Annotated in this window: 38 protein-coding genes; 21 read left to right on the top strand and 17 right to left on the bottom strand. The window is 64.5% G+C overall.

From position 1 onward, the window contains the following. The first annotated feature begins 691 nt into the window (after positions 1 to 691). On the top strand, positions 692 to 1369 hold the full coding sequence (locus tag NCS02_RS04980; protein ID WP_008350614.1) for an SDR family oxidoreductase: 678 nt from the start codon (positions 692 to 694) through the stop codon (positions 1367 to 1369). On the opposite strand, the gene kdpE is transcribed toward NCS02_RS04980, so the two are convergent. The 4 genes from kdpE to NCS02_RS04960 are packed head-to-tail and all read right to left on the bottom strand — an operon-like array spanning position 1345 to position 4255. Then, positions 1345 to 2043 carry a two-component system response regulator KdpE gene (gene kdpE, locus NCS02_RS04975; RefSeq protein ID WP_008350616.1) on the bottom strand — a complete coding sequence of 233 codons (699 nt, stop codon included), beginning with the start codon at positions 2041 to 2043 and terminating at the stop codon, positions 1345 to 1347. The two genes, NCS02_RS04980 and kdpE, sit on opposite strands and share 25 nt — an antisense overlap. A 31-nt stretch (positions 2044 to 2074) precedes the next feature. After that, positions 2075 to 3049: a quinone oxidoreductase family protein gene (locus NCS02_RS04970; RefSeq protein ID WP_008350618.1), complete on the bottom strand. Its 975-nt coding sequence runs from the start codon at positions 3047 to 3049 to the stop codon at positions 2075 to 2077. A gap of 23 nt (positions 3050 to 3072) precedes the next feature. Then, positions 3073 to 3462 (bottom strand): methylglyoxal synthase, encoded by a 390-nt coding sequence (locus NCS02_RS04965; RefSeq protein WP_008350620.1) that lies wholly within the window; start codon positions 3460 to 3462, stop codon positions 3073 to 3075. A gap of 13 nt (positions 3463 to 3475) precedes the next feature. Continuing rightward, complete coding sequence (locus NCS02_RS04960) at positions 3476 to 4255, bottom strand: SDR family oxidoreductase (RefSeq protein ID WP_008350622.1); 780 nt, start codon at positions 4253 to 4255, stop codon at positions 3476 to 3478. Positions 4256 to 4467: 212 nt separating this feature from the next. On the opposite strand from NCS02_RS04960, the gene upp reads away from it, so the two are divergent. The 9 genes from upp (at position 4468) to rng (ending at position 12583) form a co-directional block, all read left to right on the top strand. Continuing rightward, positions 4468 to 5121, top strand: coding sequence for a uracil phosphoribosyltransferase (upp, locus tag NCS02_RS04955; protein ID WP_008350624.1), 654 nt, complete (start codon positions 4468 to 4470; stop codon positions 5119 to 5121). 318 nt (positions 5122 to 5439) lie between these two features. Beyond that, positions 5440 to 6168 (top strand): YebC/PmpR family DNA-binding transcriptional regulator, encoded by a 729-nt coding sequence (locus NCS02_RS04950; protein ID WP_008350627.1) that lies wholly within the window; start codon positions 5440 to 5442, stop codon positions 6166 to 6168. Between the two features lie 266 nt (positions 6169 to 6434). After that, positions 6435 to 7736, top strand: a complete 1302-nt coding sequence (gene purD, locus NCS02_RS04945) for a phosphoribosylamine--glycine ligase (RefSeq protein ID WP_008350628.1) — start codon at positions 6435 to 6437, stop codon at positions 7734 to 7736. Between the two features lie 133 nt (positions 7737 to 7869). Beyond that, positions 7870 to 8829, top strand: a complete 960-nt coding sequence (hemF, locus tag NCS02_RS04940) for an oxygen-dependent coproporphyrinogen oxidase (protein ID WP_008350629.1) — start codon at positions 7870 to 7872, stop codon at positions 8827 to 8829. Continuing rightward, positions 8820 to 9497 carry a nicotinate-nucleotide adenylyltransferase gene (locus tag NCS02_RS04935; RefSeq protein WP_008350630.1) on the top strand — a complete coding sequence of 226 codons (678 nt, stop codon included), beginning with the start codon at positions 8820 to 8822 and terminating at the stop codon, positions 9495 to 9497. Before hemF ends, NCS02_RS04935 begins: the two co-directional genes overlap by 10 nt. A 2-nt stretch (positions 9498 to 9499) precedes the next feature. Continuing rightward, positions 9500 to 9952 (top strand): ribosome silencing factor, encoded by a 453-nt coding sequence (rsfS, locus tag NCS02_RS04930; protein WP_008350631.1) that lies wholly within the window; start codon positions 9500 to 9502, stop codon positions 9950 to 9952. Between the two features lie 14 nt (positions 9953 to 9966). Then, positions 9967 to 10437, top strand: coding sequence for a 23S rRNA (pseudouridine(1915)-N(3))-methyltransferase RlmH (gene rlmH / locus NCS02_RS04925; RefSeq protein ID WP_008350632.1), 471 nt, complete (start codon positions 9967 to 9969; stop codon positions 10435 to 10437). Between the two features lie 54 nt (positions 10438 to 10491). Further along, on the top strand, positions 10492 to 11106 hold the full coding sequence (locus NCS02_RS04920) for a Maf family protein (protein ID WP_008350633.1): 615 nt from the start codon (positions 10492 to 10494) through the stop codon (positions 11104 to 11106). Positions 11107 to 11113: 7 nt separating this feature from the next. After that, the gene (gene rng, locus NCS02_RS04915) at positions 11114 to 12583 is read left to right on the top strand and encodes a ribonuclease G (RefSeq protein ID WP_008350634.1); all 1470 of its coding nucleotides are present in this window, start codon (positions 11114 to 11116) and stop codon (positions 12581 to 12583) included. A gap of 35 nt (positions 12584 to 12618) precedes the next feature. Here the strand turns inward: rng and msbA are convergent, their stop codons facing one another. After that, positions 12619 to 14346, bottom strand: coding sequence for a lipid A export permease/ATP-binding protein MsbA (msbA, locus tag NCS02_RS04910; RefSeq protein ID WP_372492573.1), 1728 nt, complete (start codon positions 14344 to 14346; stop codon positions 12619 to 12621). A 142-nt stretch (positions 14347 to 14488) separates the two neighbouring features. Then, positions 14489 to 15766: an O-antigen ligase family protein gene (locus NCS02_RS04905; RefSeq protein WP_034471231.1), complete on the bottom strand. Its 1278-nt coding sequence runs from the start codon at positions 15764 to 15766 to the stop codon at positions 14489 to 14491. 158 nt (positions 15767 to 15924) lie between these two features. On the opposite strand from NCS02_RS04905, the gene NCS02_RS04900 reads away from it, so the two are divergent. Further along, positions 15925 to 16920 carry a glycosyltransferase family 2 protein gene (locus NCS02_RS04900; RefSeq protein WP_250519343.1) on the top strand — a complete coding sequence of 332 codons (996 nt, stop codon included), beginning with the start codon at positions 15925 to 15927 and terminating at the stop codon, positions 16918 to 16920. A gap of 58 nt (positions 16921 to 16978) precedes the next feature. Next, entirely contained in the window at positions 16979 to 17740 is a 762-nt protein-coding gene (locus tag NCS02_RS04895) for a glycosyltransferase family 2 protein (RefSeq protein WP_008350638.1), read from the top strand. A 5-nt stretch (positions 17741 to 17745) separates the two neighbouring features. Here the strand turns inward: NCS02_RS04895 and NCS02_RS04890 are convergent, their stop codons facing one another. Both NCS02_RS04890 and dnaE read right to left on the bottom strand, forming a co-directional pair. Further along, complete coding sequence (locus NCS02_RS04890) at positions 17746 to 18810, bottom strand: glycosyltransferase family 4 protein (RefSeq protein WP_250434306.1); 1065 nt, start codon at positions 18808 to 18810, stop codon at positions 17746 to 17748. Then, positions 18810 to 22337 carry a DNA polymerase III subunit alpha gene (gene dnaE / locus NCS02_RS04885; RefSeq protein ID WP_033536668.1) on the bottom strand — a complete coding sequence of 1176 codons (3528 nt, stop codon included), beginning with the start codon at positions 22335 to 22337 and terminating at the stop codon, positions 18810 to 18812. Before dnaE ends, NCS02_RS04890 begins: the two co-directional genes overlap by 1 nt. A 210-nt stretch (positions 22338 to 22547) precedes the next feature. Between dnaE and NCS02_RS04880 the strand changes: the two genes are divergently transcribed. Next, the gene (locus NCS02_RS04880; RefSeq protein WP_244807851.1) at positions 22548 to 23411 is read left to right on the top strand and encodes a sulfurtransferase; all 864 of its coding nucleotides are present in this window, start codon (positions 22548 to 22550) and stop codon (positions 23409 to 23411) included. Then, positions 23411 to 24280 (top strand): tRNA glutamyl-Q(34) synthetase GluQRS, encoded by an 870-nt coding sequence (gluQRS, locus tag NCS02_RS04875; RefSeq protein WP_244807850.1) that lies wholly within the window; start codon positions 23411 to 23413, stop codon positions 24278 to 24280. Before NCS02_RS04880 ends, gluQRS begins: the two co-directional genes overlap by 1 nt. A 55-nt stretch (positions 24281 to 24335) precedes the next feature. On the opposite strand, the gene NCS02_RS04870 is transcribed toward gluQRS, so the two are convergent. Next, positions 24336 to 25817, bottom strand: coding sequence for a DEAD/DEAH box helicase (locus NCS02_RS04870; protein WP_034471240.1), 1482 nt, complete (start codon positions 25815 to 25817; stop codon positions 24336 to 24338). Here NCS02_RS04870 and NCS02_RS04865 point away from each other — a divergent pair. Further along, complete coding sequence (locus tag NCS02_RS04865) at positions 25816 to 26217, top strand: hypothetical protein (RefSeq protein WP_244807849.1); 402 nt, start codon at positions 25816 to 25818, stop codon at positions 26215 to 26217. The two genes, NCS02_RS04870 and NCS02_RS04865, sit on opposite strands and share 2 nt — an antisense overlap. Positions 26218 to 26281: 64 nt before the next feature. On the opposite strand, the gene NCS02_RS04860 is transcribed toward NCS02_RS04865, so the two are convergent. From NCS02_RS04860 to purT, 3 genes are read right to left on the bottom strand one after another with little or no spacing between them, the layout of a single operon-like run. Next, complete coding sequence (locus NCS02_RS04860; RefSeq protein ID WP_244807848.1) at positions 26282 to 26638, bottom strand: MliC family protein; 357 nt, start codon at positions 26636 to 26638, stop codon at positions 26282 to 26284. Positions 26639 to 26675: 37 nt separating this feature from the next. Then, complete coding sequence (locus NCS02_RS04855) at positions 26676 to 26831, bottom strand: DUF6726 family protein (RefSeq protein ID WP_308196654.1); 156 nt, start codon at positions 26829 to 26831, stop codon at positions 26676 to 26678. Positions 26832 to 26875: 44 nt separating this feature from the next. Then, the gene (gene purT, locus NCS02_RS04850) at positions 26876 to 28108 is read right to left on the bottom strand and encodes a formate-dependent phosphoribosylglycinamide formyltransferase (protein WP_008350653.1); all 1233 of its coding nucleotides are present in this window, start codon (positions 28106 to 28108) and stop codon (positions 26876 to 26878) included. Positions 28109 to 28365: 257 nt separating this feature from the next. Between purT and NCS02_RS04845 the strand changes: the two genes are divergently transcribed. Beyond that, positions 28366 to 28956 carry an META domain-containing protein gene (locus NCS02_RS04845; RefSeq protein WP_244807847.1) on the top strand — a complete coding sequence of 197 codons (591 nt, stop codon included), beginning with the start codon at positions 28366 to 28368 and terminating at the stop codon, positions 28954 to 28956. A 143-nt stretch (positions 28957 to 29099) separates the two neighbouring features. Continuing rightward, the gene (locus NCS02_RS04840) at positions 29100 to 32672 is read left to right on the top strand and encodes a DNA translocase FtsK (RefSeq protein WP_244807846.1); all 3573 of its coding nucleotides are present in this window, start codon (positions 29100 to 29102) and stop codon (positions 32670 to 32672) included. Between the two features lie 17 nt (positions 32673 to 32689). On the opposite strand, the gene NCS02_RS04835 is transcribed toward NCS02_RS04840, so the two are convergent. From NCS02_RS04835 to NCS02_RS04825, 3 genes are all read right to left on the bottom strand, one after another. Then, positions 32690 to 33742, bottom strand: coding sequence for a transporter (locus NCS02_RS04835; protein ID WP_008350659.1), 1053 nt, complete (start codon positions 33740 to 33742; stop codon positions 32690 to 32692). Between the two features lie 85 nt (positions 33743 to 33827). Then, positions 33828 to 34391: a phospholipid:lipid A palmitoyltransferase gene (locus NCS02_RS04830; protein WP_008350661.1), complete on the bottom strand. Its 564-nt coding sequence runs from the start codon at positions 34389 to 34391 to the stop codon at positions 33828 to 33830. A gap of 39 nt (positions 34392 to 34430) precedes the next feature. Beyond that, positions 34431 to 35747 (bottom strand): lactonase family protein, encoded by a 1317-nt coding sequence (locus NCS02_RS04825; RefSeq protein ID WP_008350663.1) that lies wholly within the window; start codon positions 35745 to 35747, stop codon positions 34431 to 34433. Between the two features lie 177 nt (positions 35748 to 35924). Between NCS02_RS04825 and NCS02_RS04820 the strand changes: the two genes are divergently transcribed. After that, entirely contained in the window at positions 35925 to 36077 is a 153-nt protein-coding gene (locus NCS02_RS04820) for a DUF3096 domain-containing protein (RefSeq protein ID WP_008350665.1), read from the top strand. Positions 36078 to 36228: 151 nt separating this feature from the next. On the opposite strand, the gene NCS02_RS04815 is transcribed toward NCS02_RS04820, so the two are convergent. Continuing rightward, positions 36229 to 36477 (bottom strand): hypothetical protein, encoded by a 249-nt coding sequence (locus tag NCS02_RS04815; protein ID WP_033536686.1) that lies wholly within the window; start codon positions 36475 to 36477, stop codon positions 36229 to 36231. 105 nt (positions 36478 to 36582) lie between these two features. Here NCS02_RS04815 and NCS02_RS36270 point away from each other — a divergent pair, with 105 nt between their 5' ends. The 3 genes from NCS02_RS36270 (at position 36583) to NCS02_RS04805 (ending at position 40429) form a co-directional block, all read left to right on the top strand. After that, complete coding sequence (locus NCS02_RS36270) at positions 36583 to 36705, top strand: hypothetical protein (RefSeq protein WP_284504242.1); 123 nt, start codon at positions 36583 to 36585, stop codon at positions 36703 to 36705. A 223-nt stretch (positions 36706 to 36928) separates the two neighbouring features. Further along, the gene (locus NCS02_RS04810; protein WP_250480412.1) at positions 36929 to 38803 is read left to right on the top strand and encodes a glycoside hydrolase family 15 protein; all 1875 of its coding nucleotides are present in this window, start codon (positions 36929 to 36931) and stop codon (positions 38801 to 38803) included. A gap of 354 nt (positions 38804 to 39157) precedes the next feature. Then, positions 39158 to 40429 carry a polyhydroxyalkanoate depolymerase gene (locus NCS02_RS04805; RefSeq protein ID WP_008350671.1) on the top strand — a complete coding sequence of 424 codons (1272 nt, stop codon included), beginning with the start codon at positions 39158 to 39160 and terminating at the stop codon, positions 40427 to 40429. Between the two features lie 109 nt (positions 40430 to 40538). Here NCS02_RS04805 and NCS02_RS04800 read toward each other — a convergent pair whose 3' ends face one another. Continuing rightward, positions 40539 to 41171 carry a TetR/AcrR family transcriptional regulator gene (locus NCS02_RS04800; protein WP_008350673.1) on the bottom strand — a complete coding sequence of 211 codons (633 nt, stop codon included), beginning with the start codon at positions 41169 to 41171 and terminating at the stop codon, positions 40539 to 40541. Positions 41172 to 41436 lie beyond the last annotated feature (265 nt).

The following is a 41436-nucleotide window of genomic DNA, read 5'->3' as shown; positions in this document are numbered from 1 at the left end:
GCTGTGAGCCCATGTAACACAAACGGGCTACCGCTTCGAGCGAACGGGAGAGATCAGCTTCCGGACGCCAGATTCAATATACAAGTAACCAAAGAAAGCAGCTCGACACGCCCGCGGTCACACGCAATTTGGGTAGTCCTCTCGTCCACGGCGGCACTCGCCTAAAGACTGCCCTCAAAGGACTAACCGGGCTTGGATCGCGCACGGTCTGACGAGCTAGTTTTCCAAGGACACTGGTTCAGCACGAAAGAGCTTCGGCACAGCGCTACGCGCTGCCGCCGGCTATGCAAGGGAAACCAACGTGCGGCGATTGCAGTGAGATGGAGACGTTAGTAGAGAAGCACGCGCGGACCCGATTGACCCATCGGCCGCGAAGCGGGCCGGAGCTATTTGGTGCTGAACCAGTTTGGTGTGTGGCGAGTGAAGGCAGACCGTGCGCGAGCCAAGCCCGGTGATTGTGATGAGGGCACTCTTTAGGCGAGTGCCATCGAGAACGAGAGAACTACCCAAATTGCGTGTGACCGCGGGCCTGAAAAGCTGCTTTCTTTGCCTACTTTCTTTGCAGCAGCAAAGAAAGTAGGTGCCGCCCCGCACAGGGGCAACGTTAATAGACCGACACGAAACCGGGATCCGGCGAAAGCCGAAGCCACCGACCAAAAAAAAGAACCGCAAGCAAAGGAGACTTCCGCACATGAACTCGCTGAAGGTTCTGCTGATCGGCGCCCACGGCCGCACGGGCCGCCTCATCGCCGAGCGATTGCATCGGCAAGCCATGCCATTCCGCGCAATGCTGCGCAAATCCGCGCACAAGAGCGAGTTCGCGGCGATGGGCGCCGAAATCCTGCTAGGCGATCTCACCAACGACTTTTCTCACGCCTTCGATGACATCACGCATGTGATCTACGCAGCCGGATCGGCGGACAACGAAGGCGTCAACGAGGAACGCGCGATCGATCGCGATGCCGTCATGCGCACCGCCGATTACGCCAGGCGCCGCCGCGTGCAGCAGCTCGTCGTCGTGAGCGCGCTATCCGCACTTCATCCGGCGCGAAGCAGTTTTGCATTGCGCCATTACTCGCGGATGAAGCGCGAAGCCGACGAATACGTCGCGCATCGCGGTGTGCCGTTCGCGGTTCTTCGGCCAGGGCCTTTATCGGACGCGCCGCCGCGCGGGACCATCGCGCTCGCCGACGAACTCACTGAACACACGCCCGAAGTCGCACGCGCCGACGTCGCGCGCATCGCCGTGCGATGTGTGACGCTCGGCATCCGCGACCGATTGATCGCGTTCGTCGGCGGCGACGTGCCGATCGATACCGCGCTCGCTTCGCTCAGCGCGGTCCGTCACGCCACGCCGACGAGCCTGTAACCCACGCCCGTCTCGGTCACGATATGTTCCGGCTGCGCGGGATCGCGCTCCAGCTTCTGCCGCAGATGCGCCATGTAAATGCGCAGATAATGCGGGCTTTCGACATGCGACGGCCCCCACACTTCCACCAGCAATTGCCGATGCGTCAGCACTCGCCCCGCGTGACGCACGAGCGTCGATAGCAGCCGGTATTCGATCGGCGTCAGATGCACGTTTTCGGCGTGCTTCGTGACGCGGCGCAGCGCGAGATCGACGGTCACATCGCCGAAAGTCACGACCGGCGTCTCGCTCGCGGACGCCTGATTGCGCCGCCGCAAATGCGCGCGAATCCGCGCCATCAGCTCGGAAACGCCGAAGGGCTTCGTGAGGTAATCGTCGGCGCCGGCATCGAGCGCGGCGACTTTCTCCTCCTCCTGCGTGCGCGCCGACAGCACGATGATCGGCAGCTCGGTCCAGCCGCGCAGTTCGCGGATCACGTCGATGCCGTCGGTGTCCGGCAGGCCGAGATCGACGATCACGAGATCGGGCTTGCGCGTCGCGGCTTCGACGAGACCTTTCTGACCGGTGTCCGCTTCGTGGACCGTCATGCCCTGCGCTTCGAGCGACACGCGCACGAAGCGCCGAATCTGCTTCTCATCCTCGATCAGGACGACGGTAAAGGACGGCTCGCTCATCGGATAGCCGTCCGCGCGGTTTCGCGTCGCTTCACGGCAGAAGAATCGTCGAGCCGGTCGTCCTGCGCGCTTCGAGGTCTTCGTGCGCGCGCGCCGCTTCCGACAGCGGATAACGCTGGCGCACGTTCGTCTTCACTTTCCCCGACGACACGACATCGAACAGTTCCGCCGCCATCGTGTCGAGATCGCTGCGTTTGGCGATGTAGCTGAAAAGCGTCGGCCGCGTGAAATACAGCGAGCCGCGACCGGCCAGCTCCGACGAATCGAGCGGCGGCAACGGGCCCGACGAATTGCCGAAGCTCACGAAAAGCCCAAGCGGCGACAGGCAATCTAGCGACGCGATATACGTGTCCTTGCCGATCGAATCGTAGACGACAGGCACGCCCGCACCGTTCGTGATCTCGCGCACGCGCTGCGTGAAATTCTCGCGCGTGTAGACGATCGGATGATCGCAGCCGTGCGCCTTCGCGAGCTCGGCTTTCTCGTCGGAGCCGACCGTGCCGATCACCGTCGCGCCGAGCGCCTTCGCCCACTGACACGCGAGCATGCCGACGCCGCCCGCCGCCGCGTGGATCAGCACCGTGTCGCCCGCCTTCACGCGATACGTCCGGCGCAGCAGATATTGCGCGGTCAAACCCTGCAGCATGATCGACGCGGCATCTTCGTAGCCGATCGAATCGGGCAGCTTGACGACGTAATCCGCCGACATCACGCGCTCTTCCGCATAGGCGCCCGGCGGGCGCGACGCATAGGCGACGCGATCGCCCGGCTTGAACTGCGTGATGCCCTCGCCCACCGCCGTCACCTCGCCGGCCGCTTCCATGCCGAGGCCGCCCGGCAGCGGCATCGGATACAGGCCGGTGCGAAAGTACACGTCGATGAAATTGAGGCCCACCGCATGATGCTTCACGCGGATTTCGCCCTTGCCCGGCGCGCCCACGTCCACGTCGACCCACTTCATGACTTCGGGGCCGCCTGCCTTGTCGAATCGGATTGCCTTGGTCATCGCTCGTTCGTCTCCTTTGATCTTCAGGACGCCCGCGCGAAGCGCAGACGCAAGTCGTCGAGAATCATGCGCGCCGTCGCGATGTTGGTCGCGCACGGCACGTTGTGCACGTCGCAGGCGCGCACGAGCGCGTTGATGTCGGGCTCGTGCGGCTGCGGCGTCATCGGGTCGCGCAGGAAGATCACGATGTTCACGCGCCCTTCCGCCAGTTCCGCGCCGATCTGCAGGTCGCCGCCGTGCGGGCCGGACAGCTTGCGCTCGATCTCCAGCCCGTGCGCCGCCGCGATGCGTCCGCCGGTCGTGCCGGTCGCGACGAGATTGCATTGCGCGAGCGTGTCGACGAACTCGCCCGCCAGCGTGACGATGTCGTCCTTCTTCATGTCGTGCGCGATGAGCGCGACGCGTGTGGTCATCGGAGGCTCCGTCTCAGTAGGTGCCGGGATAAGCGCCGCCGTCGATCAGCAGATTCTGACCGGTGATGTAGCCCGCATGCACGCTGCAGAGGAACGCGCATGCCTTGCCGAATTCCTCCGATGTGCCGAAGCGGCCCGCGGGCAGGCTTTGCGCACGGCGCGCCCGCATTTCGTCGATCGAAATGTTCTGCGCCTTCGCCTGCGCTTCCATCGTCACGGCGATACGGTCGGTGTCGAACGTGCCCGGCAGGAGATTGTTGATCGTGACGCCCGTCGATGCGACCTTGCGCGCGACGCCGGCGACGAAACCGGTCAGGCCCGAGCGCGCGCCGTTCGAGAGACCCAACACGTCGATCGGCGCCTTCACCGACGAACTCGTGATGTTCACGACGCGCCCGAAGCCGCGCTCGATCATCCCGTCGATGGTCGCCTTGATGAGCTCGATCGGCGTCAGCATGTTGCCTTCGAGCGCCTTGATCCACATCTCGTGCGTGAAGGTGCGGAAGTCGCCCGGCGGCGGCCCGCCCGCGTTGTTGACGAGAATGTCCGGCGCGGGACAGGCGGCGAGCGCGGCGGCGTGGCCTTCGGGCGTCGTGATGTCGCCCGCGACGGTCGTCACGGTGACGCCGTAAGTCGAGCGGATGTGCGCTGCCGTCGCTTCGAGCGTTTCCGCCGTGCGCGCGGTGATGACGAGATTCACGCCTTCGGCGGCGAGCGCTTCGGCGCAGCCGCGTCCCAGGCCCTTGCTCGCCGCGCATACCAACGCGGTGCGGCCCGCGATTCCCATATCCATCGTCTTTCCTCCAGTTGTCTTTCGTCACAGATCGTGACGTCTTCGCGCAATTCTAGAAGAATCGGGGCAGCAACGTCGGCGGCGGAAACGCCAAGGCCCGCGCGAATCTTCTTAGGCGTGCGCGGGCTTTTGGGTAAACTGTCGCCACTGTCCGCTCCCCGAGCGTCAGAGGCAGAACATCACACGAGCAGGACGCGCCGCGCGCGAGACCCATGAAACAAGACAGCCGCTTTCCCAATCTCTTCATCACCGATCATCCGCTGATCCAGCACAAGCTCACTCACATGCGCGACAAGGACACGTCGACGCGCACGTTCCGCGAACTGCTGCGCGAAATCACGCTGCTGATGGGCTACGAAATCACGCGCAATCTGCCGCTTACGACCAAGCGCGTGGAAACGCCGCTCGTCGGGATCGACGCGCCGGTGATCGCCGGCAAGAAGCTCGCGATCGTGCCGGTGCTGCGCGCGGGCATCGGCATGTCGGACGGCCTGCTGGATCTCGTGCCCTCGGCGCGTGTCGGGCATATCGGCGTGTATCGCGCGGACGATCATCGTCCGGTCGAGTATCTCGTGCGTCTGCCACCCGATCTCGAAGAGCGCGTCTTCATTCTGTGCGATCCGATGGTCGCGACGGGCTACTCGGCGGTGCACGCCGTCGACGTGATGAAGCGCCGCAACGTGCAAGCCGAAAACATCATTTTCGTCGCACTGGTCGCCGCGCCCGAGGGCGTGAAGGTGTTCCAGGACGCGCATCCGGATGTGAAGCTGTATGTCGCGTCGCTCGATTCGCATCTGAACGAGCATGCGTATATCGTTCCGGGTCTCGGCGACGCGGGCGACCGTCTCTTCGGCACGAGGAATTAAGCGTTCGCCGGAACCATTCCAGCCGCCGCGCGATTCTGCGCGGCGGTTTGCGTTTACGGCTTCGTTCGCGCGAATTCCACGCGATTCGACGGAATTTCGCACGGTTTGCGCCGATTTTCGCGTTCCGGCCCGTGCCACACGGCATTGAGAGCGCACGACGCCATGCTAAAATTTCGGTCTGTTCCTATTCGGGTCAGGCCGGATCAAAACGATCCCCGAGCGAACCCGACCGCGGCCGAGCAGCGCGCGGCAGACAGACACATTCAGCACGACAGCACACTAGGCGCCCGGCAGGTCCGCGCGCGATGGAGAAAGGTAATGGCGGGTCATTCGAAATGGGCCAACATCAAGCATAAGAAAGCCGCGGCCGACGCGAAGAAAGGCAAGGTCTGGACGCGCCTCATCAAGGAAATCCAGGTCGCGGCGCGCATGGGCGGCGGCGAGATCGATTCAAACCCGCGGCTGCGCCTCGCCGTCGACAAGGCCTACGACGCCAACATGCCGAAGGACAACATCAACCGCGCGATCCAGCGCGGCACCGGCGGCGTCGATGGCGCGAACTACGAGGAAATCCGCTACGAAGGCTACGGTATCGGCGGCGCGGCGATCATCGTCGACACGATGACGGACAACCGCACCCGCACCGTCGCGGAAGTGCGCCACGCGTTCTCGAAGTTCGGCGGCAACATGGGCACGGACGGGTCGGTGTCGTTCATGTTCGATCACGTCGGCCAGTTCCTGTTCGCGCCCGGCACGCCGGAAGACAAGCTGATGGACGCCGCGCTCGAAGCCGGCGCGGACGACGTCGTGACGAACGAGGACGGCAGCATCGAAGTGGTCTGCCCGCCGAACGATTTCCAGAAGGTGAAGGACGCGCTCGAAGCCGCGGGCTTCAAGGCGGAACTCGCCGAAGTGACGATGAAACCGCAGACGGAAGTCGAATTCAGCGGCGACGACGCAGTGAAAATGCAAAAACTGCTCGACGCGCTCGAAAATCTCGACGACGTGCAGGAAGTCTATACAAACGCCGCGATCAACGAAGACTGAGCTTTCCGAGCTTCGTAGCGCAGGGGCGCGGCGGCATCGAAATCCGCCGCGGCCTCGCATGGAACATCTTTCGCTTCGGCTGCCATGCCGGAGCAGCGCCGCACGGCCTTCGCGGCGCGGCATCGCCCGAGGAAGGCGCGTGACGCAGCCGATGTCAGCGCGAGCCGCCTTCGCGACGCCATGACGAGTGTCATACGCGCGCTTTACGGTCGATGCGCCCGCCGCTTTTTCTCAAGCCGCTTTTTGTCAGGATTTCGGGGATTCACATGAAGTTACTCGTCGTCGGTTCCGGCGGCCGCGAACATGCGCTGGCCTGGAAGCTCGCGCAATCGCCGCGCGTGCAGATCGTCTATGTCGCGCCGGGCAACGGCGGCACCGCGCAGGACGAGCGCCTGCGCAACGTCGACATCACGGATCCGGCGGAACTCGCCGATTTCGTCGAGAAGGAACATGTCGCGTTCACGCTCGTAGGGCCGGAACAGCCGCTCGCCGCGGGCATCGTCAATCTGTTCCGCTCGCGCGGGCTGAAAATCTTCGGCCCGAGCAAGGAAGCCGCGCAGCTCGAAAGCTCGAAGGACTTCGCGAAGGCGTTCATGAAGCGCCACAACATTCCGACCGCCGAATACGAGACGTTTTCCGAGCTCGCCGCCGCGCACGCCTACATCGACGCCAAAGGCGCGCCGATCGTCATCAAGGCGGACGGCCTCGCCGCCGGCAAGGGCGTCGTCGTCGCGATGACGCTGGAAGAAGCGCACGCCGCCGTCGATTCGATGCTCGCCGACAACAAGCTCGGCGACGCCGGCGCGCGCGTGGTGATCGAGGAGTTTCTGGCGGGCGAGGAAGCGAGCTTCATCGTGATGGTCGACGGCAAGCACGTCCTGCCGCTCGCGTCGAGCCAGGACCACAAGCGCCTGCTCGACGGCGACAAGGGCCCGAACACCGGCGGCATGGGCGCGTACTCGCCCGCGCCGATCGTCACGCCGCAACTGCACGCGCGCGTGATGCGCGAAATCATCCAGCCGACGGTGCGCGGCATGGAAAGCGAAGGCATCCGCTTTACCGGTTTCCTGTACGCCGGCCTGATGATCGACGCGAACGGCAATCCGAAAACGCTGGAATTCAACTGCCGCATGGGCGACCCCGAGACGCAGCCGATCATGGCGCGCCTGAAGGGCGATTTCTCGAAGGTCGTGGAAATGGCGATCGACGGCAAGCTCGACACCGTCGATCTGGACTGGGACCGCCGCACCGCGCTCGGCGTGGTGCTCGCGGCCCATAACTATCCGGATACGCCGCGCAAGGACGACCGCATCAGCGGCATTCCCGCGGAAACCGAGAATTCGGTCACTTTCCATGCCGGCACGACGCTCACCGACGGCAAGCTCACGACCTCGGGCGGGCGCGTGCTGTGCGTCGTCGGCCTGGCGGATTCCGTGCGCGGCGCGCAATCCGTGGTCTACGATACAGTCAACCAGATCTCGTTCGACGGCATGCAGTATCGGCGCGACATCGGCTATCGCGCGCTGAATCGCAAGCAGACGGCGGAAAAACCCGGCGACAAGCACTGACACGGCGCGGCGCACGCCGCCCAAGCACCCGCGCTGCCGGACCTCGTGTCCGGCAGCGTGCTTTTGAGAGTTTCGATACGAAGGGTTAACCCCTGCCATTCAAGGCCGCCCACAGGGGCGCACGCAGCAATCGATGAGTGAACCGAACCGCAGCGCGGAACAACGCACACAATCCGACGCAGCCCACGATATCGCCGCCGTTCGCGATTATCTGAGGGGCCTGCAGACGCGCATCGCCGATGCGCTCGGCGCCTTCGACGGCACCGCCTTCGCTACCGACGCCTGGACCCGCGAGCCCGGCGCGCATCTGCGCGGCGGCGGCGTGACGCGCATCCTCGAAGGCGGCGGATTCTTCGAGCGCGGCGGCATCGGCTTTTCGGATGTGCAAGGCGACGCGCTGCCGCCCTCGGCGAGCGCGGCGCGTCCGCAACTCGCCGGACGCGGTTTCGAGGCGCTCGGCGTCTCGCTCGTCATGCATCCGCGCAATCCGCACTGCCCGACCGTGCACATGAACGTGCGTATGCTCACGGCGACCAAAGACGGCGAAGCGCCGATCTTCTGGTTCGGCGGCGGCATGGATCTCACGCCGATCTACGGCTACGAGGAAGACGCGCGCCATTTCCATCAGGTTTGCCGCGATTCGCTCGATCCGTTCGGCGCGGAGTTGTATCCGCGTTTCAAGACCTGGTGCGACGAGTACTTCTATTTGAAGCATCGCAACGAGCAGCGCGGCATCGGCGGAATTTTCTTCGACGATTTCTCGGAGCCGGGTTTCGAGCGCTCGTTCGCGATGATGCGAAGCGTCGGCGATGCGTTCCTGAAGGCGTATCTGCCGGTCATCGAACGACGCCGCGACACGCCATACACGGAGCGCGAGCGCGAGTTTCAGGCGTATCGGCGCGGGCGTTATGTCGAGTTCAATCTCGTGTTCGACCGCGGCACGCACTTCGGCCTGCAAAGCGGCGGACGCACCGAATCGATTCTGATGTCGATGCCGCCCGTCGCGAACTGGCGCTATGACTGGAAGCCCGCGCCCGGCACGCCGGAAGCGCGGCTGTACGAAGACTTTCTGGTGCGCCGGGAATGGCTGTGACGCCCTGCGCCAAGCGCGTCGGCCTGCTCGGCGGCACATTCGATCCGATCCACAACGGGCATCTCGCGCTCGCGCGGCGCTTCGTCGAGTTGCTGCAACTGACCGAGCTCGTACTGCTGCCCGCCGGACAGCCGTGGCAGAAGGCGGGCGTATCGGCGCCGGAACATCGGCTGGCGATGACGCGTGCGGCGGCGGCATCGCTTTCGCTCGATGGCGTGCAGATCGTCGTCGCCACCGATGAGATCGACCGCCACGGCGACACGTACACCGTCGACACGCTCGCGCACTGGCGCGAGCGCGAAGGCGCGGACGCGTCGATCACGCTGTTGATGGGCGCGGACCAGTTGGTCAAGCTCGATTCGTGGCATCAGTGGAAGCGGCTCTTCGACTACGCGCACATTTGCGTGGAAACGCGCGCCGGCTTCGACGTCGCGACGCTGCCCGCCCCGGTCGCGGCCGAATTCGAAGCGCGCCGCGCATCGCCCGACGTTTTGCGCGGGAGTCCGCACGGTCACATGCACATCGACGAAATGCTGCTACTCGACGTATCCGCCACGGCGATCCGCGAAGAAGCGCGTTCGATGAACGGTGCGACCGACGCCCGCGCGCAGGTCCCATCCGCCGTATGGGACTATATTGTTCAACATCACCTGTACCAGACATCGTAACTATGGAACTTCAGAAGCTGCAACGCGCGATCATCGACGGTCTCGAAGACGTCAAGGCGCAAGACATCAAAGTGTTCAACACGACCCATCTGACGTCGCTGTTCGACCGCGTGGTCGTGGCGAGCGGCACGTCCAACCGCCAGACCAAGGCGCTCGCCAACAGCGTGCGCGAGAAGGTCAAGGAAGCGGGCGGCGACATCGTCAGCACGGAAGGCGAAGAGATCGGCGAATGGGTGCTGGTCGACTGCGGCGACGCGGTCGTGCACATCCTGCAACCCGCTCTGCGTCAGTACTACAACCTCGAGGAAGTCTGGGGCGACAAGCCCGTGCGCGTGAAGCTCCAAAGGCCGAACATGTTCGGCGGCGCGAGCGTCACCGCCGATGAAGACGAGGACGACGAAGACGACGCGCCCGCCGTCAAACGTCCCGCGCGGAAGACCGTGCGCAAGCACTGACACCGCTTCGTTTCATGAAGCTGGTCATCCTCGCCGTCGGACACAAGATGCCCGACTGGATCACGAATGGCTTCGACGAATACGCGAAGCGCATGCCGCCCGAACTGCGCATCGAGCTCAAAGAGATCAAGCCGGAACAGCGCTCGTCGGGACGCAATGCCGAGAGCGTGATGGCGGCCGAAAAGCAGCGCATCGAAGCCGCCTTGCCGAAGAACGCGCGCGTGGTCGCACTCGACGAACGCGGCCGCGACTGGACCACGATGCAACTCGCGAACGCCCTGCCCGGCTGGCAGCAGGACGGGCGCGACGTCGCGTTCGTGATCGGCGGCGCGGACGGGCTGCATCCGGAGGTGAAATCGCGCGCGGAACTGATGCTGCGCATTTCGAGCCTGACGTTGCCGCATGGCATGGTGCGCGTGCTGCTCGCCGAACAGCTTTACCGCGCGTGGAGCATCACGCAGAATCATCCCTATCATCGCGCTTGAGGGTGCTTCGACGCTGGATCGAATGCCCCGCGCGTCATTCGAATCCACATCACGATGCCGACTCATCCCTACGTTTATCTCGCCTCGCAAAGCCCACGCCGTCAGGAGTTGCTTCTTCAACTGGGCGTGCAGTTCGAACTCCTTCTTCCCCGTGCCGATGAAAACGCCGAAGCGCTCGAAGCCGAGTTGCCCGGCGAAGCCGCCGATGCGTACGTCGTGCGCGTGTGCGCGTTAAAGGCAAAGGCCGCGCGCGCGCGATTGCTCGCCGGCGGCTTCGCGTCCGCGCCGATTCTCGTCGCCGATACGACCGTCACCATCGACGGGCTGATTCTCGGCAAGCCGCTTCACGAAGAAGACGCCGTCGCGATGCTCGAACGCCTCGCAGGCCGCGAGCATGAAGTGCTGACGGCGCTCGCCGTCGTCGATGCCGATGGCGCGTTGCTGGAACCCGCGCTCTCGCGCTCGCAAGTGCGTTTTTCGAACGTCGACCGTGCTGCGCTGCAACGCTACGCGGCATCGGGCGAGCCGCTCGGCAAGGCGGGCGCGTACGGCATTCAGGGCCGCGCGGCCGAGTTCATCGAGCGAATCGACGGGTCCTATTCGGGTATCATGGGTCTGCCCCTTTTCGAAACCGCTGCTCTCTTGCGCCTGGCGCGCGTCGCATTCTAAACAGGCCATGAACGAAGAAATCCTGATCAACGTCACACCCCAGGAAAGCCGCGTCGCACTGGTTCAGCAAGGCGCCGTTCAGGAGCTTCACGTCGAGCGCACGCTTTCGCGCGGGCGCGTCGGCAACGTCTATCTCGGCAAGGTCGTGCGCGTGCTGCCGGGCATGCAGTCCGCGTTCATCGACATCGGTCTCGAGCGCGCCGCGTTTCTTCATGTGGCGGATATCTGGCATCCGCGCATCGCGGGCGAGCCGCATAACTCACAGCCGCACACGCCGATCGAAAAGATCGTCTTCGAAGGTCAGTCGCTGATGGTGCAGGTCGTGAAAGACCCGATCGGCACCAAGGGCGCGCGCCTGTCGACGCAGGTGAGCATCGCGGGACGCACGCTGGTGTATCTGCCGCAGGAGCCGCATATCGGCATCTCCCAGAAGATCGAGAGCGAAGCGGAGCGCGAGGCCGTGCGCGCGCGACTGACCGCCGTCCTGCCCGCCGACGAGAAAGGCGGCTACATCGTGCGGACCATCGCCGAAGACGCGACGAGCGAAGAACTCGCGGCCGACGTGGCCTACTTGCGCAAGACCTGGGCGACGATCGTCGCGCAAGCGCAGCGCGTGCCACCCACCACGCTGCTCTATCAGGATCTGAACCTCGCGCAACGCGTGCTGCGCGATTTCGTCAACGACGAAACCACGCGTATTCAGGTCGATTCGCGCGAGACGTTTCAAATGCTCGCGGATTTCGCCGCGGAGTTCACGCCGGCGGTGGCGTCGCGTCTGCATCATTACACCGGCGAGCGGCCGCTCTTCGATCTGTACAACATCGAGGCGGAGATTCAGCGGGCGCTGTCGCGGCGCGTCGATCTGAAGTCGGGCGGCTATCTGATGATCGACCAGACCGAAGCGATGACGACCATCGACGTGAATACGGGCGGGTATGTCGGCGCGCGCAACTTCGACGACACGATCTTCAAGACCAATCTCGAAGCTGCGCATACGATCGCGCGGCAACTTCGTTTGAGGAATCTCGGCGGGATCATCATCATCGATTTCATCGACATGGAGAATGTCGAGCATCGCGATCAGGTGCTGGGCGAGCTGAAGAAGGCGCTCTCGCGCGACAGAACGCGCGTGACCGTGAATGGCTTTTCGCAGCTCGGGCTCGTCGAGATGACGCGAAAGCGCACGCGCGAGTCACTGGCTCACGTGCTGTGCGAGCCGTGTCCGGTGTGTCAGGGCAAAGGTCAGGTGAAGACGCCGCGCACCGTCTGCTACGACGTGCTGCGCGAAATCATGCGCGAGTCGCGGCAATTCAATCCGCGCGAGTTTCGCGTGGTGGCTTCGCAGCAGGTGATCGATCTGTTTCTGGAAGAGGAATCGCAGCATCTGGCGATGCTGATGGACTTCATCGGGAAGCCGGTTTCGCTGCAGGTGGAGAGTAATTTATCGCAAGAGCAATACGACATCGTGTTGATGTAGCCTCGCCCAAAGTCATTCGAGCGAGGCCGACTGCCTCACGCCGCCTGCTGCTGATACTGAATCCGATGCAGATGCGCGTACAAGCCGTCCTTGCGCAGCAACTCCGCATGACTGCCCTGCTCCGCGATCTTCCCCGCTTCCATCACGAGGATGCGGTCGGCGCGCTCGATCGTCGAGAGCCGGTGCGCGATGACGAGCGTCGTGCGTCCTTTCATCAGCGTCTCGAGCGCCGACTGCACGTGCCGCTCCGATTCCGAGTCCAGCGCCGAGGTCGCCTCGTCGAGAATCAGGATCGGCGCGTCCTTGTAGATCGCGCGCGCGATCGCGAGACGCTGGCGCTGCCCGCCCGACAGACGCATGCCGTTGCCGCCGACGAGCGTGTTGATCCCGTCCGGCAAGGACGCGACGACATCCGCGAGATTCGCCGCCGTCAGCGCCGACATCACGCGTTCGGGGTCCGGCGTCTGCCCGTACGCGACATTCGCGGCGATCGTATCGTTGAAGAGCACGACGTCCTGGCTGACCATCGCGAGCTGGCCGCGCAGGTCGTGCAGGTTGTACTCGCTGATGGGCACGCCATCGACGAGCAACTGGCCGGCGCGCGGATCGAAGAAGCGCGGCAGTAGATTCACGAGCGTCGTCTTGCCGCTACCAGAGGGGCCCGCGAGCGCGACCATCTCGCCCGGCGCGACCTTGAACGACACGCGATCGAGCGTCGGCCGGTCGACCGAGCCATAGCTGAACGACACGTCGCGGAATTCGACTTCGCCGCGCGCGCGTTCGAGACGCCGGCCGCCGCCAGCGGGCTCGGCCGGCTCGTCGATCAGGCCGAAGATCAGCTCGGCCGCCGTCATGCCGCGCTGCAAGGGCTGATTGATGTCGATCAGATGCTTGAGCGGCGAGATCACGAGCAGCATCGACGTGACGAACGCGACGAAGCCGCCGACCGTCGTCTGATCGTTGGCCGATTGTACGACCGCGATCGTGATGACGATGGCGAGCGCGATCGATGCGAGAAACTGCGTAAGCGGCTGCGCGAGACCACCCGAGACTTGCATGCGCATCGAGTAGCCGCGCAACCGCTGGCTCATCTCCGTGAAGCGGTCGATTTCGTACGGCTCGCCGTTGTGCACCTTGACGACTTTGTAGCCGCCGACCGTCTCCTCGACGATATACGACAGATCGTTCGTCAACGACTGATGCTCGCGATTCAGGCGCCGCAGCCGGCGGTTGATCTTGCTGACGAGCCAGCCGATCGCCGGCAGGATCACCGCGACGATCAGCGTGAGCCGCCAGTTGAGGATGAACAGATAGCCGAGCAGGAACACGACCGTGAGCGAATCGCGCACGAGCGTCACGACCACGCTCTGCAGCACGCTCAGAATCTGATTGACCTCGAAGACGATCGCGTTGATGACCGTGCTCGCGGTTTCGCGCTGAAAGAAGCCCGCGCTCGTATGGATCATGCGCTGGAACATTTCGAGCCGCAGTTGCAGCAGGATCTTGTTCGTCACGTAGGAGAGAAAATAGCCCGATGCGTATTGTGCCCCGCCGCGCACCAGCGCAAGGCCGATGACCGCTGCGGGCACGAGCCATTTCGCATGATCGCTGCTCTTCGAGCCGAAACCATGGTCGAGCAGCGGCTTGAGCAACATCGGAATGCCGGCCTCGGTCGCGGCGACGATGCCCATCGTCAGCAGGCCTAGCATCACCATGCCGAGCAGCGGACGGATATACGGCCATAGCCGTTTCATGACGGCCATGGGCGAGCTGCTTTCCTCGCCGCCGATCGGTTTGCGCAAACTTGCCTGGTTGTTCAAGAGCGTATCTCCACTTCGCACGGCGCCGGAATCGCTTGTCGCGCAAGGTTTGTTGGTTTCGTCATCAGCCAGGACGGCTCGCCGATCAGCCGATCGGACCGCGGCCCGGGTTGCCTTGCGGCTGGCGCGTGTCGTGTGTGATGACCGCGAGCAGCACGGCCCAGAAAAGCGCGATGAGCGCCGTGCTCATCACCACCGTGAACACGTCGATGCTCAAACCGAAGATGATAACCGACCCCGACACCGCGATCCCGCAATAGGCGGCCGTCGAAACGTCCCGTTGCGGCGATTTCCGATAGCGCACGAAATACAGAAGCGGCCCGAAGTAGAGCAAGGCCAGACAGACGACGCCCACCGCGCCGAGTTCGGATATCGTCGAAAAGAACTCGCTATGCGCGCGCTGATTGACGATGAAGCCCGGAACTTCGCCCTTGTTCGCCATCTCTTTCAGCGACGCCTCCAGATGCCCCTTACCGACGCCCAGCAGCGGATGCGCCTCGAACAGATGGATCGACGCGCGCCAGAGCTGCAAACGTGCACCGATGGAACTGTAGGCGCCCGAGCCTTCCGAAAGCATCACGAGATCCGAGCGCGTCGCCATCACGCGTTCGCGGCCGAGCGGCGACGCGAGCAAGGCGGACATCGCCACGATCGCGACCAGCAACGCGGCGAGCCAATGTCGCCGCCGCCTGATCCAGCCGAAATTGAGCGAGCACAGCACGAGGAACAGCGGGATCGCGAGCCATCCGCCGCGCGTGCCGGACAAGTAGGATGCATACACGCCGCCCGCGAGCCCCAGAAGCTTGATCGCAATACCGACGCGTTTTACGAGCACGTTGGGGTAGTCGTCCCAGCGCATCGTCATCACTGAGAGAAAGCCGAGCAGGAGCGCCGTATTGCCGTAGGGAATCGGATTCGTATAGTCGTTGCCGAGACGATTGAGATCGTTGATCGTCATGTGCAGGTTGCTGTCGACGGCCCAGAGGCCCGCGCCGATCGCGCCCAGCGCGCAACCCCAGCCGAGCGCCTTCAGGTAGCGGACCGGGAGATTCACGAGCAGCAGAAAAATAGGCAGGCTCAGCGCCAGACGCGAAAGGCCGTCGAATTCACGCGGCAGATAGTAGCCTTCGATCGCCTGTTGCAGCGGCAGATAAACCATGAAGCACAGCATGGCTGCGGTGTACCACGGATAAGCGGTGACGAGCAGACCGCCCTTCAGCCGAAACGGCTTGCTGAATCCGGCAAAGAGCGCAATAGCGAGCAACAGGAAAAAGCAGTAACCGGTTCCACCGCGCACGATCAGTGTGGTCGCGGGCGCCAGCAAAACCATGCCGGCGATGACATAACGCAGAATTTTTTCCAAATCGATGAACCTGACATGGGTTCGACCGGCCGTTCCGGTCGCGCGCCCCGAAAACCCGCGATATTATAGCCGTTGCCGCCTGGCACGCTCTTCGCTCACGGAACGCCTGACTCGCGCCGGGAAGGCATGCCGGTCATTCCATGCGTTGTGAATCCGAAATGCCAGCGACACCTAAAACAGAGCCGGACGCACCGCTCGCCAGCCTCCTGCTCATCACGTTCAATCAGGAAGAAACCGTCGCCGACGCCATCCGCGGCGCGCTGGCCCAAACCTGGACGCCGCTCGAAATCCTCATTTCCGACGACGCCTCCGCCGACGGCACCTTCTCTGTCGCCGAACGCTGCGTGCGCGATTATCGCGGCCCGCACACCGTGCGCCTCTATCGCAACGAGAAGAATCTCGGCATCAGCGCGCATCTGAGCGCGCTCGCGGCACGCGCATCGGGGGAAATGCTCTTCATCGCGGCGGGAGACGATATCTCCCGCCCCGAGCGCGTCGAGCGCGTGATGCGCGACTGGCTCGCGAGCGACAGGCGCTACGACCTCGTCGCGACGGACCTGCAGGATATCGACGCCGACGGCAATGCGCACGGCGTGCTGCGCGTGACCGACCTCGACGGCTACCGCAGCTTCGAAGACTGGTCGCGGAACCGGCCGCACGTCGTCGGCGCGGCGCATGCCTGGGCGCGGCGTCTCTTCAACGAATTCGGGCCGATCGCGCCCGGCATCTACGGTGAGGACCAGATCATGACGTTTCGCGCGATCATGAGTCACGGCGCTCATACGCTGCATGAACCGCTCGTGCAGTACCGGCGCGGCGGACTGTCGAGAAAGCGCAAATGGCGCACGCCCGCGGATTTCGTCGCGCGCATCAAGCTGGCGAACGTCAACGGTGCGGGCGAAACGAGCCAGCTCGTGAGCGATGCCGAGAAAGTGGGCGTCGGCGGCCCGATGCGCGCGCTGCTCGCGAAGAAGTCCGCGCGCGAAAGCTATGTCAGCGCGATGTTCGGCGAGCGCTCGCTCGCGCGCAAGCTCGCGCTCGTCATGGCGTCGAAAGACGTGGACTTCGGCTTTCGCGTCAAAATGTTCGTCTATGCGACGTGTCCGTGGCTGCTTTCCCCGTTCTTCTTCGTGAAGTGGCATGTGCGCGGATGAGCGCGCGAGCGTCGCGCCCGGCAGAACAACAAGGCGCTAGCGCCACTCGAAAGGCACCATGACATTTCCAACCCTCGGCATCGCCATCATCACCCACAACGCGGCCGCGCGGCTCGCGCAATGCCTGCAGGCCGTTTCCTTCGCCGATGAAATCGTCGTCGTCGACGGCGGCAGCAGCGATGCGACCGTGGGCATCGCCGAGGCGCATCGCGCGCGCGTGATCGTGGCGCGCGACTGGCCAGGCTTCGGCCCGCAGAAGAACCGCGCGCTCGACGCGCTCTCGACCGACTGGGTGCTGTCCATCGACGCCGACGAGATCGTGTCGCCCGAACTGGCCGCTTCGATCCGCGCCGCGATCACCGATCCGCAAGCCGACGTCTACGCGGTCGACCGCCTGTCGAGCTTCTGCGGCACATGGGTGAAGCACAGCGGCTGGTATCCCGACTGGATTCCGCGCCTGTTCCGGCGCGGCACGGCGCGCTTCTCGCCCGATCTCGTGCACGAGCGGCTCGTGCTGTCGACCGGCAAGCCCGTCGTGCGCCTTTCCGGCAAGCTGATGCACTACTCCTACGAGGATTTCGAAGCGGTATTGCGCAAGCTCGACGCCTACTCGACGGCGGGTGCGCAACAACGCCACGCGGCCGGAAAGCGCGGCAGCTTCGGCATCGCGGTGTCGCGCGGCGCGTGGGCGTTCGTGCGGACTTATGTGCTGCGCCGCGGCTTTCTGGACGGCAAAACCGGCTTCATGATCGCGCTATTCAACGCGCAGACGGTCTACTACCGGTTCCTGAAGTTGGCGCATCTCAACGAAGCGCGCTGATTGGCTCAGCGCTTCGCATCGATGTCACGCGCGAGATCAAGCAAAGCGCGCACATGCGACTCGACGCTCGCGTCATAGCGCACGGCGCCGGCTAGCGCGCGCGGGGCGTCGCGCCTCGCTTCGATCGCCTCCTGCACCGTGCGGCGCAGATCGTCGGCGTCGCCAGGTTTGAAGACGTGCTTCGCGTGATCTGCAATGGCGTCGCAACAGCCGATGCACGCCGGGAAGATCACCGGCGTCCCGGACATCACCGATTCGATGCCGACGAGTCCGAATGGCTCGTAGCTCGACGCAAGAATGGTGAAATCCGCCGCGCGATACGCATCTTCGATGTTCTTCGCGTAGCCGACATAGCGCACGTTCGCTGCCGGCTTCTCGGGCGCGCGGCCCGCGACGGCGATCACGACGTTCATCCCGGCGAGCGCCTTCTCGATCAGCGGCAAGCCCTTGCGCTCGTGGCTGCTCGACGGAAACAGCAGCACGGTTTCATCCGGTTCGAAGCCGAACTGCTCGCGCAGACGCGCACGCGCAGCGGCACCGACGGGCGAAAATCGCGCGCCGTCGACGGGCGGATAAAGCACGCGAATCTTGCGGATATCCACGCCATACAACGCGCGCAACTCGTCGCTCATCATGTCCGAATGCGCGACGACCACGTTCGCGTGCGCGTATTGACGCCGCTCCAGTGCGATCTGCCGCGTGTCCGAGGGTTTCTCGCGCCGCCCGGTCGCGCGCAGGAAGCCGAGATGGGTGCCGCCGCAAATGGCGATCTCGGAACCTTCCACGCGATTGCAGCCGATGAGCACGTCGACCTTCGCCTTCTTGCGCGCACGCTTCAGCGCCCACGAGAAATACGCGTCGCGCAGCTTGCCCGGCAGAAACGACACCTTGATGCGATGCGGCTCGATCAATCGGCTTTCGGGCAGCGACGTGTCGATCTTGCGGGCGAAAAACGCGGGCTTGCGCTTGCCTTCGAAGCCCGCGGCGGCGAGGCCGCGCACGAGATCCATCGCGTAGCGTTCGAGTCCGCCGGAATGCTTGAGCGCATTCGCCGAAATGCCGATCCGCATCAGTAGACGATTTCGATCGCGCTGCCCGCGAATTCGCCGCGCAGCGCCGTGATGAGATCGTCGGTCGGCTTCACGCGCCACGCGTCGCCGAGGCGCACTTCGCCTTCGGCATGCTCGCTGCGATAGACGATGCTCACGTTCAGGCCGTTCGGAATCGGCGCGCTTTGACGCTGGCGGCCGTTCTCCTTCACGGGCATGGGCGGCGGCGCTTCCTGCGCGCCCGCCGCATGCGCTTCGAGCACGCGGCGCAGGCGCAAGGCATCGGCGTTGCCGTTCATCTCGACCTTGACCGACTGCGCGTAGCGGCTGCGCGCGCGTTCGAGGTCCATCGCCGTATCGACGGTGAAACGGATGCCGCCCGTGAACGCGTCGTTGCGCGCCATGCCCTGCACGACGAGCAGCTCGTCTTCCTTGAAGAGCGCCTTGTTCGCTTCGAACTGCTCGTTGAAGACGGTGACTTCGCATTGGCCGCTGCCATCGTCGAGATTCACGATCAGCATCTTGCCGCGCTGGGTCATCTGCGTGCGCATGGCGGAGATCACGCCCGCGATGAGCTTGTCGCGCCCTTCCTTTAGCTCGCCGATCTTCTGGCGCACGAAGCGGCGCACTTCACCCTTGTAGGCATCGAACAGATGGCCCGACAGATAGAAGCCGAGCGCGGTCTTTTCTTCCTGCAGACGCTTCTTGTCGGACCACTCGGCTTCGTCGACGTACTCGTGCTTCGCGAGCGGCGCGTCGCCCATGTCGAAGAGGCCGGCTTGCATTGCGTTGGCGGCGGCCTGATCGGCGGCTTCCATCGCCATCGGGACGGAGGCGAGCAACTGCGCGCGATTCGCGTGAATCGAATCGAACGCGCCCGCGCGGATCAGCGCTTCCACCGTGCGCCGATTCACGACACGACGGTCGATGCGCTCGCAGAAGTCGAACAGATCGACGAACGGGCCGTCTTCGCGCGCACGCAGAATCTCTTCGATTGCGTTCTGGCCGCTGCCTTTCACCGCACCCAGGCCGTAGCGAATGGTTTTCGAGCGCTTGCCATCGGCTTCCGCGACCGGTTCGAAGCGATACGCCGACTGGTTGATATCGGGCGGCAAAACCGCCATGCCGTTCGCCAGGCAGTCTTCGAACAGGATCTTGACCTTGTCCGTGTCGTCCATGGCGAGCGACATGTTGGCGGCCATGAATTCCGCCGGATGATGCGCCTTCAGCCACGCCGTGTGATACGCGAGCAACGCATACGCCGCCGCGTGCGACTTGTTGAAGCCGTAGCCGGCGAACTTCTCCATCAGGTCGAAGGTCTCGTCCGCCTTCTCGCGCGTGAGGCCGTTCTTCGCCGCGCCTTCCGCGAAAATCTCGCGATGCTTGGCCATTTCCTCGGGCTTTTTCTTGCCCATCGCGCGACGCAGCAAGTCCGCGCCGCCGAGCGAGTAGCCGCCGATGATCTGCGCCATCTGCATCACCTGCTCCTGATAGACCATGATGCCGTAGGTCTCTTTCAGAACAGGTTCGACGCGCGGATCCGGATATTCGACGATCTCGCGCCCGTGCTTGCGCGCGCAGAAGCTCGGGATCAGGTCCATCGGGCCCGGCCGATACAACGCCACCAACGCGATGATGTCCTCGAAGCGGTCCGGCTGCGCGTCCTTCAGCATGCCCTGCATGCCGCGGCTTTCCAGCTGGAACACGGCGACGGTGTTCGCTTTCTTCAATATCTGGAACGAGGCCGGATCGTCGAGCGGAACCTGCGCGAGGCTCCAGTCCTTCTTCGACGGATCGAGGCGGCGAATATAGCGCTCCGCCCAGTCCAGAATCGTCAGCGTGGTGAGGCCCAAAAAGTCGAACTTCACGAGGCCGACGGCTTCGACGTCGTCCTTGTCGTACTGACTGACGACGCCGCCGTCTTCGCCTTGCGTGTAGAGCGGGCAGAAGTCCGTGAGCTTGCCCGGCGCGATCAGCACGCCGCCCGCGTGCATGCCGACGTTACGCGTCAACCCTTCAACGCGCTGCGCGAGTTCGAGCAGTTGATGCACTTCGTCTTCGGAATCGAAGCGTTCCTGAAGCGTGGGCTCTTCCTTCATCGCGTCCGCGATGGTCACGTGCTTGCCCGGCTTGAACGGAATCAGCTTCGCGACGCCGTCGGTGAACATGTAGCCGAGATCGAGCACGCGGCCGATGTCGCGCACCGCCGCCTTCGCCGCCATCGTGCCGAAGGTCGCGATCTGCGACACGGCATCCGCGCCGTACTTGCCCTTCACGTACTGAATGACGCGGTCGCGCCCTTCCTGACAGAAGTCGATGTCGAAGTCGGGCATCGACACGCGTTCCGGGTTCAGGAAGCGCTCGAACAGCAGGTTGTAGCGCAGCGGATCGAGATCGGTGATGCCGAGCGCGTACGCGACGAGCGAACCCGCGCCCGAGCCCCGCCCCGGACCGACCGGCACGCCATTGTTCTTCGCCCACATGATGAAGTCGGCGACGATCAGGAAGTAGCCCGGAAAGCCCATCTTGATGATCGTGCCGCATTCGAAATCGAGGCGCGCGTAGTACGTTTCGCGCTGCGCGCTGCGTTCGGCTTCATCGGGATAAAGCTGTTGCAGACGGACTTCGAGGCCTTCCTTCGACAACTGCACGAGGTAGTCGTCGAGCGACATGCCGTCGGGCGTCGGGAACAGCGGCAGCTTCGGCTTGCCGAGTTCGAGCGTCAGATTGCAGCGCTTCGCGATCTCGACAGTGTTCGCGAGCGCCGACGGAATGTCCGCGAAAAGCGCGCACATCTCGTCCTGCGTGCGGAAATACTGGTCCTGCGTGAAGCGCTTCTGCCGACGCGGATTCGCGAGGATATCGCCTTCGGAAATGCACACGCGCGCTTCGTGCGCGGTGAAGTCGTCGGGCGTCATGAACTGCATCGGATGCGTCGCGACGACCGGCAGCTTCAGCTTCGCCGCGAGCTTGACCGCTTCCTGCACGTAAGCCTGCTCGCCCGGCTGACCGGCGCGCTGCAGTTCGATGTAGAACGCGTTCGGAAAGAGCTTCGTCCAGCGCTCGGCGTTGCGTTGCGCGGATTGCACGTTGCCCGCCGCGAGCGCCATGCCGATATCTCCGCCCTGCGCGCCCGAAAGCGCGAGCAGTCCCGTTGCGAGCCCTTCTTCGAGCCATTCGACCATCACCTCGGCGCGGCCGCGATACTGGTTCGTGAGCCACGCGCGGCTCAACAGCTCGCACAGGTTGAGGTAGCCCTGTTTGTCGCGAACGAGTAACAGGAGGCGCGAAGGCTTGTCGCGATCGGCGGGATTGGTAATCCAGACGTCGCAACCGGCGATGGGCTTCACGCCCATGCCGCGCGCTTCCTTATAGAAGCGCACGAGACCGAATGCGTTGCCGAGATCGGTCAGCGCGAGCGCGCCTTGCCCGTCTTTTGCGGCAGCCTTGACGACGTCGTCCAGCCGCACGATGCCGTCGGCGATCGAGAATTCGGAGTGGACGCGGAGATGAACGAAGCGGGGATCTGACATGGCGGTATTGTACATGCGGGCCATCGGCTGAACCGGCGCCGAAGGGCGCGTTAGCCGAACGGATAAGGCCCGCGCCGCGCCCGGAATTGCGCGTGCGCAAGGCTTCGCGACGCGTCAGCGGGAATCCGGCAAAGATGCGGGCCGTTTGCGGGATAATACGTGTTTTGCGCGCGATTTTCGCCCGCACTTTTTACCCGTCACAGCCGTTTTGCGCGTCATCCGATCATGAGCATCCTGAATCTCTCCGCCTATAAATTCGTCACCATCGAAGACGGCCCCGCGTGGCGGCCGCTCGTCACCGAACGCTGCAACGCGCTCGGTCTGAAGGGCACGATTCTGCTGGCGCCGGAGGGCATCAATCTGTTCATCGCTGGGCCGGTCGCCGAGGTCCGCGAGTTCATCGACTACATCCGCACGGACGCGCTCTTCGGCGGCCGCTTCGCCGATCTGCAATTCAAGGAAAGCCTTTCCGCGAAGCAGCCGTTTCGCCGCATGCTGGTGAAGCTCAAGCGCGAAATCATCACGATGAAGAAGCCCGCGATCAGGCCGGAACTCGGCCGCGCGCCGTCCGTCGACGCGCCCACGCTCAAAGCCTGGCTCGACCGCGGCCACGACGACGAAGGCCGTCCTGTCGTGATGCTCGACACGCGCAACGCATTCGAGGTCGATGTCGGCACGTTCGACAACGCGCTCGACTACCGCATCACGAAGTTCAGCGAGTTTCCTGAAGTGATCGAGCAGAATCGGGCGGATCTGGACGGCAAGACGGTCGTGTCGTTCTGCACCGGCGGGATTCGCTGCGAGAAAGCCGCGATTCACATGAAGGAAGTGGGCATCGAGCATGTTTATCAGCTTGAAGGCGGCATTCTGAAGTATTTCGAGGAAGTCGGCGGCGCGCACTACAACGGCGAGTGCTTCGTGTTCGATTACCGCACGGCGCTCGATCCGAACCTGCAGCCGACCGCAACCGCACAATGTTTCGGCTGCCGCGCGGTGGTGTCGGTCGAAGATCAGCAGTCGCCGTTCTACAAGCCGGGCGAGGCGTGCCCGGCTTGCCATCCCGACGCGAAGGTCGGCGCCGCCGCGTAATGACTTATCGAGGACGATTTGCGCCCTCACCCACCGGCCCGCTGCATGCGGGCTCGCTCGTCAGCGCGCTCGCGAGTTTTCTCGATGCGCGCGCGCACGGCGGACGCTGGATCGTGCGCGTCGAAGATGTCGACGCACCGCGCACGGTTCCCGGCGCCGCCGATGAAATCCTCGCGACGCTCGAACACTTCGGCATGCACTCGGACGAGCCGCCCGTCTGGCAGAGCGCGCGCGGCGACGCGTATCGCGCCGCGTTCGAGCGTCTTCAGGCGACGGGTCTCATCTATCCGTGTGGTTGCACGCGCCGCGAAATCGCCGACTCGCTGGTGAACGCCCACGCGCGCCATGCGACGCTCGCCTATCCGGGAACGTGCCGCACCGGCCTGCACGGCAAGCCCGCGCGCGCGTGGCGGCTGCGCGTGCCGGACGGCGACGCGGCAGTCGTCAGGTTCGTCGACCGCTGGCAAGGCGCGCAGACGCAGGATCTCGCGACCGAAGTCGGCGATTTCGCGCTGAAACGCGCCGATGGACTGTGGGCCTATCAGCTCGCGGTCGTCGTCGACGATGCCGATGCCGGCATCACCCACGTCGTGCGCGGCGCCGACCTGCTCGATTCGACCGCGCGGCAAATCTACTTGCAGCAGTGCCTTGGCGTGCCGACGCCGGAATACCTGCATGTGCCTGTGGTCAACAACGGCATCGGCGAAAAGCTGAGCAAGCAGACGGGCGCGGCGCCGCTCGATCGCAACGCGCCGCTCGATGCGCTCGTCGAAGCGGCGCGGCATCTGGGCATCGAAGCGCCGGCCGCATCGCTGGAAACGTTCTACAGCGCCGCAACGGCGGAATGGGCGAAGCGTTTCGCGCGGTAGACGCAAAAAAGGCAGCCGCGCGGGCCGCCTTTTTCGATTCGAAGCGCAACGAAAATCACGACTTGCGCGGCATGCCCAGACCGCCGAGCAACGCCGCGAGCGGCTGCTTCGGCGCGCTCTTGCGCTCGGGCTCGACCGTTTCTTCCTGACGCTTCATCGCCGAGGGCGACGGCTCGTACGGCTTTAGGAAAAATTCGTCGATGGGCTGCTGACGGCCGCGCGGGCGATCGTGCGTGCCCGTCGTGCGGCGGCGCGGACCCGACTCGTCGCGCGGCGAATGCCGATGCTCCGTGCGCTCCGGTCGACCGAATCGCTCGTCACGACGCGGCGCCGATGCGTCGCGGCGCGCGCGAATCGTCACTTCGAGCGGCTCGACCTGGAGCGGACGCTTGATCAGCTTCTCGATGTCGGCGAGCTGCTTGCGCTCGTTCGCGCTGCACAGCGACAGCGCATCGCCCGATGCGCCCGCGCGCCCGGTCCGGCCGATGCGGTGCACGTAATCTTCCGCGTTGAACGGCAGATCGAAGTTGATGACCGCCGGCAATTCGGCGATATCGAGACCGCGCGCGGCGACGTCGGTGGCGACGAGCGCCTCGATCTCGCCGCGCTTGAACGCATCGAGCGCCTGCATGCGTTCGCTTTGCGAGCGGTCGCCGTGGATCGCCGTCGCGACGATGCCGTCCTTCTCCAGCACGCGCGCGAGGCGGCTCGCGCCGATCTTGCTATTGCAGAAAACGATCACCTGCTTCAGTTCGCGCTCGCGGATGAGCTGCGCGACCGCGCCGGATTTGTCGCTCTCGTGCACTTCGTAGACGATCTGGCGCACGTTCGCATTCGTCGAATTGCTGCGCGCGACTTCGATCGTCTGCGGATTGCGCAGATACGTGGACGCGAGCTTCTTGATTTCCGGCGAGAACGTCGCCGAGAACAGCAGCGTCTGACGTTCCTTCGGCAGCAGATTCAGGATGCGCTGGAGATCGGGCAGAAAGCCCATGTCCAGCATGCGATCGGCTTCGTCGAGCACGAGCATCTGAACCTGACCGAGATTCACCGTCTTCTGCTGAACGTGATCGAGCAGACGGCCCGGCGTCGCGATCAGGATCTCGACGCCACGGCGCAACGCGTCGGACTGCGGATTCATGTCGACGCCGCCGAACACGACCGTGCTGCGCAGCGGCGTGTGCTTCGAGTACGTCTGCACGTTGGCGGCGACCTGGTCAGCGAGCTCGCGCGTCGGCGTGAGCATCAGCGCGCGCACCGGATGACGCGCGGGCGAGGCGCTCGTGTTCGCGCTCGGCAAGAGCCGCTGGATGATGGGCAGCGAGAAACTCGCGGTCTTGCCGGTGCCGGTCTGCGCGGCGCCCATGACGTCGCGGCCCGCGAGGACGACGGGAATGGCCTGCGCCTGAATCGGCGTGGGCGTCGTGTAGCCGGACTCGCGCACCGCTTTCAGGATGTCGGCGGACAAACCGAACTGGTCGAACGTCGGCGCTGCGGCCGGTGCGGTGGACGTGTTCGTGGCGACGGAATCGGACATGGTGACTATATTGGCTTTCGCTAAAATGCCGCACGATGCGGCGCGCGTAAAAAACTCGGTCGGTTGTTTCGGTCGATCGTCGCGATCGGTTGCTTACGCGGATGGTTTCGTTGGTGCACGCGGCGCGTCGGTCAAGCGCAAGGTGCGCGCGCTGGACGGGGCGGCCGGTCAATCGAGCATCACGCCCCGCTCATTGCTCTGTTTCGATCCGCGTGCCGGCGTTCCGATGGAACACGGCTTCGATGACGCCTTCAAGGCACGCGGCATCGCGCGATCTGTCTTCCAAAGCGGCCGGGCGCTCGACGCCCAGTGCCCGCTCAAGCGGCATCGAACGGCGATGCCGGAAATTCTGGACCCGATCCGGCCGCGATTTTTACAGCCGGAAAGCCGCACATTGTAGCACCGCGCGCCGAAGCGCTCCGGCGGCGCGAGAGCGCACCCGGAGCGTACAGCAAGCGGCGCGCCTATTTCTTGCGCGCCCCGCAATCGGCGAGCAGCGGCGGCGAATCTTTCGCGGCCATCTCATCGTAGAGATTCGCCTCCGGGCCCTTGGTCCACCACGTATATTGATCGGCGACGTATTTCGCGCCCGATCCCGCGATCACGTTGACGAACAGGAGCTTACGTCCGTCGACGGTCAACGCCGCGAAGCTCTGATGGTTGCGCGTGTTCGTGTATTGAACGGACACGCTTTTGCCGTCCTTGCAGTCGTAGCGCGTGGTCTGCGTCGACGCGGTCTGGATCTGCGGCACGGTGAGCGGCATGGCGAGCGCCGCCTGGGCGCCGAGCAACGCGAGCATGATCGCAATCGGTTTTTTCATCGTTCGATTCACTTGTGTTTGGTGCGCGAGGCAGCGCTCAAGGGTCGATGACTTCCGCGCATGCGTCGGTCGGCGCGGCAGCGACATGCCCGACCACCGGCACGATTTTCAGTCCCGCCGACGCGATCCGGCACGGCGCCGCCGCAAGTCCGCAGCCCGAAAGCGCCACGCAGACCACGACGAGCGCGGACATCGGTTTCCATTTCACTTGCTCGCTCCCGCCGGCGCGCGCGCCGGTCATCTGGCCGAAACCGGCCTCACCTTCGACGCTGCGAGTTTCGCGCGTTCGCGCGCTTCGCCGGTGTCGGCGCCCGTTGCAAGCGCGACGCCCATGCGGCGCTTCACGAAACTTTCCGGCTTGCCGAAAAGCCGCAGATCCGCACCGGGCACGGCGAGCGCTTCGGCGACGCCCTCGAACGCGATGCCCGCTTCGTCCAGCCCGCCGTAGATCACCGCCGACGCGCCGGGCGCGCGCAAAGCGGTATCGACGGGCAAGCCGAGGATCGCGCGCGCGTGCAGTTCGAACTCGGAGAAACGTTGCGTCGCGAGCGTGACGAGGCCGGTGTCGTGCGGGCGCGGGCTCACTTCCGAGAACCAGACGTCGTCGCCGCGCACGAAGAGTTCGACGCCGAAGAGTCCGCGCCCGCCGAGCGCGGTCACGACCTTCGCGGCGACATCGCGCGATTTGGCGAGCGCGGCCGGACTCATCGCCTGCGGCTGCCACGACTCGACGTAATCGCCCGCGACCTGAACGTGACCGATCGGATCGCAGAAGTAAGTTTGCGTCTCGCCGCTCGCGGGGTCCGCCGCGCGCACGGTGAGCTGCGTGATCTCGTATTCGAAGTCGATGAAGCCCTCGACGATCACGCGCCCGTGATTCACGCGCCCGCCCGCCATCGCGTAGTTCCACGCGGGTTCGACGTCGGCGTCGCTTTTGAGCACCGACTGGCCTTTCCCCGACGACGACATCACCGGCTTCACGACGCACGGAAAGCCGATCTTCGCGATCGCCGCCTTCATCTCGTCGAGCGATTGCGCGAACGCGTACGGCGAAGTCGGCAAGCCCAGTTCTTCGGCCGCGAGCCGCCGGATGCCTTCGCGATTCATCGTGAGCTGCGTGGCGCGCGCCGTCGGGATGACGGTTGCGAGCCCGGCCGATTCGATATCGGCGAGCGCTTCGGTCGCGATCGCCTCGATCTCCGGCACGATCAGATGCGGCTGCTCCTTCTCGACGAGCGCGCGCAGCGCGGCGGCGTCGGTCATGTCGATCACGTGCGCGCGATGCGCGACCTGATGCCCCGGCGCGTTCGCGTACCGGTCCACCGCGATCACTTCGACGCCCAGCCGCTGCAATGCGATGATCACTTCCTTGCCGAGTTCGCCCGCGCCGAGCAGCATCACGCGCGTGGCATTGGGAGAAAGCGGCGTGCCGAGGCGCGTGGCGCCGGTGCGGCGTGGATCGGTCTGCATGAGTGCTCCAGAATCGGGTGGTGAGGTCAACGAGGCGCAAAGCGGCTGAATTGGGCGCGATGTTAACACGCAGCACCAGCGGCGACACTTTGCCGTTCGGCCTATTGACAGGCGAATGCGCGTCGGAATTCCCGGCGCGTTTCCGATCGATGGCAAGCTCCCGAAAGCGCAGCCAGGCATTTTGTTGCATCGCGGCGCTGGACAAATCACAGGACGCGTGCGATACCCTTACGCTTTCGCCAGCTTCAGGATCATCGATGCCCACGCACTTCCCTCGCGCGTCCGCGCTTACCTCGCCGCGCTCATCGTCAAATCCACTGTGGCGCCGCAAGAAGGCGCTCGCGCTGGTCTCCCGCACGTGCGCGCTCGTGGTCGCGGCGAGCGTCGTCGCCGGCTGCGCGATGCCGAAGCACACCGATGCAAGCGCCCCGCCCACCGATCCCTATAATCCTGCCGCCACGCAACTGCTCGACGATACGCATTGGGCGCTCACGAGCTGGACCGATGCCAGCGGCCAGCCGCGCGCCGTCCCGCACGCGGGCGAGAACAACGCGCAGCCGCTCACGCTCGATTTCTCGACCGCGAACGGACGCCGTCAGGCGAGCGGCTTCTCGGGCTGCAACCGCTTTACGGGCGCCTACGAGCTGAAGAACGGCAAGCTCACGTTCGGTCCGCTCGCCGGCACGCGCATGGCGTGCGTGTCCGGCGCGGGCGCGGCGCTCGAGCGACCGTATCTCGACGCGCTCGCACACGTCGCGAAGAGCGGCGTGCAGATGAATCCGCCGCAAGCGCTGCAACTGACGCTCGACGACGGTCAGGTGCTCACCTTCGCGCCACGTGGGAAATGATGTGTTGCGTACTCGCGGCAGGAACGTCGTGCGCGTGCGCCAGCCGTTAAACTGCTCGATCGAACAGCCCGGCCGACCGGCGATCTCGTTGCGCCCGGGCAGCAGTCTCATTTGTTTCACCCAACATTGATTCAATCTCAAGCATGCACATGGTAGTTCTCGGCTGGTTCGGTGCATCGGTCGTCTGGTTCCTTCCGCTCTTCTGGCGCATCGTCAAACAGGCGCTGCCCGGCGGCGCAGGCGTGCGCGGCCCCGGCACGATCCGCCTCTGGATCGGGTTTGTCGCCGTGCTGATCGCGAGCAGCACGCTCGAAGGCGCGCTCGCAAACTCGCTCGAAACGCAGGCGAACATCAATCGCATCGGACTCGCGCTCGCCGCGGCGCTGAGCGGCCCGGCGCATCTGGCCGGCGCGGGCGCGATCGCGGCGCTCGTGCTCGCCATCTTTCTGCCCTGGCTGATCGAATTCAGCTGGCGCTCGGTGCTCGCATGGGCCGACGAAGCGTTCGGCTTCGGCCTGCCGCAAAGCTGGCTCACGCCCCACGAACGCGAAAGCGAGTCGCGGCAACAGTCGACGACCCGTGACAAGGCGCGCGACAAAACGCGTGACAAGACGGCGAACTGGTTCGAACGGCGCGCCCGCGCGAAGACCGCACGCGATTCGCAGGAACGCGCCCATCGCGCCGAGCGTTTCGATTCGCCGACGCCGCGCACCTTGCCCGACGAGCCGACGCTCGGTCTGCCGACCGGTCATCGCAGCACACGTTATCAGCGGCCGACGGCATGGCGCCCGCCCGCGACCGGCAAGAGCGGCGCGAGCCGCACGGTGGCGGCCGCCGCGAGCGCCGTCGCCACGGCCGAGGCGTACGCGAAACGCCCCGCCTTCGAGGCCGCAGGCGTCGCTCCTCCCGTGACGCAGACCGAGCCGATGGCGCCTTCGGGCTGGTTGAATTCGTCGCCATCGGCGGCGAATCGCGAGGCCCGCGCGCCGTTTGCGCCGCGTCAGGCGTCGGCGTTCGAGCCTTCCGGATCGGGCCTGCGCGCATCCGTCGCCGTCGACAAGCCGCGCGTCCAGACGCCGCCTCTAGCGCCGCGCGTGGATCGCCCGCGCAGTCCGGCGACATCGATGCCCGCGCAGCGATCGACGGGCGTGGCGAGCATGTCGACATCCGTCGCCACGAATCCCGGCGCGTCACGCCGGTCGCCTGTGACGCAAGCCCCGCAGGGCTTCAGGCGTCCCCCGGCGCGTCCGGCCGCAGCCGCCGCAGCCGTTTCGACGCGCGAGTTCGCGCCCTCGCCGCTCGCCGCGCCCGCGTTCTCGCGTCCTGCCGCGCCGCTCGGACCGCCGACGCCGCCGCCCGCGCCCGAAGCCATCCAGGCGGCGCTGCGCTCGATCGAAGAGAAGACCGCGATGTGGACGTCACTCGCGGGCGCGAGTCTCGCGCGCGGGCATGTGGCGATGGCGCGCGCCGCGCAGCCCGAAGTCCAGCCGGCCACCGACGTACCGGAGCTGGCGGCGCCCGTGAAAAGCATCGTCGAAACGGCGCCGGAAGTGACGCCGCTCGTGGACGTGCAGGAAATCGATGAACGCATCGATCCGCCGTCGATCGACGCGCACGTCATCGCGCCCGCGCTCGTCGAACCGCCCCCGCTTTTCGACATGCGTCTGCCCGAGCCGTCGATTCCCGAATTCGCGGCCTCCGAGCCCGACACGCCGCCCGCGATCGAAGCCGTCGAAGAGGAAGCGGAAGAAACTGCGATGCCGGAGCCGGCGCGCATCGATTTGCCGTCCGAACCGCCGCTGCCTCGCCCGGACGCAACGACGGCAGAACCCGCGCCTGTGGTCCGGGAGCGAGAACCCGAACCCGAGCCCGAGCCGGACCTGCGCGATCTTGCGCAAACGCCGCCTTGGCTGGACGCGCCCGAGCCCGCCGACGAGCAAGGCGAGCCCCCTCCCCCATCGCTGCTTCGAGTGGTCGATGAACCGGACGAAATGCCCGCCGAAGATGAACAACCGGTCGCCGAACAGCAGGCATCGGGCGACGAGTTCGCGACGCCGTCGAACATCGTGCGCTTTCCGGTGATCGCCGCCGCGCCCGTCGCGCCGCTGCCAGCGGTCGCCGCGCCCGCCGCTGCGCCCGTCGTGAATCAGCCGAGCCCGGCGCCCGAACCGCGCCCGCCGGTACGCGGTTCCGCGCCGACGGAATTCGAATTCCACGCGCCGCACGCATCGGCGGTGGAATTGCCGACGCTCGATCTGCTCGAACCCGCATCCGATGAAGTCGAGCCAGTCTCCGAGGAGCGTCTGAACGAAACCGGCCTGCTCATCGAGCAGCGCCTTCAGGAATTCAAGGTGCCGGTCACGGTCGTCGGCGCGTCGGCGGGTCCGGTCATCACGCGCTTCGAGGTCGAACCCGCGCTCGGCGTGCGCGGCAGCCAGATCGTCGGCTTGATGAAGGATTTGTCGCGCGGCCTCGGCCTTACGTCGATTCGCGTCGTCGAGACGATTCCCGGCAAGACCTGCATGGGCCTCGAACTGCCTAATCCGAAACGCCAGATGATCCGCCTTTCGGAGATCCTCGAAGACGACGTGTACCGCAACTCGAAGTCGAATCTGACGATCGCGATGGGCAAGGACATCATCGGCAATCCGGTCGTGACGGATCTCGCGAAGGCGCCGCACATGCTGGTCGCGGGCACGACGGGCTCGGGCAAGTCGGTCGCGATCAACGCGATGATCCTCTCGCTGCTCTACAAGGCGAAGCCCGAGGACGTGCGCCTCATCATGATCGACCCGAAGATGCTGGAGCTTTCCGTCTACGAAGGCATTCCGCATCTGCTCGCGCCCGTCGTCACCGACATGAAGCTCGCGTCGAACGCGCTCAACTGGTGCGTCGGCGAAATGGAAAAGCGTTACCGGCTGATGTCGGCGGTCGGCGTGCGCAATTTGCAGGGCTTCAACCAGAAAATCCGCAACACCGAAGCCGCCGGCAAGAAGCTCACGAACCCGTTCTCGCTCACGCCCGATGCGCCCGAGCCGCTCTCGACGCTGCCGCTCATCGTCGTGGTCATCGACGAACTCGCCGATCTGATGATGGTCGCGGGCAAGCAGATCGAGCAACTGATCGCGCGTCTCGCGCAAAAGGCGCGCGCGGCCGGCATCCATCTGATTCTCGCGACGCAGCGGCCATCGGTGGACGTCATCACCGGCCTCATCAAGGCGAATATTCCGACGCGCGTGGCGTTTCAGGTGTCATCCAAGATCGATTCGCGCACGATTCTCGACCAGATGGGCGCGGAATCGCTGCTCGGCGCGGGCGACATGCTGTTCCTGCCGCCCGGCACCGGCTATCCGCAGCGCGTGCACGGCGCGTTCGTCGCGGACGAGGAAGTGCATCGCGTGGTCGAACATCTGAAGCAGTTCGGCGAACCGGAGTACGAGGAAGGCATTCTGTCCGGACCGACGCCCGAAGGCGGCGGCACGCAGGATCTTTTCGGCGATTCGTCCGATGCCGAAGCCGATCCGCTCTACGACGAAGCTGTCGCATTCGTCGTGCGTACGCGGCGCGCGTCGATTTCGTCGGTGCAGCGGCAATTGCGCATCGGCTATAACCGCGCGGCGCGGCTCGTCGAGCAGATGGAAGCAGCAGGCCTCGTCTCGCCGATGGGCAGCAACGGCAACCGCGAAGTGCTCGCGCCGCCCGGCCCCGCCGAATAAGCGGCGCGCCTGAAGCGTTACCAGAGCCGCAAGCGGCGCAACAGAAAGATCGTGATGGCGGCGCAGCACGCCATCACGCCCACCACGATCCAGAACGACGCCGGATCTTTCGTGCCGGGCAAACCGGCCACGTTCATGCCGAAAATGCCGGTCACGAGCGTCGCGGGCAAGAGCAAGGCGGACATGATCGCGAGCCACAGCAGCTTGCGGTTGATGTCCTCCGAAAGCGCCGCGGCGATCTCGTCCTGCAACAGCTTCGCGCGTTCGTACAGCCCTTCCAGACCGCCGCCCAGGCCGTTCAGCACCTGGATCGCCTGCACGAGCGCTTCCATCGAACGCGGCTCGGCCCATTCGAGCTTGCGCAAGACGAGCTGCGTGAGCGCATTGCGCTCGGGATCGATGAAGCGCCGCACTTCCACGAGCCGCCGACGCACGTCGCCGAGCACGGAGCGGCACCTGGCGTGGCCGCCTTCGAGCACGCTTTCCTCGACATCGTCGAGACAGTCGCCGATTTCGTCGATGCGATCCGCGAAAGTGTCGTTCAGCGCGCGGATCAGGCCCGCGAAAAGATCGACGGTATCGCGGAACATCGCGCCTTCGAGCACGGCGTGACGCAGCCGGTCGGTCGATTGCAGCGGCCGCGCGCGCACCGTGATCATGCGATGCCGGTCGACGTAAAAGCGCAGCGCGCCGGTCGCGCGGTTCGCCTCGCGAGCATCGGGCGCGGTGGCGTCCGGCGTCTTCGCGACGAGCTCCAGGTCCGCGACGACGCCATACATGAAGTTCGATCCGATATGCACGCGCGGACGCTTGTCCTCGCCGTTCAGGAATTCGCGCGCGACGTCCGGCATCGACGTGACGCCTTCGAGCCAGCCTTCGACGGCGTCGTCGTTTGCGGACAGATGCAGCCACGTCGGGCCATCTCCGGCGACGGCTGCGCGCGCTTCGTCCCACGTCAGCCGCAACGCCTCGCCGCCCGCGAAGCTGAATGCGCTGATGAATCCCGGCGGCGCCGGTTCGTTGCGCTTCGCCGGGCGCTCGCGGGCGTCGAATGTATGAGTCGTGTTCAAGTTGCTTTCCCTGCTATTGCCTTTCGATTTCCTCAGTACACCTTTCAGTCGATGCGAAAGACAGGCGTATCAAAAAGGCATCGTACTAGAACTCGTAGCGGCCCCAGAAGAAGGCGACGTTCCCGTCGTTGAGACCGGGAATGTGCGGGATGATCGTCGCCATCACCGACGTGCTCCGGTAGCGGATCGAGCCGATCGGCAGCGCGAGCGGCAACGGCAGGTAATGCGCGATGTCGCTGCGCGCCGTGAAGCCGACGAAGAATCCGCCGCCCGCCTGCAATCCGCCGAGCACCGGCTTCGTATACCACTGGCGCGCGTAGCCGCCGATCGGCTCGAAATTGTGATGCGAATCGGAAAAGGCGAATGCGAACAGGATGTCTTCGTTACCGTTCGCGTCGGTCCAGTGCTTGCCCGCGCCGCCGCCCCACGACCACGGATTGAGTTCGCTGCGATTGTCGAAGCCGTTGATGTGCCAGCCGTAGCCCGTCACGTAAAGATCCCAGGTGCCTTCATGCGCGACGCGCATCACGCGCTGGCACGCCGACGACATCCAGTCGCGCTTGTAATCGCATTCCTTGTCGTCCGCGTGGGCCGCGCACGACACGCACAGCATCGAAATCGTGACTGCCTTGACCAGTGTTGTTTTCATCGTCCGCGCCCGGTCGTTTCAATCGCCGCGATCGACGCGTCACGAAGGCGATACGAACTTGAAATCGACCGGCGAGCCGATCGACAGCCGCTTCGGGTCCGACGCAAGCTCGCCCGTCTGCGGATCGCGGCGGAAGAAATACGCGCTGTCGCTCTCCTGATTGCCGACGATGAGCCAGCGTCCGGTCGGATCGATTGCGAATTCGCGCGGCGTCTTGCCGAGCGTCGGATAGCGCTTGACGAGCTTCAGATGGCCGTTCGCCGGATCGATCGAGAACTGCACGAGTTCGTTGGCGTCGCCGCGATTGGTCGCGTACAGGAAGCGCCCGTCGGGCGACAGATGAATCGCGCCGCCGCCGATCTTCCCTCTGAAACCCGGCGCGATCAGCGAGGCAGTCTGGATTTGCGTGAGCTTGCCGTCGCGGTAATCGAACGCGAGCACCGATGCGTTCAGCTCGGTCGTCAGATAAGCGTGCTTGCCGCTTGCGTCGAAGACCAGATGGCGCGGCCCGGAACCCGCCTTGATCGGTGTGTAGCGCGATTCGGTCGGACCCAGCAGACCGCGGCTCGATGCGGACGGATCGGCCGTGTACCGATAGGCGAACACCTTGTCGACGCCGAGATCCTGCGCGAAGAGATACTTGCCGTCGGGCGAGAACACGGTCGAGTGGACATGCGAATTGTCCTGCCGTCCTTTCACCGGACCGGCGCCTTCGTGATGCACCGTCAGCACCGAATTGCCGACGTGGCCATCGGAAGCCAGCGGAAACACCGCGAAGCTGCCGCCCGGATTGGACGCGACCGAATAGTTGGCTGTCAGCAGATATTTGCCGTCGGGCGATATCGCGAGATAGCACGGATCGTTGCCGTCGGATGACACGCGATTGAGAAAGCTCAACTGGCCGCTCGCGCGATCGAAGCGAAAGGCGCTGACGCCGCCGCGTTGCGTTGCCGGGCCGTTGTCGCCGGGCAATTCGTTCACTGCGTACACGTAATGGCGGTCGCGGCTCACGACGAGATACGACGGATTCACCGTCTGCGCCGACGCGATGCGGGACAGCTCGCCGCTGCCCGTGTCGAAACGATAGACATAGATGCCTTCGCTCTTGCCACCGCCCGTATAGGTGCCGATGAGCAGATCGTAGACGTCGCCGCTGGCCGGTTTCGACGCGGCGACGTCGCTCGCGGTGCCCGGCGCGGCGGGCGTCGCGCCCGTTTGCGCGAAGGCCTGCGCCGCTGCAAACGAGAGCATCAGCGCGACGCCTTTCGCCCACGCGACGCGCCTGGCGCGCTTCGGGCGCGCGTCTTGCAAGACGTGCATCAGCGGATTCGCGCCGCAGGGTTGGCTCGGGTGCATGAAACCTCCTCTTCGTCTCTTTGATGCTTGTTATCGGGAGCGGCGCGCGAAACCGCCGACATCGCAAGGCCCAAGGACGTGCGGGAGCAAGTTCCGCTCCAAACGATGAAAACGACGATACACCTTTGCACGACCGGCCAACCGACACGATTCGAACCAACAACAGGAGTTGCCGCGATGACCATCCACCTAAGCCTCGCCCCGCTCGTCTCGCTGATCGCAGGGATCCTCATTCTCATCATGCCGCGGCTGCTGAACTTCATCGTCGCGATCTATCTGATCGTGATCGGGCTCATCGGCCTGTTCGGCATGGGATCGGCTCATTTCTGACGGGCGCGCGACTGTCGTTGTGACGCCGATTCCCGTCGGCGGTTCCGCGGACGCGCACGAACGCGCGAACGCACGCGTACGGAATGTCCGTGCGCGTGCGCAAAGTGTCACGAAAGAAGGACGCGCGGGCCTGCCGCGCGGATCGGCCGTGTCAGCCGTTGGCGAGCTGATCGAGACGCAGGCGTCCCTGCAGCGACAGCGCACCGACCGACACGCCGGTCACGCCGAACGTATAGCGGTTGAAACAGCCGCGCTCCGTAAGGAACGCGGCGGCGGCGTCCATCGCGTTGCGCGACAGGCCGAGGTTCTTGTGATCGAGCGCGAGGAGCATGTCGGCGTCCGATACGCGGCTCGCGGCGGAAAGAATGGCGATGCAGTCAGCTTTCGACGGATAGAGCATGGGATTCTGTTCCTCGAAAACGCTACGTTGAAAACCGGAAGAGACGTTGCGCGAAGCGACTGCATGACCCGCGCGCGAGACGACCGGGAACATACTGAAAGACAAATGAAAGGCACGGAAAGTTTCCGCGCCCTGCTCGAAAAGGCCGCGGCGCAGATGCCTTTCACGGAGCTTCATTCTAAACATCAGTCGAAAGCAGAAGCAACGGTGCGTTCGGCGCTTCGCTAGTCATTTTCCGCCAACCGTGCGACACGTCCCGATGACGCCCGGCCCGGTTTCCTGCTCGCCGTGAACGATTGCGGCAGAATGCGGCCAGAAAGCATGCATGACGTCCGTCGCCCCGACCGCCGACGACGCCGCGTTTCGCTCGGGCGCTCGTCTCCCGAATCGTTTGCTCAACCCGCGGCGCGTTTCGATTCGGCCCGCGCCGCCTGCAGGAAGATGTTCGCTTATGCCCGCACTGATCGAAGACTATGCAATGGTCGGCGACGGCCACACCGCCGCCCTCGTTTCCCGCGACGGCTCCGTCGACTGGCTCTGTTGGCCGCGCTTCGATTCGGGCGCGTGCTTCGCCGCGCTGCTCGGCACGCCCGAGCACGGCCGATGGCTCCTCGCGCCCGACATGCCCGACGGCGAGTCGCCTGTCGTCAGCCGCCGCTATCGAGATGACACGCTGGTCCTCGAAACCGATTTCGAGACACCGCAAGGCGCGGTGACGATCGTCGATTTCATGCCGCTTCGCAACGGCCATTCGGAGCTGGTGCGTATCGTGATCGGACGCCGCGGCACGGTACGGATGAAGATGGAACTCGTGCTGCGCTTCGATTACGGCTCCGCGGTGCCGTGGGTCAGCCGCCTGCCCGACGACAGTGGCATCCGCGCGATCGCCGGGCCGGATCTCGCGGTGCTGCGCACGCCCGTCGATCTCGTCGGCGAGAACATGCACACGACCGCCTGCTTCGATGTGAGCGAGGGCGAGCGCGTGCCGTTCTCGCTGTGCTATTCGCAGTCGCATCTGCGCTTGCCGCACGCATCCGATCCGAATACGCAACTCGCGCGCACCGAAAATCACTGGCGCGAGTGGTCCGGGCAAAGCGAGCTCAACGGCCGCTGGGCGAGCGCGATCCGCCGCTCGCTCATCACGCTGAAGGCGCTCGCGTACGAGCCGACGGGCGGCATCGTCGCCGCGCCGACGACATCGCTGCCGGAACAGCTCGGCGGCACGCGCAACTGGGACTACCGATACTGCTGGCTGCGCGATGCGACCATCACCCTGCTCGCGATGATGCGCGGCGGCTACTACGACGAAGCCCGCGCATGGCGCGCGTGGCTGGGCCGCGTGATGGCGGGCTCGCCCGCGCAGATTCAGATCATGTACGGCATCGCGGGCGAGCGCCGCCTGCCCGAATGGGAGATCCCGTGGCTGCCGGGATACGAAGGCGCGGCGCCGGTGCGGATCGGCAACGGCGCGGTCGACCAGTTGCAGCTCGACGTCTACGGGGAAGTGATGAACGCGCTCCATCTCGCGCGCGTCGGCGGGCTGCAGAGCGATGAAACCGCGTGGTCGATCCAGTGCGCCATGCTGCAACACCTCGACACGATCTGGGAAGAACCCGACGAAGGCATCTGGGAAGTGCGTGGCGGCAAGCAACACTTCACGTTCTCGAAGGTGATGGCGTGGGTCGCGTACGACCGGGCGATCAAGTCGGCGGAAAGCTTCGACCTGCCCGGCCCGATCGATCACTGGCGGGAGATGCGTGCGCGCATCCGCGCCGAGGTGCTGAAGAAGAGCTGGAATCCGAAGCTCAACTCCTTTACGCAGGCTTATGGCAGCGACGCGCTCGATGCCAGCCTGCTACTCATTCCGTTGCTCGGATTTTTGCCGCCAAAAGATCCGCGAGTGACCGGAACCGTACATGCGATCGAGACCGATTTGACGCACGATGGGCTCGTCAAGCGCTACCACACCGCGGAAGTCGCGGACGGGCTGCCGCCCGGGGAAGGCACGTTTCTGGCTTGTAGCTTCTGGCTGGTCGACAATCTGGCGCTGCAGGGCCGGATCGACGAAGCGCATCAAATGTTCGAGCGCCTCGTCGGTCTCGCGAACGATGTCGGGTTGTTGGCCGAGGAGTACGACACGGTGGCGAAGCGCATGGTCGGGAATTTCCCGCAAGCCTTTACCCACGTGGCTCTCGTGCACACCGGGATGAACCTGATGCGTCACGAGGAAGAAATGGCGAAGGCGACCGGTCAGCCGTCCGGCTCGGAACATCACGCCGAATCTGAAGCGCAGGCCGAAATCGACGCTGCGGCGGGAAAGTCATAAATCTCTGTTTTATTGGCGAAATCAGTGTTTTGACGGTAATATTTGTGCAATGCACAAAAAGTATGATTGCAGGATGTGTTGTTTCCAGGCGAGCAATTTCAACCGATCGGTTGAATTGAACGTTTAATGCGCGGAAAATATTGCCTCGACTCAAGTTGCATTCTTCCCGCGTCGATAACGCGCAGGTGGCAACGCGAAAGGGCACGCGAAGCATCGCAGGAAGTCAGTGCCCCGGCAGCAAGGCGACAGCCCGCCGCGCCGCCGGGGATCTTCGAAAGCCGTTGAAGTTCGTCGCCGGAAGCATTGCCGGGATCAACGGGCGTACCGGTTTCCACCGGAGTTACTGGGGCAACCATGCTCTATCAAATTCACGAATTCCAACGCGCCATGCTGTCTCCCCTCACAGCATGGGCCCAGGCAGCATCGAAATCCTTCGTCAACCCGGCCAGTCCGCTCGCCTATGTGCCGGGTTCGAGCCGTCTCGCCGCAGGCTACGAACTGCTCTACCGGCTGGGCAAGGACTATGAGAAGCCGGAGTTCAATCTTCATCAGATCGTCAAGGACGGTCACAACATTCCGATCGTCGAGCAGACGGTGATCGAGAAGCCGTTCTGCCGCCTCCTGCGCTTCAAGCGCTTCGCGGACGACAGCGCAACCGTCACCAAGCTGAAGAACGAGCCGATCGTGCTCGTGTGCGCGCCGCTCTCGGGCCACCATTCGACGCTTTTGCGCGATACGGTCAAAACGCTCTTGCAGGACCACAAGGTGTACATCACCGACTGGATCGACGCGCGCATGGTCCCGACCGAGAACGGCCCGTTCCATCTGGACGATTATGTCGAGTACATCCAGGAGTTCATCCGTCATATCGGCGCGAAGGACCTGCACGTCATTTCGGTGTGCCAGCCGACCGTGCCGGTGCTCGCCGCCATTTCGCTGATGGCGAGCCGCGGCGAAGACACGCCGCGCACGATGACGATGATGGGCGGCCCGATCGACGCGCGCCGCAGCCCGACCTCCGTCAATTCGCTCGCGAACGAGCACTCGTATGAGTGGTTCGAGAACAACGTCATCTACACGGTGCCGGCGAACTATCCCGGCGTCGGGCGCAAGGTCTATCCGGGCTTCCTGCAGCACGCGGGCTTCGTCGCGATGAATCCCGAGCGCCATCTCACGGCCCATTGGGACTTCTATCAAAATCTGCTGCGCGGCGACGATGAGGACGCCGAGCAACATCGCCGTTTCTACGACGAATACAACGCCGTGCTCGACATGGCCGCCGAGTACTACCTCGAAACGATCCGCATCGTGTTCCAGGAATTCCGGCTCGCCGAAGGCACATGGGAAGTCAACGACGAGCTCGTGCGTCCGCAGGACATCAAGCACACGGCGCTTTTCACGATCGAAGGCGAACTCGACGACATCTCCGGCAGCGGCCAGACCCGCGCCGCCCACGATCTGTGCACCGGCATTCCGGAGAAGCACAAGCGCCATTTCACGGCGGAAAAGGCCGGCCACTACGGCATTTTTTCGGGCCGCCGCTGGCGCACGATGGTGTATCCGCAATTGCGCGAGTTCATTCTCGAGCACGACAAGACGCCGAAGACCGAAGCCGTTCCGGCCTAAGGTACGAGCGGTACGAACGCACGAACGCGCCGGTACCGATTCCATCGCGGCAAACAAAAACGTCGCGCCTTGCAAAGGGCGCGACGTTTTTTCTTCCGACCGCGTCGATTCAGCGGCGCGTCAAAAAGGCCAGCAGCAACTCGGTATTCATCCGCACGATCTGCTCGCGCTGCGCCTGCTCGCTGAAATCGAGCCCGAAAGTCGCTTCCAGCGTGAAGCGATTCGAAACGATGTAATAACCGAGTCCCGACAGGATGATGTAGAACTTGAGCGGATCGACGTCGGTGCGAAACAGTCCGGCTTTCTGACCGCGATCGAGAATGGCCGTGAGCGTCGCGACGATCGGCGAAATGAGCTCGCGTATTCGATTCGATCCTTTGATATATCTCGCCTCGTGCAAATTCTCGTTGTTGATGAGGCGCAGCAACTCCGGATGATCCCGGTAGTAATCCCAGACGAAATGCGCGAGACGCGTCATCGCTTCGATAGGCGCAATGCCGTCGAGTTCGAGCGTGCGTTCCGCTTCGACGAGCGCCGATAGCGCATGTTCGAGCACGGCGGTGAATAACTGCTCTTTGCTACCGAAGTAGTAATAGAGCATGCGCTCATTGGTCTCCGCCCGACGCGCAATCTGATCGACACGGGCGCCGAACAAGCCACCGGCCGCGAACTCTTCTGCGGCGGCAAGCAAAATACGGCGCCGGGTGCCTTCAGGATCTCTTTTGATTTTCGGCTGATTCATGGTGGCATGACTCGGGAGCCGCGTTGCCGGATTAGCGTCACGCGGCCCGCATTGGGTACATGACGTGAACGGGCGCTGCCCAGGGTTATTGGGAAACACCGTCCTGCGGTCAAACGGAAAAGCGCTTCGATTATGCGCACATCGAAAGGACGTTGGCAATTGGGAGTAGAAGCCATTCGGCACGACTGTTGACGACTTCGGCGATAATGTCGATCAAAGCCGAGCGTGCGCCCGCGAAACGGGACGCGCGCCGAACAGGCAGCGT

It is taken from the genome of Caballeronia sp. NCF2 (assembly GCF_023631205.1).
GTDB lineage: Bacteria > Pseudomonadota > Gammaproteobacteria > Burkholderiales > Burkholderiaceae > Caballeronia > Caballeronia zhejiangensis.
This window is presented reverse-complemented; position numbering and strand designations above follow the sequence as displayed.

Coding starts and splice junctions, on each gene's coding strand:
- NCS02_RS04935 (WP_008350630.1), top strand. CDS start 8,820: ATGGCTGTGACGCCCTGCGCCAAGCGCGTCGGCCTGCTCGGCGGCACA.
- rng (WP_008350634.1), top strand. CDS start 11,114: ATGAACGAAGAAATCCTGATCAACGTCACACCCCAGGAAAGCCGCGTC.
- NCS02_RS04920 (WP_008350633.1), top strand. CDS start 10,492: ATGCCGACTCATCCCTACGTTTATCTCGCCTCGCAAAGCCCACGCCGT.
- NCS02_RS04980 (WP_008350614.1), top strand. CDS start 692: ATGAACTCGCTGAAGGTTCTGCTGATCGGCGCCCACGGCCGCACGGGC.
- NCS02_RS04900 (WP_250519343.1), top strand. CDS start 15,925: ATGCCAGCGACACCTAAAACAGAGCCGGACGCACCGCTCGCCAGCCTC.
- rlmH (WP_008350632.1), top strand. CDS start 9,967: ATGAAGCTGGTCATCCTCGCCGTCGGACACAAGATGCCCGACTGGATC.
- kdpE (WP_008350616.1), bottom strand. CDS start 2,043: ATGAGCGAGCCGTCCTTTACCGTCGTCCTGATCGAGGATGAGAAGCAG.
- NCS02_RS04830 (WP_008350661.1), bottom strand. CDS start 34,391: ATGAAAACAACACTGGTCAAGGCAGTCACGATTTCGATGCTGTGCGTG.
- purT (WP_008350653.1), bottom strand. CDS start 28,108: ATGCAGACCGATCCACGCCGCACCGGCGCCACGCGCCTCGGCACGCCG.
- NCS02_RS04845 (WP_244807847.1), top strand. CDS start 28,366: ATGCCCACGCACTTCCCTCGCGCGTCCGCGCTTACCTCGCCGCGCTCA.
- NCS02_RS04855 (WP_308196654.1), bottom strand. CDS start 26,831: ATGTCCGCGCTCGTCGTGGTCTGCGTGGCGCTTTCGGGCTGCGGACTT.
- NCS02_RS04865 (WP_244807849.1), top strand. CDS start 25,816: ATGGTGACTATATTGGCTTTCGCTAAAATGCCGCACGATGCGGCGCGC.
- NCS02_RS36270 (WP_284504242.1), top strand. CDS start 36,583: ATGAAAGGCACGGAAAGTTTCCGCGCCCTGCTCGAAAAGGCCGCGGCG.
- upp (WP_008350624.1), top strand. CDS start 4,468: ATGAAACAAGACAGCCGCTTTCCCAATCTCTTCATCACCGATCATCCG.
- NCS02_RS04860 (WP_244807848.1), bottom strand. CDS start 26,638: ATGAAAAAACCGATTGCGATCATGCTCGCGTTGCTCGGCGCCCAGGCG.
- NCS02_RS04825 (WP_008350663.1), bottom strand. CDS start 35,747: ATGCACCCGAGCCAACCCTGCGGCGCGAATCCGCTGATGCACGTCTTG.
- NCS02_RS04820 (WP_008350665.1), top strand. CDS start 35,925: ATGACCATCCACCTAAGCCTCGCCCCGCTCGTCTCGCTGATCGCAGGG.
- gluQRS (WP_244807850.1), top strand. CDS start 23,411: ATGACTTATCGAGGACGATTTGCGCCCTCACCCACCGGCCCGCTGCAT.
- NCS02_RS04805 (WP_008350671.1), top strand. CDS start 39,158: ATGCTCTATCAAATTCACGAATTCCAACGCGCCATGCTGTCTCCCCTC.
- NCS02_RS04950 (WP_008350627.1), top strand. CDS start 5,440: ATGGCGGGTCATTCGAAATGGGCCAACATCAAGCATAAGAAAGCCGCG.
- msbA (WP_372492573.1), bottom strand. CDS start 14,346: ATGGCCGTCATGAAACGGCTATGGCCGTATATCCGTCCGCTGCTCGGC.
- dnaE (WP_033536668.1), bottom strand. CDS start 22,337: ATGTACAATACCGCCATGTCAGATCCCCGCTTCGTTCATCTCCGCGTC.
- NCS02_RS04810 (WP_250480412.1), top strand. CDS start 36,929: ATGCCCGCACTGATCGAAGACTATGCAATGGTCGGCGACGGCCACACC.
- rsfS (WP_008350631.1), top strand. CDS start 9,500: ATGGAACTTCAGAAGCTGCAACGCGCGATCATCGACGGTCTCGAAGAC.
- NCS02_RS04880 (WP_244807851.1), top strand. CDS start 22,548: ATGAGCATCCTGAATCTCTCCGCCTATAAATTCGTCACCATCGAAGAC.
- hemF (WP_008350629.1), top strand. CDS start 7,870: ATGAGTGAACCGAACCGCAGCGCGGAACAACGCACACAATCCGACGCA.
- NCS02_RS04960 (WP_008350622.1), bottom strand. CDS start 4,255: ATGGATATGGGAATCGCGGGCCGCACCGCGTTGGTATGCGCGGCGAGC.
- purD (WP_008350628.1), top strand. CDS start 6,435: ATGAAGTTACTCGTCGTCGGTTCCGGCGGCCGCGAACATGCGCTGGCC.
- NCS02_RS04895 (WP_008350638.1), top strand. CDS start 16,979: ATGACATTTCCAACCCTCGGCATCGCCATCATCACCCACAACGCGGCC.
- NCS02_RS04965 (WP_008350620.1), bottom strand. CDS start 3,462: ATGACCACACGCGTCGCGCTCATCGCGCACGACATGAAGAAGGACGAC.
- NCS02_RS04800 (WP_008350673.1), bottom strand. CDS start 41,171: ATGAATCAGCCGAAAATCAAAAGAGATCCTGAAGGCACCCGGCGCCGT.
- NCS02_RS04840 (WP_244807846.1), top strand. CDS start 29,100: ATGCACATGGTAGTTCTCGGCTGGTTCGGTGCATCGGTCGTCTGGTTC.
- NCS02_RS04870 (WP_034471240.1), bottom strand. CDS start 25,817: ATGTCCGATTCCGTCGCCACGAACACGTCCACCGCACCGGCCGCAGCG.
- NCS02_RS04890 (WP_250434306.1), bottom strand. CDS start 18,810: ATGCGGATCGGCATTTCGGCGAATGCGCTCAAGCATTCCGGCGGACTC.
- NCS02_RS04970 (WP_008350618.1), bottom strand. CDS start 3,049: ATGACCAAGGCAATCCGATTCGACAAGGCAGGCGGCCCCGAAGTCATG.
- NCS02_RS04815 (WP_033536686.1), bottom strand. CDS start 36,477: ATGCTCTATCCGTCGAAAGCTGACTGCATCGCCATTCTTTCCGCCGCG.